Origin of the sequence: Myroides odoratus (assembly GCF_965118575.1) — a bacterium.
GTDB classification, from domain to species: domain Bacteria; phylum Bacteroidota; class Bacteroidia; order Flavobacteriales; family Flavobacteriaceae; genus Flavobacterium; species Flavobacterium odoratum_B.
Map to the genome: position 1 here is coordinate 1 of NZ_CBCPHW010000011.1, position 57671 is coordinate 57671.

At 32.2% G+C, this 57671-nt stretch carries 53 protein-coding genes and 2 pseudogenes (1 of these 55 running past the window's edge); 45 read left to right on the forward strand and 10 right to left on the reverse strand.

All coding sequences use genetic code 11. The features are described 5' to 3' along the window. Nucleotides 1–503: 503 nt before the first annotated feature. From ACMHJ2_RS10415 to ACMHJ2_RS10495, 17 genes and pseudogenes are all read left to right on the forward strand, one after another. A pseudogene (locus ACMHJ2_RS10415) lies at nt 504–779 on the forward strand (helix-turn-helix domain-containing protein); the annotation flags it as partial. 322 nt (nt 780–1101) lie between these two features. After that, nucleotides 1102–1482: a hypothetical protein gene (locus ACMHJ2_RS10420; protein ID WP_413512836.1), complete on the forward strand. Its 381-nt coding sequence runs from the start codon at nt 1102–1104 to the stop codon at nt 1480–1482. 91 nt (nt 1483–1573) lie between these two features. Beyond that, on the forward strand, nt 1574–2104 hold the full coding sequence (locus ACMHJ2_RS10425) for a DUF3347 domain-containing protein (protein ID WP_413512837.1): 531 nt from the start codon (nt 1574–1576) through the stop codon (nt 2102–2104). 300 nt (nt 2105–2404) lie between these two features. After that, nucleotides 2405–2992, forward strand: coding sequence for a DUF3347 domain-containing protein (locus tag ACMHJ2_RS10430; protein ID WP_413512838.1), 588 nt, complete (start codon nt 2405–2407; stop codon nt 2990–2992). Between the two features lie 78 nt (nt 2993–3070). Next, nucleotides 3071–3778, forward strand: a pseudogene (locus ACMHJ2_RS10435) (efflux RND transporter permease subunit); the annotation flags it as partial. A 79-nt stretch (nt 3779–3857) separates the two neighbouring features. Beyond that, on the forward strand, nt 3858–4160 hold the full coding sequence (locus ACMHJ2_RS10440; RefSeq protein WP_413512839.1) for a hypothetical protein: 303 nt from the start codon (nt 3858–3860) through the stop codon (nt 4158–4160). Nucleotides 4161–4194: 34 nt separating this feature from the next. After that, nucleotides 4195–4674: a heme-binding domain-containing protein gene (locus tag ACMHJ2_RS10445; RefSeq protein WP_413512840.1), complete on the forward strand. Its 480-nt coding sequence runs from the start codon at nt 4195–4197 to the stop codon at nt 4672–4674. 80 nt (nt 4675–4754) lie between these two features. Beyond that, complete coding sequence (locus tag ACMHJ2_RS10450; RefSeq protein WP_413512841.1) at nt 4755–6830, forward strand: heavy metal translocating P-type ATPase; 2076 nt, start codon at nt 4755–4757, stop codon at nt 6828–6830. Nucleotides 6831–6851: 21 nt separating this feature from the next. Further along, complete coding sequence (locus tag ACMHJ2_RS10455; RefSeq protein WP_413512842.1) at nt 6852–7061, forward strand: ATP cone domain-containing protein; 210 nt, start codon at nt 6852–6854, stop codon at nt 7059–7061. Between the two features lie 114 nt (nt 7062–7175). Then, on the forward strand, nt 7176–7700 hold the full coding sequence (locus ACMHJ2_RS10460) for a hypothetical protein (RefSeq protein ID WP_413512843.1): 525 nt from the start codon (nt 7176–7178) through the stop codon (nt 7698–7700). Nucleotides 7701–7786: 86 nt separating this feature from the next. Next, nucleotides 7787–10048, forward strand: a complete 2262-nt coding sequence (locus ACMHJ2_RS10465) for a multicopper oxidase family protein (RefSeq protein ID WP_413512844.1) — start codon at nt 7787–7789, stop codon at nt 10046–10048. Between the two features lie 828 nt (nt 10049–10876). After that, nucleotides 10877–10978 (forward strand): integrase core domain-containing protein, encoded by a 102-nt coding sequence (locus tag ACMHJ2_RS10470; RefSeq protein WP_413512905.1) that lies wholly within the window; start codon nt 10877–10879, stop codon nt 10976–10978. Nucleotides 10979–11015: 37 nt separating this feature from the next. Further along, nucleotides 11016–11591: a Crp/Fnr family transcriptional regulator gene (locus tag ACMHJ2_RS10475; protein ID WP_413512845.1), complete on the forward strand. Its 576-nt coding sequence runs from the start codon at nt 11016–11018 to the stop codon at nt 11589–11591. Between the two features lie 73 nt (nt 11592–11664). Then, on the forward strand, nt 11665–12534 hold the full coding sequence (locus ACMHJ2_RS10480; RefSeq protein WP_413512846.1) for an SDR family oxidoreductase: 870 nt from the start codon (nt 11665–11667) through the stop codon (nt 12532–12534). Nucleotides 12535–12707: 173 nt separating this feature from the next. After that, nucleotides 12708–14030, forward strand: a complete 1323-nt coding sequence (gene nhaA / locus ACMHJ2_RS10485; RefSeq protein WP_413512906.1) for a Na+/H+ antiporter NhaA — start codon at nt 12708–12710, stop codon at nt 14028–14030. 8 nt (nt 14031–14038) lie between these two features. Beyond that, nucleotides 14039–15361: a DUF389 domain-containing protein gene (locus ACMHJ2_RS10490; protein ID WP_259638341.1), complete on the forward strand. Its 1323-nt coding sequence runs from the start codon at nt 14039–14041 to the stop codon at nt 15359–15361. A 129-nt stretch (nt 15362–15490) separates the two neighbouring features. Continuing rightward, on the forward strand, nt 15491–16642 hold the full coding sequence (locus ACMHJ2_RS10495; protein ID WP_341276810.1) for a DUF3179 domain-containing (seleno)protein: 1152 nt from the start codon (nt 15491–15493) through the stop codon (nt 16640–16642). 76 nt (nt 16643–16718) lie between these two features. On the opposite strand, the gene ACMHJ2_RS10500 is transcribed toward ACMHJ2_RS10495, so the two are convergent. Continuing rightward, on the reverse strand, nt 16719–18734 hold the full coding sequence (locus ACMHJ2_RS10500) for a BCCT family transporter (protein ID WP_006266540.1): 2016 nt from the start codon (nt 18732–18734) through the stop codon (nt 16719–16721). Between the two features lie 286 nt (nt 18735–19020). Here ACMHJ2_RS10500 and ACMHJ2_RS10505 point away from each other — a divergent pair, with 286 nt between their 5' ends. Continuing rightward, a complete protein-coding gene (locus tag ACMHJ2_RS10505) occupies nt 19021–20997 on the forward strand; it encodes a tetratricopeptide repeat protein (protein ID WP_413512847.1) in 1977 nt (658 codons plus the stop codon). Between the two features lie 3 nt (nt 20998–21000). Then, nucleotides 21001–21636, forward strand: a complete 636-nt coding sequence (locus ACMHJ2_RS10510; RefSeq protein ID WP_006266543.1) for a response regulator — start codon at nt 21001–21003, stop codon at nt 21634–21636. A gap of 7 nt (nt 21637–21643) precedes the next feature. Here the strand turns inward: ACMHJ2_RS10510 and ACMHJ2_RS10515 are convergent, their stop codons facing one another. After that, nucleotides 21644–22549: a hypothetical protein gene (locus ACMHJ2_RS10515; protein WP_413512848.1), complete on the reverse strand. Its 906-nt coding sequence runs from the start codon at nt 22547–22549 to the stop codon at nt 21644–21646. Nucleotides 22550–22783: 234 nt separating this feature from the next. Between ACMHJ2_RS10515 and ACMHJ2_RS10520 the strand changes: the two genes are divergently transcribed. The 14 genes from ACMHJ2_RS10520 to arsA all read left to right on the forward strand — a co-directional run bounded on the left by ACMHJ2_RS10520 (nt 22784) and on the right by arsA (nt 32896). After that, nucleotides 22784–23179, forward strand: a complete 396-nt coding sequence (locus ACMHJ2_RS10520; RefSeq protein WP_286382801.1) for a hypothetical protein — start codon at nt 22784–22786, stop codon at nt 23177–23179. Nucleotides 23180–23491: 312 nt separating this feature from the next. Next, the gene (locus tag ACMHJ2_RS10525; RefSeq protein WP_286382803.1) at nt 23492–24310 is read left to right on the forward strand and encodes an alpha/beta hydrolase; all 819 of its coding nucleotides are present in this window, start codon (nt 23492–23494) and stop codon (nt 24308–24310) included. Between the two features lie 32 nt (nt 24311–24342). Further along, the gene (gene tatC / locus ACMHJ2_RS10530) at nt 24343–25149 is read left to right on the forward strand and encodes a twin-arginine translocase subunit TatC (RefSeq protein WP_286382805.1); all 807 of its coding nucleotides are present in this window, start codon (nt 24343–24345) and stop codon (nt 25147–25149) included. Nucleotides 25150–25239: 90 nt separating this feature from the next. Beyond that, the gene (locus ACMHJ2_RS10535) at nt 25240–25569 is read left to right on the forward strand and encodes an ArsR/SmtB family transcription factor (protein WP_286382807.1); all 330 of its coding nucleotides are present in this window, start codon (nt 25240–25242) and stop codon (nt 25567–25569) included. 61 nt (nt 25570–25630) lie between these two features. Beyond that, nucleotides 25631–26083 (forward strand): DUF6428 family protein, encoded by a 453-nt coding sequence (locus ACMHJ2_RS10540; RefSeq protein WP_286382809.1) that lies wholly within the window; start codon nt 25631–25633, stop codon nt 26081–26083. Between the two features lie 17 nt (nt 26084–26100). After that, a complete protein-coding gene (locus ACMHJ2_RS10545) occupies nt 26101–26715 on the forward strand; it encodes a low molecular weight phosphatase family protein (RefSeq protein ID WP_286382811.1) in 615 nt (204 codons plus the stop codon). Nucleotides 26716–26718: 3 nt separating this feature from the next. Beyond that, complete coding sequence (arsB, locus tag ACMHJ2_RS10550; protein WP_286382812.1) at nt 26719–27753, forward strand: ACR3 family arsenite efflux transporter; 1035 nt, start codon at nt 26719–26721, stop codon at nt 27751–27753. Nucleotides 27754–27765: 12 nt separating this feature from the next. After that, nucleotides 27766–28854, forward strand: a complete 1089-nt coding sequence (locus ACMHJ2_RS10555; RefSeq protein ID WP_058699354.1) for an ArsO family NAD(P)H-dependent flavin-containing monooxygenase — start codon at nt 27766–27768, stop codon at nt 28852–28854. 63 nt (nt 28855–28917) lie between these two features. Further along, entirely contained in the window at nt 28918–29238 is a 321-nt protein-coding gene (locus tag ACMHJ2_RS10560; protein ID WP_058699355.1) for an ArsR/SmtB family transcription factor, read from the forward strand. A gap of 92 nt (nt 29239–29330) precedes the next feature. After that, on the forward strand, nt 29331–29792 hold the full coding sequence (locus tag ACMHJ2_RS10565) for a nitrophenyl compound nitroreductase subunit ArsF family protein (protein ID WP_286382814.1): 462 nt from the start codon (nt 29331–29333) through the stop codon (nt 29790–29792). A gap of 6 nt (nt 29793–29798) precedes the next feature. After that, nucleotides 29799–30497, forward strand: coding sequence for an aromatic aminobenezylarsenical efflux permease ArsG family transporter (locus tag ACMHJ2_RS10570; protein ID WP_286382816.1), 699 nt, complete (start codon nt 29799–29801; stop codon nt 30495–30497). Between the two features lie 10 nt (nt 30498–30507). Further along, nucleotides 30508–30750 carry a thioredoxin family protein gene (locus ACMHJ2_RS10575; RefSeq protein WP_006266572.1) on the forward strand — a complete coding sequence of 81 codons (243 nt, stop codon included), beginning with the start codon at nt 30508–30510 and terminating at the stop codon, nt 30748–30750. Beyond that, entirely contained in the window at nt 30747–31079 is a 333-nt protein-coding gene (arsD, locus tag ACMHJ2_RS10580) for an arsenite efflux transporter metallochaperone ArsD (protein ID WP_006266573.1), read from the forward strand. Before ACMHJ2_RS10575 ends, arsD begins: the two co-directional genes overlap by 4 nt. Nucleotides 31080–31165: 86 nt before the next feature. Beyond that, the gene (arsA, locus tag ACMHJ2_RS10585) at nt 31166–32896 is read left to right on the forward strand and encodes an arsenical pump-driving ATPase (RefSeq protein WP_058699359.1); all 1731 of its coding nucleotides are present in this window, start codon (nt 31166–31168) and stop codon (nt 32894–32896) included. A gap of 254 nt (nt 32897–33150) precedes the next feature. Here arsA and ACMHJ2_RS10590 read toward each other — a convergent pair whose 3' ends face one another. The 5 genes from ACMHJ2_RS10590 to ACMHJ2_RS10610 form a co-directional block, all read right to left on the reverse strand. Beyond that, nucleotides 33151–34680 (reverse strand): SulP family inorganic anion transporter, encoded by a 1530-nt coding sequence (locus tag ACMHJ2_RS10590; RefSeq protein WP_006266575.1) that lies wholly within the window; start codon nt 34678–34680, stop codon nt 33151–33153. Between the two features lie 487 nt (nt 34681–35167). After that, entirely contained in the window at nt 35168–36292 is a 1125-nt protein-coding gene (gene chrA, locus ACMHJ2_RS10595; protein ID WP_286397249.1) for a chromate efflux transporter, read from the reverse strand. A 291-nt stretch (nt 36293–36583) separates the two neighbouring features. Beyond that, nucleotides 36584–36973: a RidA family protein gene (locus ACMHJ2_RS10600; RefSeq protein ID WP_286382822.1), complete on the reverse strand. Its 390-nt coding sequence runs from the start codon at nt 36971–36973 to the stop codon at nt 36584–36586. Between the two features lie 91 nt (nt 36974–37064). Next, on the reverse strand, nt 37065–37631 hold the full coding sequence (locus ACMHJ2_RS10605; protein WP_286382824.1) for a Crp/Fnr family transcriptional regulator: 567 nt from the start codon (nt 37629–37631) through the stop codon (nt 37065–37067). Nucleotides 37632–37684: 53 nt separating this feature from the next. Next, nucleotides 37685–38521 carry an RteC domain-containing protein gene (locus tag ACMHJ2_RS10610; protein ID WP_286382826.1) on the reverse strand — a complete coding sequence of 279 codons (837 nt, stop codon included), beginning with the start codon at nt 38519–38521 and terminating at the stop codon, nt 37685–37687. Between the two features lie 197 nt (nt 38522–38718). Between ACMHJ2_RS10610 and ACMHJ2_RS10615 the strand changes: the two genes are divergently transcribed. The 10 genes from ACMHJ2_RS10615 (at nt 38719) to ACMHJ2_RS10660 (ending at nt 47138) form a co-directional block, all read left to right on the forward strand. Beyond that, complete coding sequence (locus ACMHJ2_RS10615; protein ID WP_286382828.1) at nt 38719–39042, forward strand: hypothetical protein; 324 nt, start codon at nt 38719–38721, stop codon at nt 39040–39042. A gap of 365 nt (nt 39043–39407) precedes the next feature. Beyond that, entirely contained in the window at nt 39408–39671 is a 264-nt protein-coding gene (locus tag ACMHJ2_RS10620) for a hypothetical protein (RefSeq protein ID WP_413512849.1), read from the forward strand. After that, nucleotides 39656–40426 (forward strand): sensor histidine kinase, encoded by a 771-nt coding sequence (locus ACMHJ2_RS10625; RefSeq protein ID WP_413512850.1) that lies wholly within the window; start codon nt 39656–39658, stop codon nt 40424–40426. The genes ACMHJ2_RS10620 and ACMHJ2_RS10625 overlap by 16 nt, the downstream gene beginning before the upstream one ends. Beyond that, nucleotides 40416–41060, forward strand: coding sequence for a response regulator transcription factor (locus ACMHJ2_RS10630; protein WP_341276832.1), 645 nt, complete (start codon nt 40416–40418; stop codon nt 41058–41060). The genes ACMHJ2_RS10625 and ACMHJ2_RS10630 overlap by 11 nt, the downstream gene beginning before the upstream one ends. A gap of 102 nt (nt 41061–41162) precedes the next feature. After that, complete coding sequence (locus ACMHJ2_RS10635; RefSeq protein ID WP_258204525.1) at nt 41163–41447, forward strand: hypothetical protein; 285 nt, start codon at nt 41163–41165, stop codon at nt 41445–41447. 67 nt (nt 41448–41514) lie between these two features. Next, nucleotides 41515–42726 carry an arginase family protein gene (locus tag ACMHJ2_RS10640; RefSeq protein WP_413512851.1) on the forward strand — a complete coding sequence of 404 codons (1212 nt, stop codon included), beginning with the start codon at nt 41515–41517 and terminating at the stop codon, nt 42724–42726. Between the two features lies 1 nt (nt 42727). Further along, complete coding sequence (locus tag ACMHJ2_RS10645; RefSeq protein WP_413512852.1) at nt 42728–43888, forward strand: hypothetical protein; 1161 nt, start codon at nt 42728–42730, stop codon at nt 43886–43888. Between the two features lie 7 nt (nt 43889–43895). Then, entirely contained in the window at nt 43896–45260 is a 1365-nt protein-coding gene (locus ACMHJ2_RS10650) for a S41 family peptidase (RefSeq protein ID WP_413512853.1), read from the forward strand. 66 nt (nt 45261–45326) lie between these two features. Further along, a complete protein-coding gene (locus ACMHJ2_RS10655; RefSeq protein ID WP_413512854.1) occupies nt 45327–46793 on the forward strand; it encodes a DoxX family protein in 1467 nt (488 codons plus the stop codon). Between the two features lie 78 nt (nt 46794–46871). After that, nucleotides 46872–47138, forward strand: a complete 267-nt coding sequence (locus ACMHJ2_RS10660; RefSeq protein WP_036497217.1) for a DUF6520 family protein — start codon at nt 46872–46874, stop codon at nt 47136–47138. A gap of 27 nt (nt 47139–47165) precedes the next feature. Here the strand turns inward: ACMHJ2_RS10660 and ACMHJ2_RS10665 are convergent, their stop codons facing one another. From ACMHJ2_RS10665 to ACMHJ2_RS10675, 3 genes are read right to left on the reverse strand one after another with little or no spacing between them, the layout of a single operon-like run. After that, on the reverse strand, nt 47166–49727 hold the full coding sequence (locus ACMHJ2_RS10665) for an alpha/beta hydrolase family protein (RefSeq protein WP_413512855.1): 2562 nt from the start codon (nt 49725–49727) through the stop codon (nt 47166–47168). Next, complete coding sequence (locus tag ACMHJ2_RS10670; RefSeq protein WP_413512856.1) at nt 49714–51078, reverse strand: RagB/SusD family nutrient uptake outer membrane protein; 1365 nt, start codon at nt 51076–51078, stop codon at nt 49714–49716. The genes ACMHJ2_RS10665 and ACMHJ2_RS10670 overlap by 14 nt, the downstream gene beginning before the upstream one ends. Before the next feature lie 5 nt (nt 51079–51083). Next, nucleotides 51084–54152, reverse strand: coding sequence for a SusC/RagA family TonB-linked outer membrane protein (locus tag ACMHJ2_RS10675; protein WP_413512857.1), 3069 nt, complete (start codon nt 54150–54152; stop codon nt 51084–51086). Between the two features lie 1507 nt (nt 54153–55659). On the opposite strand from ACMHJ2_RS10675, the gene ACMHJ2_RS10680 reads away from it, so the two are divergent. Then, nucleotides 55660–55890: a helix-turn-helix domain-containing protein gene (locus ACMHJ2_RS10680; protein ID WP_006266593.1), complete on the forward strand. Its 231-nt coding sequence runs from the start codon at nt 55660–55662 to the stop codon at nt 55888–55890. Between the two features lie 70 nt (nt 55891–55960). After that, on the forward strand, nt 55961–57671 hold the 5' portion of the coding sequence (locus ACMHJ2_RS10685; protein ID WP_006266594.1) for a DUF6119 family protein. 65 nt of this gene lie beyond the right edge of the window; only the first 1711 of its 1776 coding nucleotides appear in the window; its start codon is at nt 55961–55963; the stop codon falls past the right edge of the window.

The following is a 57671-nucleotide window of genomic DNA, read 5'->3' on the forward strand; positions in this document are numbered from 1 at the left end:
CTTTAAATGTTAGCAGAGGAAAGATTAGGCTCTGAAAGACAAAACAAATGTTTCTGCTGAATCTTGCAATACCAAAATTAAATACTTTAGAATGATGTATAACGGGGTTAGAGATATTGAATTCTTTCTATACAGATTGACTAAATTTTTTGCATAAACACAACTTTTAGGATTGATCCTGAATATCTACCACACCATGGAAACAGAACAGGTAAGCAGATAGCCAATGATTTTAAAGTTAGTGCGCGAGCTATTTCTAGGCAGATTAAATTTTTAATTGAGCAAGACTTTGTAAAGCAAACACAATCCAAAGAAGATTGACGTACTTTTTATTTAAGTATAACTAAAAAAGGAAAAGAAGTACTGGATAATTCAGAGAGCTTTAGAGCAAGTTTTACTCAAAAAGCTCATAAGTTATTGACCAAAGAAGAAATAGAAGTGGTTTTTTTTTAAATATGTTAGTACATCTAAATATATAAGTGTCAAGAAATTTGATCATTTAGCTAGTTCATTATCAGGATAAGGATGCCAAAACCAATCTTTCGGATGTATTGAGTAATAAACTGCACCACGACTACAATTATTTATCGAACCTGTTTTCGGAATTAGAAGTTACTACCATTGAAAAATACTTTATCGCCGAGAAGATTGAAAAGGTAAAAGAATTACTCGTCTATGACGAATTGACTTTGAGTCAAATTGCTTTCTGCCTGAAGTATTCAAGCGTAGCCTATTTAAGTAACCAGTTCAAAAAGGTAACCGAACTGTCTCCATGCCATTGTATTGCATCTATAAAACCTCATTTGGACGAAGCTAATAAAGTTTTTCATTGGAAAGTTGATACAGACAGCAAGGATAAGGTGCTAACCATTACATCCGATGACGTAACTGAACAAGAGGTGATCGACATAGTGGAACAGGCAGGTTTTAAAATAGAACTCACCAATTCCTGATATTCCTAAAGTTCAATAGAAAAGCAATCTTTGGTGGACATAATAATATAATTGTTGTGCCTAACATTACTTTTTTGGCAAAAACGATACGGTTTACAAAAAATAGTCTAAGTTTGCAATGAGATGAAGTTTATTATAACTAGTGTATATGTCTAATATGCTGAAGATATTGTTAAGTATAAGCTTACTGGGATTTTTTCTAATCCCGGGAGAAGCCTTGGCATGCTCATCTCATACCACCGAAGTCATTAAAAAAGATAAATCTTGTTATGACGATTCGCATCACAGTAATCACCTAAGTACTTGTGAAAAAGATTGCTGTAAAGATAAGACAGGAGCAGATACCGATTGTTCGGGAAATTGCTGTCAGAATTATTGTCAAAGTTCTTCTCCTACATATTTGATACACGATATTAAAGATTCTCAGGAAATATTTCTTTTTGGTGACAAAAAATCATTCCCATTATATAAACAACCCTATTATTCTTCAGGGTTTCATTCCATCTGGCAACCACCTAAAATAGGTTAAACTAAGGGCTTACTAGCCAAAAGTGCGTCTTGTCGAAAGCTGAACTAGATTTCGATAATACCTTATTTTATTATTTAAAAAAATCAACCAGATGAAATCAATATCAAAAATATTGATGGTAACTACTGTATTACTATCAAGTTTAAATGGGTTTGCCAAAATCAAACCTGCAAATGAAGTGGCTCAAAACGTCTCTCCACTTACAACTATTTCCGACAACTATTTTTCCATCAAAGATGCGCTGATAAGCAATGATGCGGATATGGCAGCTACAAATGCCAAAAGTATGGTTACGGCTATTAAAGCCGTGGACATGGGCAAGCTTTCCACAGAAGAGCATAATGTATGGATGAAAGTAGCGAAAGATTTGACCGGTAGTGCAGAGGCTATTTCAAAATCCAAAGACGTTTCAAAACAAAGAGAAGCCTTTGACTTACTTTCCAAAAGTATATATGAACTGACAAAAGTATCTAAACAAGCTGTACCAGTTTATTACCAACATTGTCCAATGTTCAACAATGGCAAGGGAGCAAACTGGTTAAGTAAACAGTCAGCAATCAAAAACCCTTATTATGGCAATAAGATGCTGACTTGTGGAAGTGTGACTGAAACTATTAAATAGCAATTGCATTAGGTGTGAAGTCACATTTTCTATAGTTGTTTCCATTGCAAGCAAGCACGGATTGTTTGCAATGGAAACTCTAAAGCGGTCGTAAAATTGTGGAGCAGTCTGTAATGGAAAGCGATCATAAAGCATTCAGCAAAACGACATAGTACCCAATAATCGTTCAAAAAAACAGGAAGAGATAGCGACCGCAATGATAGCCGTTACAGGTAATCATGCCAAGGCGTCCTCTTTGAAAATAAAGCAACATATATAAATTACATACAACAGTTTTAACAATTAATAAAAATCATGACAATGAAACATTTATTTTTAGGCTTAATCGCCTCTTCAGTACTGGTATTAGCAGCTTGTAACGGAAATCCAGCGAAAGAAGCAGCAAGCACAGAGCAATCTTCGAATCAAGCTGCTGAAACAGTGCCTTCAACCAATAGTGCGGAATCCACGGAGCACGGAGATTTTTCTGAATTGTTTTCTCACTACGAGCATCTCACATTTGCATTATCGTCAGATAATGATAAAGAAGCAGCCAATGCTTCTAAAGGAATGCTAGAAGCTCTTTCAAAAGTCAAAACAGACAGTTTTAGCGCCGAAGACAAGGCGACCTATCAGGATATTGCCGAAGACATTAAAGAACATGCGGAACATATTGCTGATAATATTGGCAATATCGCTCACCAGCGTGAACATTTGGTGACAATGAGCAAGGATTTTTATGATATAGCAAAGGAATTTGGTACTAAAAAAACTTTGTATAAGGTTTATTGCTCGATGTATAATAACAATAAAGGTGCTTATTGGTTAAGTGACAGTAAAGAGATTAAGAACCCTTACTACGGAGCAAACAAACTTACCTGTGGAGAGATTCAAGAAGAGTTAAAGTAAGATTAAAGATGTTTCAGCATGCAGATTTAAATAAAGTGAAAGTCTGTATGCTGAAAATTAATATATAAAACTGTATATATGTTTAATAATAGTATTAAATACTTTCTAAACAATAGAATTAGTTCAATTCTATTGTTGATTATAGTAGTCACTTGGGGGCTGATAACCGCACCCTTTAATTGGCATCAGAACCTTTTGCCAAGTGACCCAGTTCCTTAAGATGCTATTCCGGATATAGATAAAAATCAGCAAATAGTAGCGACAGAATGGATGGGAAGATCTCGCAAAGATCTCCAAGAACAGATTACTTATCCACTTACTACATATCTTCTGAGAATTCCCGGGGTAAAAACAATTCGAGGCAGCTCCATGTTTGGGATGTCCTTTCTCTATATTATATTCGAGGAGGATGTTGAATTTTGTTAGAGCCGTTCGCGAATTTTAGAAAAACTAAATTCATTACTTGCAGGTGCCCTTTTAACCGGAGTAATTCCTTCGTTAGGACCAGATGCTATGGCAGTGGGTCAGGTGTTTTGGTACACCTTAAAGGTACGTAATCCTGAAACAGGTGAACCAACTGGCGGCTGGGATCCAGATGAACTGCGCACAGTTCATGATTTTTACGCTAAGTATAATTTAGCAGCATCAGAAGGGGTTTCTGAAGTGGCCTCCATTGGAGGATTTGTGAAGGAATACCAAGTCGATATTTATCCTGACGTTATGCGTGCCTATGTGTCCGTCATGGACATCATGTCCGCTATTCAAAATAGCAATTTTGATATCGGGATTGGAAAATGGTGAAGAAATCGTTACTTAAAGAACATTCGTTGTCGATGCCAGCGCACAGTTGGAAGGGAAGATTAACATGATGAACAACGATGATTCAGCGGGGAATGAATTCGATATCGCCGATAAGGTACACGATATGTTTCAAGTTTCTGGAAACTGTGAGATGTGTCAAAGTCGGATTGCGAAAGCAGCCAAAGGTGTCAAAGTCGTTATTTCTGCAAAATGGAATGTGGAGGCCAAAGTTATCCATTTGGATTTGGATTCAAAAGCAACCTCAAAGAGCAAAATAAGTCAAACTATTGCTAACGTTGGTCATGATACAGAATTTGACAAAGCACTTAAAGCAGTTTATGATGATTTGCCAAGTTGTTGTTCGTAAGATCGCTAAACATTAATAATCTAATTAGTTCGCTATGGAAAGCATAAGAACAAAAAATACAATTTCTAAATCAAAACTAATCATTATGGTTTTGCTAGCTGTTTTATTATTAATTCAGTTAGTAAGACCTCAAAAGAATATATCGCTCACTCCGGCAGGAAAGACTTTTGTCGATACCTTTCAAGTTAGTGAACAGGTCAACGCTATTTTGGCTGTTTCTTGCTATGACTGCCATAGTAATAACACGAAGTACCCTTGGTACAGTGAGATTCAACCCATGGCTTGGATGCTGGATAAACACATTAAAGAAGGAAAGGAAAAGTTGAATTTTGACGAATTACCACCTGATGGCTCTAGGAAACTCAATTCAAGATTTACGCAAATTACCAAGCAAATCGAACAAGATAAGATGCCATTGGACTCTTATCTATGGATGCACGAGGGGGCTCGTTTGAGTGCGGAGGATAAACAACTGTTATTGGATTACTTTAATTCGTTGATAGAAAATCAGTGATTTAGAATATTAGCCGAAAAGGCAGATTTTGAGTGTTATAAGTTAATAATTCATAAATAAATTAATCATAAATTGTTATTATGAGAAAATATACATGCCCAATGCACTCCCAGATACTTAAAGATGAGCCTGGGAAATGCCCTTTATGTGGAATGGACTTAGTTCCTTTTGGAAAAACAGATAGTCACGACCATTTAGGGCACCAACACGATAAACATGAAGGTCATCATACACATGATTTTCTAAAAAGATTTTGGATCAGTTTAATCATTACTGTACCCATTCTTGTTCTTTCGCCTATGATCCAAGAATGGTTTGGATTCCAATTTGGTTTTGCTGGAGACAAGTACATGCTGTTTGCTCTTGGAACGTTAATTTATCTGTATGGAGGTATGCCCTTCTTAAAAGGCATCGTTGGGGAAATCAGGGCGAAAGCCATTGGGATGATGACCTTAGTGGCCATCGCTATTTCAGTAGCTTACTTCTATTCTTCGGCAGTGGTGTTTGGTCTTCAAGGAATGGATTTCTTTTGGGAGTTGGCAACACTAATCGTAATTATGCTGCTCGGACATTGGTTAGAGATGCGTTCTCAAATGGCTGCTTCCAGAGCACTTCAAACCTTGGTGGCTCTCTTACCAAATGAAGTGACAGTAGAAAGAGATGGGGAGGCCTTTAAAATAAAACTGGGGGAGTTAGTTAACAATGATATTGTCATTATCAGACCCGGAGAGAAAATCCCTGCAGATGGTAAGGTCATTGATGGGGTCTCATATGTAAATGAGAGTATGCTTACCGGGGAAAGTGTTCCAGTAAAGAAAGAAATAAAATCAAAGGTTATAGCTGGAGCTATAAATGGAGATGGAGCGTTGAAAGTCAAAGCTACAGGAGTTGGGAAAGACACTTATCTTAATAAGGTAATCAATCTTGTACAAGATGCTCAAAATGCAAAATCGAGCACGCAAAACCTTGCAGATAAGGTTGCCAAATGGCTTACTTTCGTTGCGATCGGGGTCGGTGTCGCAACATTTGGGTATTGGTATAACATAAATGGAGATTTAGCCTTTGCATTGGAAAGAATGGTTACTGTTATGGTCACTGCGTGTCCTCATGCATTGGGGGTAGCGATTCCTCTAGTGGTTGCTATTTCTACCACACTATCTGCGACCAATGGGTTACTTATTCGGAATCGGACAGCATTTGAGGTTACTCGCAATTTAACGACAGTTATTTTTGATAAGACTGGAACACTGACCGAGGGTTCTCATGCAGTACAAAGAGTTATTGCTTTAGATAGTTTTACCGAAGAAGAGATTATCCAGTACGCTGCTGCTGTACAGCAAAATTCTGAGCACCATATTGCAAAGGGGATGCTAAAACTTCTTAAAGAAAAGGGACTTCCATTATGGAAATCGGAGAACTTTCAATACATGCAAGGGATGGGGGTTAAAGGACTGGTAAACAAAAAAGAGGTAGTTGCTGCGGGACCAAATTATTTTACAGCAAATAAAATAGAAATCCCGGCCACCCCATCAACGATTGATCAGGATATAGAAACTATAAACTATGTATTAATCGAGGGGAATGTAGTTGGTATTATCACTTTGGCGGATAGTATAAGAGAAGGCTCTCAAGAAGCCATCCGCCAACTTAAAGAAATGGGAATAAAATCATTTCTTTTAACTGGAGATAATGAGAAAATCGCCGCATCGGTTTCCAACAATTTGGGAATGGATGGATTCTTGGCAAATGTCTTGCCGCATAATAAACAAGAAACTGTAAAGGAATATCAAGCAAAGGGTGAGATTGTAGTTATGACAGGGGATGGCGTAAATGATGCCCCTGCATTGGCACAAGCCGATGTTGGGATTGCCATGGGTTCCGGAACGGATGTGGCAGCTGAAACAGCAGATATTATTCTGGTAAATAGTGACCCAAGAGATGTTGTAAAATTGATAGATTTTGGAAAGCGAACCTATAGGAAAATGATACAAAATTTGATATGGGCAGTCGGTTATAATATAGTTGCCATTCCGCTAGCCGCAGGTGTATTATATCCACATTTTGTCTTGAGCCCAGCTATGGGAGCAGTTTTGATGAGTGTTAGTACCATCGTCGTTGCTTTCAATGCAACCTTATTAAGGCTGAATAAGAAATAGAAAATTAAACTTATAGCTCAAATGGAAAATACCAAACCACAAATAAGGGTAACCAAAAGTGACGGAAGAATCGTGCCTTTTGATCCGAATAGGATAATAAAGGTTCTGCGCAAAGTAGGTGCTGAAGAAGGGGATATTACCTCTATTTACAGCAAGTATATAAAATTATTTATGTTGGAATCCCTACAGGGGAAATCTATAAAATTGTATTCCAGTCTCTTAAGAAAGTAAATAAGGCTTTGGCCGGAAGATACAACCTTAAAAAGGCAATTTTTGCACTAGGTCCGTCTGGATTTCCATTTGAGCCAATAGGTAGGGGCACTTTTTTTAGCAGAAGGATATTCTGTGAAAACAGGTATTACCGTGTCAGGAAATTGTGTGGATCATGAGATAGATGTAATTGCAGAAAATATATCGGAATTGAATATGATGGAATGTAAATTTCACTCGACAAGCAAGATATACTGTAGTATACAGCACTCACTATATGTTCGGGCAAGGTTTTGGGATGTAGAGGATAATTGGAAAGAGGTAAGTACTAATTTGTTAAGGAAGTTTTTTGGGTGGCTAGTTACCAACACTAGATTTTCTACCGATGCTATTACTTATGGTACCTGTTCGAATTTAAAGATGATGTCCTGGGATTTTCCACTTAATGATGGTCTGAAAGACAGAATTGACAAACTGGGATTACATCCGGTTACGGCTATAGTGTCGTTGTTACAAAAAGAGAAACACAAGTTACTGGAAATAGGTGTCGTTCTTTGCAAAAGCCTAAATGCCGATGTATTAAGGAATCTCGGTATTGACGAAAGAAGAATACCTGATGTTATTAAGGAGTCTGCTAATTTATGCAGAAGAAATAAATGAAACACAGATTAAGTTAAATGGTTTATTAAGGATTAGTAAAACATATTCAAATGAAAACTAAAATATACACATTGTTATCAGTATTAATGTTGATACACATAGGTGTTTATGCTCAAACAGGGCATTTACCAGAAGTACAAGACCAAAAGGTCATTCCTGTTCTTCCGAAAAAGAATATCAAGGGAGGAAAAGTAGTAAGGTATGATCTTTATGTAAAGGATACAGTCGTAAATTATGGAGGGAAACCGAAAAGAGCCATTGCAGTTAATGGACAAATTCCAATGCCTACACTCACGTTCACTGAGGGTGATACGGCTGAAATTGTGGTGCACAATATGATGGATGAAGTAACTTCTTTGCATTGGCATGGTGTTATGTTACCGAACGGAGAGGATGGCGTACCATGGCTTACGCAGAAGCCGATCAAACCTCATTCAACATACACCTATAGTTTTCCTATAATTCAGTCAGGAACCCATTGGTATCATTCCCATTCGGGGTTACAGGAACAGATCGGTATGTATGGTTCGTTTATAATGAAAAAGCGTCAGGATGATCCAACTTTTAGAAAGGGGATCGATGATCTCCCAGCTATACCTTTAATCCTAAGTGAGTGGACCAACTTAAACCCCAATAATGTCCATAGAATGCTGCATAATGCTAATGACTGGTTCGCTATCAAAAAGGGAACAACGCAAAGCTATTTGGAGGCTATAAAAGAAGGACATTTCAAGACTAAAGTAACGAATGAATGGAAGCGTATGCTTGCTATGGATGTTAGTGATGTATATTATGATGAATTTATGATCAATGGAGCAGATGGGCAACAACTTTCTCAATTTAAAGCTGGTGATAAAGTAAGATTGAGAATAGCCAACGGAGGTGCCTCATCGTATTTTTGGCTGAATTATGCGGGAGGGAAATTTACGGTGGTTGCCAATGACGGTAATGATGTCGAACCTGTTGAAGTTGATAGGTTGATCATAGGTGTTTCGGAAACGTATGATATAGTAGTAACTATCCCACAAAAAGATGTTTCATATGAACTTCTGGTGACACCGGAGGATCGTACAAAATCAACCTCAATTTTTATCGGAGAAGGTGCTAAGCAAGTGCATCCACCACTACCAAATCTAAAATACTTCGAAGGGATGAAGATGATGAACGATATGATGAAAATGAATGGTGATATGAAAGATATGGGAATGAACATGAGCCTTCAGAAAATGGATATGAATGCCGTGATGTATCCAGAAATCATCGGTAATCAAGAAGAGAATAAGATGCAAATGGATGAAACCATGGATCATTCCGCTCATGATATGGGGAATGCTGATATCGTAACCTTAAATTATGACATGCTCAAATCACCATACAATACTGAATTGCCCAAAGACCAGCCGATAAGAGAACTCACTTTCACTTTGACAGGCAACATGAACAGATATGTATGGAGTCTGGATAATAAAGTGCTTTCTGAGGTAGATAAAATTCCGGTAAAAAAGGGTGAAATACTTCGGATAACCATCGTCAATAATTCGATGATGCGTCATCCTATGCACCTTCACGGATTTGATTTTAGGGTCTTAAATAGCCATGGAGTTCAATCGCCGTTGAAAAATGTAATTGATATCATGCCAATGGAAAAGGATACCATAGAATTTGCTGCGAACACAGAAGGTGATTGGTTCTTTCATTGCCACATTTTATATCATATGATGGCAGGGATGAATAGGGTATTCGAAGTCGGTGACTATCAAAATCCGGAGCTACCAGATAAGAAATATGCGTATAAAAAGCTTCAAAGAGAAAGCAATGAATTGCACGTGATGGCGGAAAATGACTTCGCTACCAATGGTAATGATGGACAGGTGATGTTGCAAAACACAAGATGGAGCTTCGGAACAGAATGGAGATTAGGTTACAATGATAAACATGGATACGAAACCGAAACACATATTGGAAGATACATTGGGAATATGCAATGGTTTATGCCTTTTGTCGGATTCGATTGGCGGTACAGAGAGTTTGGACACCATGAAATTGAAAAAAACATATTTGGACAAAAGAATACAAAAAACAATAGGGCGAAAGTCAGTGTTGGTTTTGTATATACCCTGCCCATGCTAGTAGATTTTCAAGCGGAGGTTTTTACGGATGGTATTGTTCGTTTGCAGCTGCGAAGGGAAGATATCCCGTTAACCCCCCGATTGAGAGGAGCATTTTCTGTGAATACAGACAAAGAATATATGGGAGGTTTTAAATACATTTTAACTAAAAACTCGGCTCTTTCGACTCATTATGACAGTGATATGGGTTGGGGATTTGGCTTAACACTTTCTTATTAAATTTTTATTCATCAAGGTCTAGATTTTGACCTTGATGAATATATCACGCAATACAATATAACAACTTTACAAGGGATTTTTATGATATATTCAAAAAAAAATCCGTAAATACTTAATATTTACGGATTTAGTAGCAATTTAATGCTCTATAAGTCGGGGTGGCAGGATTCGAACCAACCCTCGTAAATATCTTTAAATCAATAAATTGTCTTGTTTAAGAAAAACCAACTCACCTAATAGCTCACGCCTTAAAAAGTGAGTAAAGTAAAGATAGTGAAAATTATTTATTTTGAGGATCTAAAAGTCGAGTGATATTTGGAATTTCCAAAAAGTGTAGACTTCCCTAAAAATCGGACAGTAGTTAATTCGAAATTATTAACTTTAAATAAAACTGTCAAGTATAAAAACAAGTAATTTTAGTGAGAGCCAAATAATTAAAGCTATCAAAGAAAATGAACAGGGAAGATCAGTAAGCGAAATCTTTTGAGAGTTAGGTATTGATAGGCGCACGTTTTTCCATTGGAGAAAGAAGTATGGTGGAGTGGAAAACAAGAGCTGAAACGTTTAAAAGAACTTGAAGAAGAAAATCGCAAGCTCAAGTAGATGTATGCTGATGTTAGTTTAGACAATAAGGTGTTTAAAGATATTCTGTCAAAAAAGTTCTAAGCTCAGCAGATAAAATAGAAAGGGCAAAGTATCTATTAGAGTAATATAGGTTATCAATAGAAACATTAAAAACAATAGGTATCGAAGTACATTAGATGCGATAACGGTCCTGAGTTTACCTCTAAAACCTTTGTAAACTGGTGTGAGAAGAATTTTATAGAAATTAAATATACCCAGCCTGGTAGACTAATGCACAATGGATATATAGAACGTTTTAACCGATTTTTTAGAGAGGATATTAATATTTTTTTATATCATTGCTAGACTTATATTTTTGTTGTTTTAATAATACTATTGATGTATGATTACTAAACTAGTTGATTCTATCCAGCTTTATATGCCGCTAACTTTGAAGGAGCAAACTTTTTTAAAAAGCGCTGTTAAACTTCGTTCTTATAATAAAAACGCTGTTATATTTCAAGAAGGAGATATCGCAGATGCTATTTATTTTGTATTAGAAGGTTGTGTCCGTTTGTTTTATAATGTTGGAGGGGTTGATAAAACTGCTTTCTTTTATACAGAAGGACAGTTTATCTGTGTGGGGGATAGTTATACGTTTAATAGACCTGCGCAAGAAAATTATGAAGCATTAGAACCTACGATTTTAGCTATTATTTCAAAATCCTCAATTGAACAGCTTTTAAAGCAATCTATTACTTTTGAACAAATAGCTCGTATCGCAGTAGAAAATGAATTATTAACTGCTCAACGTTTGATAGCATCATTTGTTACAAAATCTGCAGAGCAAAGATATGTTGATTTGCTTGCTAATCAAGGTGATTTATTTCTTCGTGTACCTCAACACCATATTGCAACGTATTTAGGTGTTTCTCCTGAGACATTAAGTAGAATCAAACAACGTGTAGTTAAAGGGTAATTTCTTGACGATTGTCAAGGGTTTTTGTATTCTATATACTGTAGTTTTGTTATAGTAGTAATTTGTAAGTATTATGATAAATCAACAAATAAGAGTATTAGTAGCAGGAGCTACGGGATATTTAGGAGGTTATATAGTAAGAGAATTGAAACGAAATGGTTATTGGGTCCGTGTCTTAATTCGATCTGAAAATCAAAAAGAAAAGGTGCTTTTGGCAGATGAAATTTTTATAGGTGAAATAACTAGATCTGAAACAATAAAAGGGTGTACATTAACTATAGATTGGGTGTTTTCTACTGTGGGAATTACCAGGCAGAAGGAAGGGTTAAGTTATATGGATGTGGATTACCAAGGGAATATGAATCTTCTTCAAGAAGCAGTAAAGACGAAAGTAAAGCGTTTTTTATATGTTTCGGCCATTCATGGAAATCAATTAAAACATTTAAAAATTTTTCAAGCAAAAGAGGGATTTGTAGATCAATTAAAGGTTTCTGGATTGGATTATCGAATTATTCGTCCTAATGGCTTCTTTTCGGATATGCTTGATTTCTTAATGATGGCTAAGTCAGGTCGAGTTTATTTATTTGGTAAAGGAGAGAAGAAACTTAATCCAATTGACGGTGAAGACTTAGCGCAGTTTTGTATTGAACAAATGCAAGGAATCAATAAAGAATGCGCAGTAGGAGGCCCCGATGTTTTTAGTCAAAAAGAATTAGCGCAATTAGCACTAGATACTTTAGGAAAAAAAAGAAAAATTACTTGTTGTCCTGATTTTTTGCGTGTTCTTATTATAAAAGCACTTCGTTTGTTTACAACATCAAAAAGATATGGTCCTTATGAATTTTTCTTAACTGCAATGGCCATGGATAATGTAGCACCTAAATATGGACAAAAGCATTTAAAAGACTTTTTTGAAGAAAAAGCACAGAAATTAGTAGAATGATGTTTTATACTAAGATTTTCCTTAATTATATTTTATTGTAGTAAAAATCTTATAAAAGTTAAATAAGGATAAGAATTCATAGAAATAACTGTCGTATAGTAGCTAACAAAATTAATTTTCTATTTTTGAGTTTGTAAACTATGTATAACATTAAAAAAAGAAGAGTTATTTTTATGAGGCAATTGGACAAAACACCTATTGAGAGGATGGTATCACCGATACAGCGATTTATGCAACAAGAAAAATCTGGAGGGATCGTTCTAGGTATAAGTGTGATTATAGCGTTAATATTAGCAAATACATCATTTAAAGAACAGTACCATCACATATTAGAGTATAAATTTGGTTTTCAATGGGCAGGCAATAGCTTCTTTGAATATAGTATTCACCACTGGATTAATGATGGGTTAATGGCTATCTTTTTCTTTGTTGTAGGGCTAGAGTTAAAAAGAGAGATTGTAGCTGGAGAATTATCAAACCCACGTAAAGCAATGCTTCCTATTGGAGCTGCATTAGGAGGAATGATTGTTCCTGCGGGTATTTATTTTTTTCTAAACCCAAATGGAGAGATGTCTAATGGATGGGGAATTCCGATGGCAACAGATATTGCTTTTGCCTTGGGCGTCTTGTATTTATTGGGTAGTCGTATACCCTTGACATTAAAGGTTTTCTTAACTGCATTGGCGATTGTAGATGACTTAGGAGCGGTACTTGTGATTGCATTCTTTTATACCTCTGAGATTTCTATGTTACATTTAATCATTGGTGCTGCTATTTTATTAGTGATGTATTTGGGAAATAAAATGGGAGTTAGAAATATTATGTTTTATGCAATCTTGGGTATTGGTGGAGTTTGGACAGCATTTTTGCTTTCAGGAGTACATGCGACAATTGCAGCAGTATTAGCTGCTTTTACAATTCCTGCAAATGTGAGAATTAGCGAGAAAGTATATGGCGATAAGATGCAAGGTTTGTTAGATAGGTTTAGAGGCATTGATCCCAATGATAAAATTCCGACATTAACAAACGAACAATTGCATATCTTAGAAGAGATTGAGCATACAAGTAGTGCAGCTACTCCTCCATTACAGCGTTTAGAACATATGATGCATCCGATGGTAACCTATCTAATTATCCCTATATTCGCTTTAGCTAATGCTGGGGTATCTTTAGATATTGATATGGGGCACTTGTTTAGTACTAATGTAGCTCTTGGTGTAGCTCTTGGCTTATTAGTAGGAAAAGTAGTTGGAGTAGTTGGATTTACAGTGCTTTTAGTGAAATTAAAAGTAGCTCCTTTTCCTGAAGGAATGAATGTGAAAAATCTATTAGGATTAGGTTTGCTAGCTTCTATTGGATTCACAATGTCTTTGTTTGTAACTTCGTTAGCATTTACTAATGAGGAGTACATGACTCAAGCGAAGATAGGTATTTTTGTAGCATCCATCATTGGTGGTGTACTAGGCTATATGGTATTGAGTAAGTCAACGAAATAATGTTTTAAATGACTAGTAAGTTTTTTGATTACATCAATCTTCACAAAGGTGAGGAGAAGGGCGAAAAAGTCCTTGAAAATATAGTAGCAAATATTGCTTTTAAAGGATCAAATCTTTGGATTTTGGCATGTGCAATTATCATTGCGTCGATCGGATTAAATGTAAATTCTACAGCGGTGGTAATTGGAGCTATGTTGATCTCACCATTGATGGGACCAATTGTAGGAGCTGGTTTTGCACTTGGTACCTATAACTTTTTATTACTGAAGATTTCTATTAAAAGCTTGGTTGTAGCTACAATTGTAAGTTTGGTTGTATCTTCAGTTTATTTTTATTTAAGCCCATTTAAAGATGTACAATCAGAATTACTTGCTCGTACTGCACCGACGATTTATGATGTGTTGATTGCTTTTTTTGGTGGATTAGTGGGAGTGATTTCAATTACTCGAGTAGAGAAAGGAAATCCTATTCCAGGAGTAGCGATTGCTACAGCCTTGATGCCTCCTTTATGTACTGCAGGATATGGTTTAGCAACTTTTAATTTTAGTTATTTTTTAGGAGCATTTTATCTGTATATGATTAACTGTTTCTTTATTTGTATAGCGACGTTCTTAGTAATTAAATACTTGAAATATCCTACAGCGACTGCACTAGATACAAAAAAGGAGAAACGTATGCGATACGGTATTAGTTTATTGATTTTAGTGTTGATTATACCAAGTTTTTACTTGGCCTATAATCTATTCAATGAGAAGAAATTTACCAAGACTGTTGAGGAGTTTATCAATACAGAGTTTACTGCTAGAGGGGTAACAGTTATCTATAAAAAAATTAATTATAATACCTCGCCACGTAAGGTAGAGTTAGCCTTTTTGGATAAGAAATTGTCTAAAGAGAATATAGAGATGTATAACCGACTTCTACAGGAAAAAGGAATAGATAATGTAGCTTTGACCTTCAAGCAAGATGAGCAAGATATCAAGTCTGAAATCATGAAGGAAATCAATAAACAAAATAGTAACCTATCCGAGAAAGACGTTATTATTAATGATTTAAAGCGCGAGTTAGCTAAGTACAAAGTGAGCGAGCCTGGTTTGGTGAGAGAGATCGGAGTATTGTTCCCATCACTTGAACAAGTATCTTTAGGTAAAGTAGAGCGAAATCTAACCGATACAACTAGTCAAGTTGATTGGGTGTTAATGTATAAAGATAGTGTTGTACCTATAAATTCGGAGAAGATACGTATCACGAATTGGTTAAAAGCTCGATTACAAGTAGATACTGTTTTAGTAGTGAATACATACCAGCCAGCTGTATATACTAAAGAGTAATTTAGTAATTAAAAACATATCAAAGAGCTCCTTACTTATTTTTTGAGTAGGGGGCTTTCTTTTTTTGTTACTAATGAGAAAAATATATTGTTAAAATGAAGTAAATTGTCATATGTAAAAAAGAGAAAGATGGAAACAGCAGTTTTAGTTTGCTTGAGTGTTTTATCTATATTAATAGGTATGTCAGGTGTTTATATGACAATGTTAGAGTTTGTGCCTGTTCGCTTGGTATATTATATGAATAGGGTACGTTTACCATTAGCAATAGTAGTTTTATTAGTAGTTTGGGGATTGACATTTTTTTGGTTAGACCAGTGGTCTTGGATAGGGTATTTTTCTCTTATATTGGCAATTTTAGGAGTGTTTCTGGCTTATCGATTAACGCAAGAACGCATGTTTATTGCAGTAGATTTTCCAGATATTATAGAGGTAACAACAGGTGATTTACTACCCGATGACAGTGAGTTAGCTGTGATAGAATACAATGGAGTGGTAAAGTGTTATCCTTTAGATTATGTTATTCACTACCATATTATCAATGATTGGTTTGGTTCTAAGATGGTGTCATTGACTTATTGTGCAATGTGTAGAAGTATTATTCCTTTTGATGTTACCGCTATAGGACCTTTATATGTTAGCTCGTTTAAACATGCCAATATGATTGTCTCTGATCGCAAGACAGGAACCTTTTTTCAGCAGGCTAACTTCGAATCACTTGTAGGGAAATTACACCCTAGTGAACTGATTGCTATTCCTTTTCAGATAGTGACTTGGAGGGAAGTAAAGAAAATGTTTGAAACCCCTGTTTTACCAGTATTGAAAGAAGGTGATCTAAAACCTTTTGAACTTCCAATTAAAGGATTGTGGAAACGCATTGTCGTTTCAGAATTCACACCAGGATTATCTAGTAAAAACAGGGATAAGACTTTTGCTGCTAGAACACGGGTTATAGGTATCGTAGATAAGATAAATAATGTAAACGTAGTCTATTTAAAACAAACTATATTAAATCAAGGATTAGTTGTAAATGAAACAGCTAATTTCTTTTTAGTAGCTCACCAAAACAATGTAATTGCTTTTAGATGGGATCACAAGCAGGATTTAGCGTTAGATTTATCAGCTAGATGTATTACAGCAGATAATGGTTTTCAACGTTGGGATTTGAATGGAAAGTATCTCTCGGGAGACAAAAAGCAGAATTTAGTTCTCATCCGGCTGTCTGATGAGTATTGGTTTTCTTGGAAACGCTTTCATCCAAATACTCAGTTCATTGATTTGTAATATATAAAAAGAACCATATTAACTTTAAACTAATATGGTTCTTTTTTGATACTAGAATAAGTTGACTAGTAATATATTATCTTAAACGATGATTGGAATCACTACTGATAAACATTTCATTTTTCTCTTCAGATATAATTTCAAGGAATCGTTCATAGTGTTTTAATACGTCAGAAATTAGCTCATTTTTAGTAAAGATGTGAACATCATAACCTTGTCTATAATCACCAAAATAAGCTTTTGGATAAAAGGTTTTATTATCGTTAATATCAGGTAAGTTTTCTTCTGATAATAAGTAATCAGAAACCATTTTAGACTCTGTTTTGACACCGTAAATAAAGTTATTTACCAAGTCGTGTTTAATCTCAATTTCTAGTCGATAAGGACCTTCATAAGTATTGATAACAGCATCAATATTATTTTTAGCAAATTCGGTTTCTAGCTCTTTAAAGGCTTCTTTGACTGTCGTATCAATAAATTTGTGTACAGATTCTTTATCGTCAAAGGATACAATTTGTTTTAATCGCTCTTTCCATGAATCTCCTGACCACGTAACCGTTGTAGTAGAAAAGTCAGTTTCATAATATTTTTTATCGATAACTAGTGCTTTGATCAAGCTTACGATAAATAATAGCATTATAATAGAGAATGGAAGAGCTGTAATTAAGGTCATGCTTTGTAATGCACCTAATCCACCTGCGTTTAACAATAACAAAGCTAATACAGCTAGTAATACTCCCCATCCAATAGTTTGCCATTTAGGGGATATTCTAGCATTCTTGGTTGATATACTGTTCATTACAAACATTCCTGAGTCTGCAGAAGTAACAAAAAATATGATGATAATTGATATAGTTAAGAAGCTAGTAATTGAACTTAGAGGTAAGTACGCTAAAAACTCAAACATTAACGCATCTGGGTTGTTAGCAATAGTACTCAATGCACCATCAGCTACATTCATATCAAACCAAATGGCACTATTCCCGAATACAGACATCCAAATAAAGTTGAATAGTGTCGGTAGTAATAATACTGCAGCAATATATTCACGAATAGTACGTCCTTTAGAGATTTTAGCAATAAATAATCCAACATATGGAGACCATGAGATCCACCATGCCCAGTATAAGATAGTCCAGTCATAAAACCAGGGTTGTGTTTTATCATTAAAGGAGTGTGTACTAAAAGTCATGGTAAAGAAGTTTGATATATAATTACCAATACCTTCTGTAAAGCTTCCAATTAAATAAACGGTAGGACCTAAAGCGAGTACGAAAACAAGCAATACGACTACAGCAATGATATTGATACTACTTAGTAGTTTTACACCTTTGTCTAATCCACTAACAGCAGAGATAATAGATAGAGATACTAATACAGCTACAATAAGTACTTGATAGATAAAGCTGTTTTCAGGTAAAATATTTAAGGTTTGAAGTCCAGAGTTAATCTGTACAACACCAAAACCTAATGTTGTTGTAATACCAAAGAAGGTACTACACAAGGCAAATACGTCAATCATATTTCCCCATTTACCTTTTATTTTATCTTTTAAAAGAGGATAAAAACAACTTCTTAGAGATAGCGGTAAACGATATCTATAAGCAAAATAAGATAGTGCTAGACCAACAATAGCATAAATAGCCCATGCGTGTATTCCCCAGTGAAAGAAGGTGTACATCTGTGCATCTTGTGCGCGTTGTAGTGCGGTATTGTTACTGAAAACTTCATTTGAATAGTGTTGGATCGGCTCAGCAACACTGAAGTACATTAGCCCAATCCCCATACCAGCAGCGAATAACATTGATATCCATGAAAAGAAGGAATAATCGGGTTTACTATTATTTCTTCCTAAGCGAATATTACCGTATTTACTGGCCATTAAATAAATCAAGAAGATAATAAATATAGTTACAGACCATACATATATCCAATTGAGGTTAACAAAGATGAATGTTTTGATTACGTTTAATAGCTCATTAGTTATCTGTGGAAAAATTGCAGCAAGTAAACTGACTCCAATAATAAAAATTAAACTTGGTAGAATAACACCTTTACTCAAGGTTGTACGTATTCTAGGAAATTTAGACATAATTTTTGTTTTTATGTATTAAAAATATAGTTTTATTGTTTTTGTTTCGAATATACATAATATTTAGTATTTTTTGTGGTTTTATCCTGTGTTTTTCGTTGTTGAGAATTAAAAAGAAGATGTTTTTGGAGTTTTTATTTCTAGTAAACTTTCATTTTTTTAAAGGTTAAAAATTGTAGTTTTGTCTTCTATAAAGCCTCAGAAGCATATGTTTTTTTGTCGCTTTATTTTGCTATTTTAGTTAAAAAGAATGCGGCAAATAATAAGAAATTAATACAAAATTGTTTTGAATTTATCTAATCGTGATAGTAGAGTAACTTTAATTTTTCAATTAGTAATCTTTTTTATTTTCACAAAGGGTATTGCACAGCAACCAGTGAGAGTTACTATTGACTCATTATCGAAAGTGTATTCCCAGAATGTATATTCCAAACCACTTGAAGCTAGAAAAGCCGCATTTGCTTGGTTAGCTTTAAGTGAAAAGCATAACTTAGAGAAGGAAAAAGCTCGTGCTTATTATTCTTTAGGAAATTTGAATTCTATTAATGGAGATTATAAGAAGTCTATAGAATATGCATTGAAGACTATTGAATCCTTAGAGAAATTAAAAATGGAGCAAGGTTTACCTGCTGCTTATAATCTATTAGCACTTAGTTATAAGAATTTATCGTTATACTCCAAGGCAATGGAGAGCTTTATGATATGTATTGAAAAAGCTAGAGCTGTAGACGATGTACTTCAAGAGGCAAATGCGTATCAGAATGTTGCTACACTATATATACAAAAGGATGAATATGATAAGGCTATAGAGAGCTTGAAAAGAGCGAATGATTTGTATAAATCTATTGAGGATACCGATGGGGTATTGACTACATTGTTTAACTACGCAAATATTTTGAAAGAGCAGCGTAAGTTTGATCAAGCTAAGGAGCATTATATGACTGTATTAAAGTTTCGTCAAGAGGAAGGAAATAAAACAGTTGAGGCCTATGTTAAAATTAACCTTGCTCAACTATTAGTAGAACAGCATAAGTTTAAAGAGGCTATACCTCACTTGGAGAATACTTATAAGCTTCTTGAAGAGTTAAATTATGTCACTGATATGGCTATCGTATTGAATGATTTAGGAGTGTGTGAGAGTAAAGTAGGGAATACAAAGAAAGCAATTAAGTATTTTGAGAGAGCATTGAGTATTACTGAAGAACGTTCTATATTAGCCTATAATACTAACTTTTTTTTGAATTTAGGTTCCCTATATGCAGATCAAAAACAATATGAAAAAGCATATAATTATTTATATCGAAGTATAATCGATAATACAAAATTTAATAGTATTGAGAAAGAGAAGCATTTAGCAGATCTGCAACAACAATATGAAACAGAATTAAAGGAAACTAAAATAGAGTTGCTGGAGAAGGAGCAAGAATTAAAAGAAGTAGAGCTTAGAGAAGTAGAGCAAGCTGTCATTCGTCAGAAACAACTTCGTAATACTTTTATCATTGGTTTTATTTTGGTGTCAATTCTCTTTATTATTGTGATGTATTTTTATCTACAACGTTTGAAAGTACAAAGACAATTACAGGTGGAGGTTGAGAAAAATGCGAATCACAAGATTAATGAGATGGTTAAAGATCATAAAATTTCTATGATCGAGCGCTATCAGAAAGGACAAGAGGAAGAAAGAGCTCGATTAGCACGAGAATTACACGATGGAATAGGAAGTGATTTAGCAGGAATTAAGATTGCTTTTGAACATCATTTCTCTCAGCAAGATACGGGAGAACAAACTAAGCGTTTGCAAGAAGCAATTAACAATGCGTGTAAGGATCTGCGTTTGCTATCGCATCAATTGCATCCACTGGCTTTCTCTTCAATTGGATTTAGTAGTTTTTTGAAAGAATACGTCGATACTGTAAGTCAGAAAAATAATTTGACAATTAAAGCTTATTTTTTTCCAGAGACAGAAATTAATAAGTTGACAGATGATGTATTGGCTGGTGCATATCGCATCGTTCAAGAGTTGGTCAATAATATCGTTAAGCATGCTAAGGCTTCAAGTGCTGAGGTACAATTGACCAAACACGATGACCACCTCAATATTCTTATTCATGATAATGGCGTTGGGTTTGCCAATGTTAAGAAACAAGGGATAGGACTGCGCAATATAAGAGAGCGTTTAGAAAAACTCAAAGGAAGTATAGAAATAGATAGTAATGTTAAATATGGGACTTCCATAACAATTAATATACCTTTAAATAAATAAGTAATGAGTAGAGTAAATATAATCATAGCAGATGATCATTTGATGTTCTTAGAGGGGTTAAACACTATATTACTTGATATGGAGGAAGTAAAACAAGTGCATTTAGCAACAGAAGGAACACAAGTATTACGTTTATTAGAGCAATTTGACATACAACTAGTCATTACCGATTTGAATATGCCCAAGATGGATGGAGTAGAGTTATTAACTAGGGTAAAGAGTAATCAATCAGATGTCAAGGTTCTAATTTTGAGTATGCTTGATAATCCTCGCGTTGTTCATAAGGTAATCCAAAAAGGAGCAGATGGTTTTGTACCTAAATTTACAAATAAGCAGGAGTTACAAGTTGCTGTAAGGGAATTAATCAATGACAAGCAATATTTCTCAGAAGTTATTAAACAGCGCTATATGGAAAGTGTATTTGATAAAAAGAAGTATCAAGATATTGAATTGACTCAACGGGAGAAAGAAGTTCTAGCACTTTTATCAGAAGAAATGACTTCTAAAGAAATTTCTGAGAAACTGTTTATATCAGTTAATACGGTGGAGACACATCGCAAGAATATCTTGTTGAAAACAGGGTCTAAGACAACTACAGGAGCGGTAAAGTTTGCTATTGAATCAGGACTATTTGATTAGTGAATAATTAAAAGGTATACTTTATTGCTAATAGCGGTTTAATCTCTTCTAAAATAGAAATAAATGAATTTGGTTCAGTAATCGGTACGATTTCTCGATGAGTGACTACTTTGTTGGTAAGACTAATCGTTTCTAATAAAGCAGCTGTTACAGGAGTCTTGTGATAGTTGTTTTTTTCTTGTTCTACTTCTTTTGTATCGATTAACAGATGCACCCACACACCTTTAGTGAAACAAGCTGTATCTACATATAATAAAGAAAAATCATGGGAACTGTAGAGGTGGTCTAATCCCGCTAAATAATCCATACGCTTCGGCAGCAATTTTTCTTGTAAAGTTTTGAAATAATTAGTTTCTTGTTTTAGTAAGCATTCTTTGACCTGCCATGAGTCCTCTATGCTATGTATAACAATCATAAAAATATCCTCATTATAGGTTGGAAGATGGATAGTAATTGTGAAAATACTATTGATTTTTAGTGCGTCCTTTTGTTGATTTAGTAAGTATAAGAGTTTTTTAGTTTTCGTTTTCAGCTCATTGGGATTTGGGTTAAAAAGATATGTCATGGTTAATGAATCATAACTAATGTCAATACGACAATCTAAATCAATCATTTTTAGTTTTATATCTTCTTTGGTATAGTAGTCAGCTAAGGCATCTTGGTATTGTTCTTTTACTGGTTTAGCATAGGAAACACCTTGTTCAATTCTGTTTTCATTTTTTAAAATCTTGGCGTCAAAGAATAAAACCCATCTTACTTGTGCTAATTGATGATCGTAGATAATAACCGAAAACATATTGGGATTCATATTAGAGGCATTAAAAAAGCGTCTAATTTCAACTGCTTTTAATTGCCCCTTGAATTCATGTTCAAGATATTCTTGTATTAAACGATTTGCTTTTTTCTTTCTCATACCTCCCATAATGAGAGATAGATTATTTACAGCTAGTGTTAGTGATAGAAAACAAAACCCAATTATTAAAAGTGTTTTTAGCATTTTTTGTAAAGTTTGAATACAAGGTAAGATACTTTTGGAAATTTTCATATCACGGAATTCCGTGATAAGCGCAATTACCGAATTTAGGTCTATGAAACCAATAGCAAAGATAAGACCTTTGAAATGTTAATAATAGTAATAATATAAATCATGGGATTACAAGAAAAAAGAGCTTATACAGCTATAGAGGAGCAATATGTAACTGAATATCAAAAAGAATTGAACGCAATTGTAGGTAAAGAATTACCTATTCAAATTAATTGGGATACTTTTGAATTAGAACATATTAAGTTTGTACCAAGTGTATGTTTACAACGCTTAATGGATGCAATGAAAGAAGTTTGTAAAGACAATTTTGGAAAAGAAGCAGTACAAGAGTCAATTGATAAGATTGAAGTAAACTGTATTGTAAACGAAGGAGCTGAAGAAAATAAAAAATTAGACCTTACAGGAAAAACTTTTACTTTGACAGCTTGTTGGGGAGGACATCATAGTGGTTTCTTTACTGATTTAGTGATTAGAGAGTATTTAGAAAGCAAGTTATAAGAATATAAGGATTCTTTGTATAAAATTTTTAGTCTGACTTTTAATTTTTGATTTAGTTAATATCAATAGTCGTAAAAAAGGGAAAGCCCAAAAAGACTTTCTCCTTTTAAAGACAACTAGTAAATAAGGAGAACTAGTTTAATGCTGTAAATCTCTAATATTGAATAAAATTATTTTTATCTAATTTAGAATTACAGTAGTAAAAATAAAGATTGAGATTTCTCATATTCAAAATAGTAAAATTAATAGATTAATAGTATCAATTACTGTTTTTTATTGAAATAGTTTTGTGAATCAAAAAAATACGCTAAAATGAAATTTAAAATTATGTTTTTGTTAAGTTTATGCTATACCATTTTATTAGCAAGTTGTGGTAATAAGAGTATAATTCAGGATGTAGTGCCTAAACATGATACTTTTAAACTAGAATCAAATCAATTAAAAGAAGAAAGAACTATTAATGTATGGACACCAAAAAATTATGAGAGTACTCAGGATTCTTTGCCTGTAATCTATATGGCTGATGGAGGAATAGAAGAGGATTTTTCTCATATCGCTACTACCATAGAAGAGCTTATAAATGAGCAAAAAATTCCTGCTGTAATCTTAGTAGGAATTGAAAATACACAAAGAAGAAGAGATTTGACAGGATTTACAACTGTTGCAAAAGATAAAGAAATTGCACCCGAGGTAGGAGGTTCTAATCAGTTTAGAGCCTTTATTAAAGAAGAGTTATTTAAGGAAATCGATAAAAGATATAGAACCAAAGAAGAAAAAACGATATTAGGAGAATCTGCTTCAGGTTTGTTTGTGATGGAAACCTTTTTTGTTGAACCCGCCATGTTTGCAAACTATATCGCCTTTGACCCTTCATTATGGTGGAATAATCATTATTTAGTTAGAACCGCAAAAGCTAGTTTAGATCAAAATAGTGCGGTAAAAAGAAAGCTTTGGTTTGCAGGATCGAATGCTGCTGATATTTCTCCCTATACAAATAAGTTAGCTACTATTTTAGCAGAAAATGAAAATAAAAATTTAGTGTGGCACTATGTAGATGAGCCAAATGAAGGACATACAACTATATTTAGAGCAACTAAAAAACAAGCCCTAATTTGGATATTAAATAATTAAAATAGCAGTAGTTTAGCATTTTATAATAAGATATGGATAGAGGTATTAAGAAAAAGACATTTTTAAATTTTGTTGGACTTTTAAGAAGTTTTTTAATCAAGTGTTTTATTGGAATTGTTTTATGTAGTAGCATAGCGTTTTTATATACTAACTTTATTTTTGAGCAAATATTATTTGCTCCTAAGAACCCTAATTTTCCTATTTATATTTGGCATCGTTCTTTGATAGATTTTTTTAATTTGAGTTCATCATTGTATATGGAAGGGATTGATTTTGATATTCAAAATCGAAAAATGGATGGTCAGTTAATGATTATGATTTGGACTAGTTTTACCTTTGGACTAATAGCTTCATTTCCTTGGATTTTGTATCAAATTTGGAAACTTGTACACCCTAAATTATATAATAGTAAGACAAGATACAGTATTGTATTTGTAACAATCACAAGTCTTTTATTTTTTATAGGTGTCTTGTTTGGATATTTTATTATAGTTCCTTTATCTATTCATTTTTTTATGAATATAGAGATTAGTAGTATTGTTGCCAATCAAATCGATCTTACCTCATATATTTCTCTTGTTAGAACCACCATACTAGCATCAGGTATTGTGTTTGTTTTGCCAGTTGTCATTCTAGTATTATACAAGATGGGAATTTTATCAACAGATACACTCAAAGGTTACCGCAGATATGCTTATGTTTTGATTTTAGTTGCATCAGCAATTATTACACCTCCAGATGTATTGAGTCAAGTTATTTTGGTTATACCATTAGTTTTATTGTATGAAGTGAGTATTTTCTTTTCAAAGTTTATGAAGTCTAATCACATTACAGAATAATATATTATCGTATTTGCTATAAATAATAATTAAATTTGCATAGTTTAAATATTCATCGTAATATTGCGATATATAATTAAGTGTAAAACAATGGGAGTAACAAAATCAGAATTATTTAGTGATAAAAAGAATAGGTTATCGCTTATGTTTAAGGTTTTAGGGCATCCAGCAAGACTTGCCATTCTTCAGTATATTATCAATCAAGATGCTTGTATTTGCAATGATTTGGTAGAAGAACTTGGATTGGCTCAAGCGACTATTTCACAACACTTAAAAGAGCTTAAGAATAGTGGACTTATAAAAGGAACAATTGATGGTAAATCCGTTTGTTATTGTATTGACGACGTAGTTTGGAATGAATTCTTCAAGGAGTTTGAATTCTTCTTCGCTCAAAATATACAATCAAAGGATTGCTGTTAATATTTTTTAATTAAACCAATCGTAATATTGCGATATTAAAGTAATTTAAAACAGTTAAAATATGAAATTATCAGAAGTAAAAGCGGTTTTAGCAAATTTAGATCGAGTAGATTTTCAATTTGAAGATGGAACGTTTGTAGCAGAACACTTCCATGTAACAGAAGTAGGTCAAGTAACAAAAAAGTTTATTGACTGTGGAGGGACAATAAGAGAAGAGGTTAAGGTAAGCTTCCAATTGTGGAATGCAGATGATTATCAGCACCGTTTAAAAGCAGGTAAATTATTAAATATTATCAGGTTGTCAGAAACAAAATTAGGTATTGTTGATGCGGAGATTGAAGTAGAAGTTCAAGGTAAAGAAACAATAGGAAAGTATTTCTTAGCATTTAATGGAACTCACTTTCTTTTAAAAAATACGTTGACTGCTTGTTTGGCTGAAGATGCTTGTGGAATTACACCAAGTAATCAGGTAACCCAAACTAATTGTTGTGATCCTAACTCTGGATGTTGTTAATCTTAAAAAAGTAAAAGATGTATAAAACATTATCAACTACAATTTGCACTATGCTTGAATCACAAGTGATAAGTGATAGTAGAAAAGAAGTTTTGGCTCCCTTGGTGACTTATATTCAATCTAAGGTTGGTTCAAAATCTCCAATTCGAATCAATTTTATATGTACACATAATTCAAGAAGAAGTCATTTAGCTCAGATTTGGATGCAAGTAGCAGCAAGTTATTATGCAATTCCCAAAGTTAGTTGTTATTCTGGCGGAACTGAGCAAACAGCGATGTATCCAATGGTTGCTACCGTTCTGAAAGAACAAGGATTTAACGTATTTAAAATTGCAGAAGGAGAGAATCCTATTTATGCGATAAAGTATGGCGATAATGAAGTTCCTATTATTGGTTTTTCTAAGAAGTACGATGCAGTTTTTAATCCAAGTAGCGATTTTGCAGCTGTAATGACTTGTTCACAGGCTGATGGAGGTTGTCCTTTTATAGCAGGTGCTGAGCGAAGAATACCTATTACATTCGAGGATCCAAAAGAGTTTGATGGAACAGAGAACCAACAAGAAGGATATTTTAATCGAAGCCTTGAAATTGCAAGTGAAATGTTTTACATCGTGTCACAAATTAAAAAATAAGTCATGCAAGTTAGAATGAAATTTTTAGATCGATACTTAACCCTTTGGATTTTCTTGGCAATGGGGATTGGTGTTCTCTTAGGAAATGTATTTCCAAGTGTTTCTAATGTGATGGATAAACTATCTATTGGGACGACCAATATTCCGTTGGCCATAGGGCTAATCATCATGATGTACCCGCCACTGGCTAAGGTTGATTATAATCTATTACCACTGGCTTTTAAGGATAAGAAAGTCTTAAGCTTATCTCTTTTCTTAAACTGGATTGTAGGACCTGTTTTAATGTTTGTTCTTGCTATTATTTTCATGCGTGATGAACCTGACTATATGGTAGGATTAATCCTTATTGGTTTAGCAAGATGTATTGCAATGGTGATTGTATGGAATGATTTAGCAAAGGGTAATAGAGAATATGCAGCCTTACTGATTGCATTAAATAGTGTTTTTCAAGTACTGTTTTATAGCTTTTTTGTTTGGCTTTTTATCAATGTATTACCTTCTTATTTTGGGTTTGCCGATTATGCTATTTCAATTAAGATGAGCGATGTTGTACAAAGTGTGCTTATTTATTTAGGAATTCCATTTTTGGCAGGTTTTTTAAGTCATAAGTACCTAATTAAACTAAAAGGAGAAGATTGGTTTAAGCGTAAGTTTATCCCTTTTATATCACCCTTTACTTTATATGCTTTACTGTTTACCATTGTGCTTATGTTTAGCTTAAAAGGAGAACAAATTGTTCAGTTACCTATGCAGGTAGTTAAGGTTGCTATTCCACTTGTTATCTATTTTGTATTGATGTTCTTTGTTAGTTTCTTTTTAAACAAGTCAATGAATGTGGATTATGATAAAAATGCTGCTATTTCTTTTACTGCCTCAGGTAATAATTTTGAATTAGCGATTGCTGTTGCAATTGCTGTATTTGGGATACATTCTCCTCAAGCTTTTGTAGGAGTTATCGGACCTTTAGTTGAAGTTCCTGTACTGATTCTACTTGTACGAGTAAGTTTATGGATGAAAAAGAAGTATTATTCAAAGTAAAATATAGCCTTTATGGAAAGTTTTGTAAATGATAATAAAGTTGATCAAAATGAGTATGATTTAATCCTTATTGGTGGGGGTCAAAGTGCTTTGGCTTGTGGGTTTTATTTAAGAAGAACACAAATAAAGTATTTGATTTTAGACCAGCAAGCTCAACCAGGAGGAGCTTGGATTCACGGATGGGATTCATTGTCTTTGTTTTCTCCTGCTGAGTTTAGCTCTTTACCAGGCTTTATGTTTCCTAAATCAGAAAACTATTACCCTGTTCGAGACGAGGTTATTTCCTACATGGATGATTATCAGTCTAAATATGAACTCCCTGTAAAAAGATCTGTTCAGGTTATAGCAGTTTTAAAACAGGAGGGAGGATTTACTTTAAAAACTTCGATTGGCGATTTTAAAGCAAAAACAGTAATATCTGCTACAGGAACATGGGCGAGTCCTTTTGTTCCTGTCTTTAAAGGTTTAAATCAGTTTAGAAATGAACAATTACATTCTGCCTATTATAAAAATGCTTTAGATTTTATAGGAAAAAAAGTATTGGTGATTGGTGGAGGTAATTCTGGAGCTCAAATATTAGCAGAAGTTTCAAAGTATACGGCTGTTACTTGGTCAACAATAGGAGTACCAGCTTTTTTGCCTGACGATGTGGATGGTAGAGTTCTTTTCGATGTGGCAACGCAAAAATATAATGAGCAAAAGGCGGGCAATGATCAGGTACAAGCAAAATATAATGTAAGAAGTATTGTTATGGTTCCCCCTGTTGTGGATGCTAGAGCTAGAGGTGTTTTAAATAGCAAAGGAGAGATTGAACGTTTTACAGAAACTAGTGTTGTCTGGAAAAGTGGAGAAGAAGAAAATTTTGATGTTGTTATTTGGTGCACAGGATTTAAACCTGCATTAAAACATTTAGAACCTTTGGGGATACTTCAACCAGATGGCAGAGTGAATACCAATGGTAACAGCAAAGTTGAAGGAATTAATGGTTTGTGGCTTGTAGGGTATGGTGATTGGACTGGTTTTGCTTCTGCAACATTGATTGGAGTTGGTAGGTCTGCTAGGAGTACAGTGGAAGAAGTTGTAGATTTTTTAAAGTTGTAAGAACAACTTTAGATAAATTGTTCGTATATTTACGAACAGATTAATTTGATAAAGGATAAGGGTATGTTGAAAAGAGACTTAACAGAAAAACAAGTAGAGATAGCAAGAATAACGAAGGCTTTATCTCATCCTATACGAGTAGCTATTTTAGAGATGCTTGCTTCTCAGGAATGTTGTTTTCATGGAGATATGTCAGAGGTATTACCTGTAGCAAAAAGTACATTGTCTCAACATTTAAAAGAATTAAGAGAGGCTGGCTTGATTCAAGGAACGATTAATTTACCTACAGTAAAGTATTGTATTAATAAAGAGAATTGGCAAATTGCTAAGCAACTATTAAATGAGTTTTTTGAAGATATTAAAAAGCCTTCTGAGTGCTCATAAAAAAATTTGCCTTCAATGTTCGTAGTTTTACGAATTACGAACATTAACATTTAGTGAAACTAAAGATTTAAATAACATCAAAATTATTACTTATGAAAACAACTTTTTTAAGCCTTATCTGTATGTCGGCTTTAGTTACTAGTTCATGTTCAGACAAGAAAAACACACAAGAACAAGATGCGTTAGTCGAGTCGAGTATAGAAGCATTAGATCAAGAACAGACTATACAAGAAAAATCGGATAATACAATGGTTTATGTTTATTATTTCCATGGAAAACAACGTTGTAAAACTTGTTTAGCAGTTGGAGACTTAACGAAGAAAACTGTAGAAGGAGCTTTTGCTAGTAATGAGTTAGTGAAGTTTATTGAAGTAGATACAAGTGAAAAGCAGTATAGTGATTTAGTAGAGAAATATGAGGTGACTTGGAATGCACTTATTATTGCAAAGGGCGATGATTCAATTAATCTAACAGAAGATGCTTTTGCAACAGCACTAACAACACCAAAGGTATTAGAAGAGCTTATAGTTGAACAAGTTAATAAAAAACTTTAATGTTAGATGGAATTACTACAACAATTAGTAGACAGTTCTGATATTCCAATAGTAACTGCGTTTTTGTTGGGACTGATGACAGCTATTAGTCCTTGTCCTTTGGCGACTAATATCACAGCCACAGCTTATTTAAGTAAAGATATTACAGTTAAGCGTAAAGTATTATTTAATGGACTGTTTTACACCTTAGGTCGTGCATTTACTTATACTGTATTAGGTGTTATTTTCTATTTTGGAGCAAGTAAGTTTCAAATAGCAAAACTATTGCAAAATGTAAGTGGTGTTTATTTGGGGATTGGATTAATCCTTATCGGTATTTTAATGCTTGATATTATTAAATTAAATATACCAGGAGTAGGATCACTAAGTCAGAAGGTAAATCAAAAGAACTTTAAGAAGAATTACTTCAATGCTTTTTTACTTGGTGTTTTATTTGCTTTAGCGTTTTGTCCTTACAGTGGAGTATTGTTTTTTGGAGTGATGATTCCTTTAATTATGGCGAGTGCTTCAGGATTATTATTAGCACCAGTTTTTGCTTTAGCAACGGGGTTACCTGTAATCATCATAGCTTTTTTACTTGCTTACAGTATATCTAATGTAGGGCATTTTTACAATAAGATGAAGAGTTTTGAAATATGGTTCAGACGTATTATATCTGCTGTTTTTATTGTTGTAGGTGTTTATTATATATATGTGAATTTATAAAAAAATAGATATGGAAATAATAGTTTTAGGTACAGGTTGTGCCAAGTGTAAGGTAACTTTAGAAACCGTAGAATCTGTAGTAAAAGAAGTAGGTTCTGATATCAAAGTTACAAAGCAGGATGATATTATAGAGATTGTAAAATATAACATTATGTCTTTACCTGCTTTGGTTATTAATGGAGAAGTTACTGTTAAGGGGTATGTTCCATCAAAAGAAGAAGTAAAAGAATTAATTAAAAAACATCAGATATGAAAAATGAAGTAAAGATTTACGATCCAGCTTTATGTTGTCCAACAGGGCTTTGTGGGGTTAATATTGATCCTGAATTAATGCGTATTGCTGTTGTAATAGAAAGCTTAAAGAAAAAAGGCATTTTAATTGAGCGATTTAATTTACGTGACAATCCTCAAGTTTATGTAGATACTAAAGTAGTTAATGACTTTATCCAAAAAGAGTCTATCGATAATTTTCCTATTACTACCTTAAATGGAGTAATTGTTCTTACCAAATCATATCCAAGTAATAAGCAAATTTCAGAATGGCTTGAAGTGTCAGAATCTGATTTGATTGTTACAAAATAATCTAACCCAATTTTCAATTTCAGTTTAGTTCGGCATACCTAATTGTATGTCGAACAGGAATTGTATTGAATAAAAAAATAGTAGTTATGAGTAATTTTAAACTATATAATCCCTCTAATGAAGGATTTACAAAATATATTTTCTTTACAGGTAAAGGAGGAGTAGGAAAAACATCAATAGCATGTGCTACTTCCTTAAACTTGGCAGACAGTGGGAAAAATATATTACTTATTAGTACAGACCCTGCATCAAATTTGCAGGATGTATTTGATATACCTTTGAGCAATAAAGTGACTAAGTTAAAAGATATTCCCACTCTTTCTATTTTGAATTTAAACCCAGAGCAAGCAGCTTTAGAATATAAAGAATCCATAATAGGACCTTATCGAGGAAAGTTACCAGAGGCTGTTTTATTTAATATGGAAGAGCAACTATCAGGATCATGTACAGTGGAGATTGCTGCTTTCAATGAATTTGCAGATGTAATTACAAATAAAGAGAAACACGATTTATATGACCATATTGTGTTTGATACAGCACCAACTGGACATACACTTAGAATGTTACAACTACCAGCAGCATGGAATACCTTTATTGATGAAAATACAACAGGTGTTTCTTGTCTTGGGCAATTGTCGGGATTAGGTGATCGTAAAGTAGTATATGAGCAGGCAGTGAAAACATTGAGTGATAAAAATAATACAACTTTATTTTTGGTAAGTCGTCCAGATGAAACACCATTAAAAGAAGTTGAGCGTTCATATAAGGAGTTACTTGATTTAGATATACAATCTCAGCGTTTAATTATCAATGGAGTGCTAGAGAATTTTGATCAGAATGATTCTATTTCAAGTAAGTTGTATAAACGCCAGCAAAATGCTTTAGAAAATAGAACTAAAAAGCTTCTTGATATTCCAACCTATTATGTTCCATTAAGATCGTATAATATGACTGGAATTGATAATATTAGAAATATGCTTATTTCTAATACAAGTGCAATTTTGACTGAAAATAGCTTAGACAAAAACGAGTTACAAGATATTGATGTATTGATAGAAGACCTTTTTATATCTAAGAAAAAAGTGGTTTTCACGATGGGTAAAGGAGGTGTAGGGAAAACAACAATAGCTGCTCGAATCGCTAGAGGACTGGTTAAAAAAGGAGTTAAGGTTCACCTAAGTACAACAGATCCAGCCAATCACTTAGAGTATGTAAATACAAAGGTAGAAGGGCTTACTGTTAGTCATATTGATGAGAAGAAGGTGTTAGAAGCCTATAAGGAGAAAGTTTTAGCTAAGGCAAGACTAACTATGGGAAACAGTGATTTAAGTTATATTGAGGAAGATTTACGCTCTCCTTGTACACAGGAAATAGCTGTTTTTAACGCTTTTGCTGAGATTGTAGCTATAGCAGATCATGAAGTAATTGTTATCGATACAGCACCAACAGGTCATACTTTATTGTTATTAGATTCAACTCAAAGTTATCACAAAGAAGTAGAGCGTACACAAGGAGATATTAGCGAGGCTGTTCAGAATTTATTACCACGTTTAAGAAATGAACAAGAAACAGAAGTAGTTATTGTTACGTTACCAGAAACAACACCTGTATTTGAAGCACAACGCTTACAAGAAGATCTTGCAAGAGCAGGTATACACAATAAATGGTGGGTAATAAACTCAAGTTTATATCTCACAGATACAACAAGTACTTTTTTAAAAGATAAAGCAAAAACGGAAGTACAATGGATTAATAAAGTCAATGAACTTTCTAAAGGTAATTTTGTTGTAATACCTTGGATGGAAAAGGTTGAATAAAGAAGTACTTTTTAAAAACATCACACTGAATTAGAATGATATACTAATTTAAGTGTGATGCTTTTGTTGGTCTCAGATTATAATTAAAACTATACGTTAAAGTAAATTTAGTTTCCAAAACCTTTTGGGATTTATAGCCTTGTGTAACAGAAAATAAAACTCAATAAGGAAAGTTTAGTTATATTCTTTTAAATTTAACTATTTGGCTTGTATTTGTTTTTTATACATGAGATATAGTATGCTCTAGTAAAATATTAGGAATTGTATTGCTTATAATCGGTATCGAGGATACTTATATCAACAACTCCTTGTGCATTTTTGATTAATCTTCTACAGGATAAACTTAAATGTTTTAAATGAACTTGTTTATTAGCTTTAGCATATTTTTCAGTAAGTTTATTAATTGTTTCTATTGCAGACATATCTGTAATTCGACTTTCCTTGAAATCAATAATAATCTGATCAGGATCATTCTCTATATCAAATTTTTCAAGAAATATTGTAGTTGAACCAAAAAATAAAGGTCCATATATTTCATAATGTTTTATTCCATTTTTATCGATATATTTTCTAGCTCTTATTCGTTTAGCGCTTTCCCACGCAAAAACAAGAGCAGAAACAATAACTCCTATTAATACAGCTAATGCTAAATTATGCAATATAACTGTTATACTCGCTACTAGGATAATAACAAAGATATCGTGGCGAGGCATTTTATTTATTATTTTAAAACTAGCCCATTCAAAAGTTCCAATGGCTACCATCATCATTACTCCAACTAATGCAGCCATAGGTATTTGCTCAATTACAGGACCTGCAACTAAAATTATTAATAGTATAGAACATGCTCCTACAAGAGCAGAGAGTCTTGTTCTTCCCCCAGCACCTATATTTACTAGGGATTGTGCAACCATAGCACAACCTCCCATACCACCAAAAAATCCATTCGTAATATTAGCAATACCTTGGGCAGTTGCTTCTCTATTTGAATGTCCTCTTGTATTCGTAATTTCATCAACCATATTAAGTGTAAGTAAACTCTCAATAAGCCCAACTCCTGCCATAACAATAGAGTAAGGGAATATGATTTTTAAAGTTTCAAAGGTAAAGGGAATATTTGGAATATGGAAAGTAGGTAAGGAACCTCCTACAGAGGCAATATCAATTACTTTTTTAGTATCAATATTAAAAAAGTAAACAAGTGCAAAAACAACAATAATAGCTGCAAGAGAAGATGGTATTACTTTTGTTACTTTAGGAAGTAAAATTACTATTGTAATTGTAAGTAAAGTTAATCCAATCATAAGATATAAGGCTGAACCTTCTAACCAATTTTCAACTCCATTTGTAGTAATTTTAAATTGAACAATTTGTGACATAAAAATGATAATTGCTAATCCATTTAAAAATCCATACATTACAGAGGAAGGAATTAACCGAATGTATTTACCGAGTTTTAATACTCCCACAAGTAGTTGTAAAAGTCCTGCTAATACAACAGCAGCAAAGAGGTATTCTGTTCCATAACTAGCTGCAAGAGCAATAAGTACTACAACAGTTGCTCCAGCTCCTCCTGAGACCATACCAGGCCTTCCTCCTAATATTGCTGTTACAAGTCCCATTAAAAAAGCAGCATATAAACCTGTCAATGGTGATAGACCTGCTAGTATAGCAAAAGATAAGGATTCAGGTATCATAGTCATAGATACCGCTAAACCAGCCAATATCTCATTTTTGTAATTGATTGGTTGACTAAAATCAAATAAATTGATTAGTTGCTTCATAGAAAAAAATTAAATAAGTATGACGCTTTGTAATTTTAATTACAAGCAATAATAGATATGATATATGTACTTTTATAAGTATATATAAGATAAGTCCATGACAAAAGTGCCAAAGGAAATAATTGGATAAAAAAACTATTAGCCTAAGATCAAGGCGGAGTAATTTGAGAAGATATTTTTACTGTTTTTTTCATAAGTTACAAACTTATTGCTTTTTTATTGTATTCTGAAGACTTTTTTAATTTTTATTTGATAGTATGAAAATTCTCAAGATATTTCTGCATAGCATCGCGGCAGTGTCTAATGGATTTAAACAAATATTTTACAAACAAGTAACTGAATAATTTTTTTTAGTAGAAATCATCATCAATAGCTTAAGAGAAACTACTTTAATCAACAGTATTTGATGAAATAGATATACATTAAGCTATTTAATTATGTAAGTTTATGATTATAAGATTTTTAATAAAGTTATTTATTATTTTGATTAGTAGAGTATATACCCCAACAAAGCTCCTACTAAAACAATAAAAGCACTATTTACTTTTTTAAATTTAAAAACGAGTATACCACTAAGTAGGGTAATAACAAGGGTTTGCCAATTCAGCAACACATCTCGTGTCATCGTTATACAAACAGCGATAATCAAGGCGACAGAGGCAACATTCACCGCATCTAAAAAGACAGATAATCCTTTTGAGTTGCGAAGTTTTTTCATCAATGGATTTAGTAAGGCTACTAGAATAAAGGATGGTAAAAAAATTGCAATAGTTGAAAGAATTGCTCCGGATAAACCATTAATTTGAAAACCAATAAAAGTAACGGAAGAGAAAACAGGTCCAGGAGTGAATTGACCTACAGCAATAGCATCCATCAGTTGTTCCCTTGTTAGCAATCCTTTTTGTACTAGTTCTGTATCTAAAAAGGCAAATAGAACATAACCACTACCATAAAGTATAGCACCTATTTTTAGAAAAATCCAAAATAACTGTCGATTGGTTGTAGTGAAAAACGTACTTTGTATGCTAAGTATGAGAGGTAATGCAATCAAGCTTTGTAAGGTACTTCGCTTTGTAGTATTAATATAAAAAACTACATAAGCTAAAAATCCAGCTCCAAACATTAAAATGATCTCATTAGTCCCAAATAAAGAAGCTACTAAGACAATAAGTCCTATAAAGGCTAAGAATAAGGATTTAATTGATTTTCTGGCTAGTGGAAATACAGCTCCAAGGATAATAGCAATAATGGCAGGTTTAATTCCATAGATAAATGGTTGAACTTGTGGTAATTCTCCATAATTTTTATAAAAATAAGCCAATACACCCGTTAGAAAAACAGCGGGAAGAATAAAACATAGCCCGGCAATTATAAGACCTTTCCAACCTGCTTTGTCATAGCCAATGTGAATGGCCATTTCTGTACTGTTAGGACCAGGAATTAAATTAGTAGCACCAAGCAGATCTAAAAAGTGTTGTTCATCCATCCATTTTCTTTTTACAACTACTTCCTCTCTCATCATCGCAATATGAGCTGCAGGGCCTCCAAAACCAATAATCCCTAATTTTGTAAAGACTTTGGCTATTTCTTTTAAGCTTACTTTTTTTGGCATATTGCTTCTTAATTTTAGTTTTTACTGCAATAGATGTGTTCAAAGTTATTGCGTTATCTGAACAAGTGTAAAGCTAATGATAATTCAATATTCAAAGGTTACCTAAATGTAAATTAAAAGGTGCTTAACCCTAAAGCTAAGCACCTTTTTCACTATTCTTAATCTTGCTGTACATCCAAAATATTATCAAATAGATTTTATCCTGTAATTTACCAAACTGTTGTAATTAAATACCTAACAGTAGGATACAAAATTTCCTATTGTTAGGTATTTAGTTGTTGCTTTTATGCATTATTTTACAACTGTAGCTTCAAGTTCTACTGTTAGATTTTCAAATAATCCTTTTACCTCAAGTACTGTTGTTGCTTGTTCGATTTTATGCTTAACAAGCCACACTTGTAAAATAGGAAAGTGTTGCATAAGCTCAGTGGTAGAAGTAGTATAGATATTTAATCTAACAATGCCTTCAAGGGAGTAATTTGCTGTTTTAATTACCTTTTCTAAGTTTTTAATAGAGAGTAGAAGCTGAGTTTTCATATCAGCATTACTTGAAACTCCATTAGTGTCAATGGCTACTTGACCAGAGCAGTATAATGTACTTTGAGCATTTTTTACTTCTATTGCTTGAGCGTAGTTGCGCTGAGATTGCCATTGCCAAGGATTAATAGCTATTTTTATCATCTTGCATTCTTATTTTAAGTTATAGCGCAAATTTGCAACTAAACACTTAAATCAGCAGTTGAGCTATATCACAAATAAAAAGTGAGGTAGATCACTTTAAATCTAATCGGCTTAGTGTTTCTCTAGAAACTCCAAGATAAGCAGCTAATAGAGATTTTAGAACGCGCTGCATAATACCAGGAAAGCGTTCTTGGAGTTCAAAGAACCGCTCTGTAGTATTGTTTTTCATCATGGATAAAATACGCTGCTGCCCTGCAATAAATCCCTTGTGCGCTTTATCTAAAAAGAATTCATTTATTACAGGAAGTTCTTTTCTTAGTTTATTATATCCATCTAAATCTAAAGCATAGACAAGCGTATCTTCAATACATTCTAAACTCATGCTTGCTAGAGATTGGCTGTAGAATGCTTTTAGATCCGTTTCCCACCAACCTTCCATTGCAAAGTCTACAATATGCTCTTTAGCATTATTGTCAGTAAAAACAAGTTTTAATAGACCTGTATCAATAAAGAACAGATAGGGGACAGGTTCTCCTTCTTGAATTAAAAATTGATGTTTCTTATATTTTTTAAACACAAAATAAGACAAGATAAAATCAAACTCCTTGTCTGTAAGGGAAATTACTTGCTCTATTTGTGTCCTAAGGAGATTATTCATTGTGATTTACTAAGTATTATAAGTTACAAAGGAAAGTATTAAAGATATTAATTTCAACTCTCTTTATCCATATACTCCTCTAATACTTCCTTTAATTTATCTAAATAACACGTTTTGGATTTAGCTCTTGTTTTCATTCTATGAAAAGCATGATGTATATCCAAGAGCTTTATACCAAATACCTGCTGAAACAACACCGCTATCTTCCGTATTTCCCCTTTCCCATTGTTAATTGACCCTGATAGATAAAGTGCGTAGATAAGTTCTATAAGAGCGTTTTGAGACTCTGACCATACTAAGTTAGATGAAGATATTGAATTGTTGCCAATATCATATTCTTGTATTTTCTCATGAAGATAATTCTGAAGTAAGTCATGAGCTATTATACGAGCTATTTTATAATCATAATAGGTGGAGAAAAGAGCATCTATTTCAAAGATAAAACTGTTTATACCGATGAGTAAATCTGTTTTACCAAGGGTAAAGTACTCGATGTCTTTATCTGTTCTATTTGCATTATAGTATTTATAAAATTCATTGTGAGCAAAATACTTCTTATACTCAAGGTTTAATTCTTCCAGATGTTTATGATAGTATTTATTCTTAACAACAATATCTATTGGGCAACTTGTTTCTATAGAATAGAGTTTGTTGTAAAAGATTAGTTTACCTAAGACTTGAGGCTTAATTACTTTAAAAAAATCAATTTCGTCTATTTGATTTTTGAACCCCACTTGAAGTATTTCTTGTTTTAGATTTATAAGTAGTAATCTTAAAAATTGAATCATTTCATAAGCCTTTGAAATAGAAGTTGAGTCAAGTAAGTTTAGTTCAATTTCCTTTGATTCAATTGTTTTGAATACACTTGTGTAAAGAGCATTTTGTGTCATAATTATTGAGTTTTGATTGGTTAATTATTGACACGTTTAACCCTGCTTTTTTTCTGATTTTATTGCCCTATTAAAATAAAGCAATGCTACTTTTAAAATCAATACGTAAAAACACGGTAAATATGCGGAAAACACGTATTGTTTATTATTTGAAAATTATAAACATTTACATTATTAACTTTTAAATGTTTAGTTTTATGGAAATTAACAAAAATTCAGGCACGGTAATTAGCCTTGAAAAGGCAGTTGAGCTGACGTATTCATATCAAGAACAAAACAGTGAAAAACCGAATAGTTATTTTGTTGGACTTGATAAGTTAGATGAGTTATTAGAGCAAAAAGGATGTGTAGGATTACGTGTTTATCCTGGTCTAAATGTGAAAACAAATCAAAGTAATGTTGTTTTAGTTGGAGTTGATGAAAGTGGAGAAGATTTAACTAGTGGAATCATGCTTGATGAATTAGTGACTTGTCCGCATTTATGTCCAAAGAAAAGTCAATTAGTTAGAAAAATAGAGTGATATACAGCCTGATATTATATATAGCCTTAATTGCAGGAGGGATTCCAATGCTACTTTTTCTTGTTATGAGAAAGGATATTGTATGTAATAAAGCCATTATACCAATTATAACATTAATTGCATTTTCGTCTATCTATGAATATGTTGTAATTATTCAACTTCAGATGAAAGTGACGCATTGGTATCAGATACACTCCTTGTTTGAATTCCTGGCTGTATTTTATCTCTTTAAGAATTTAATTACGCAGAGACCTAGGTGGTTTTTTATAATTGGCTTAGGTCTTTTTCTAGTAGTTTACATTTTATCATTTATCTATTTAAATAATGAAATGATTCTAGTGTCGAAGAGTTTAAATAAATCCTATATGACTTTATTTGTTATTAGTTGTAGCTTTCTTTGGGTGAAGCAAGTATTTGATCAAAAGCTAATTATGCGATTATATCAAGAAAGTACTTTTTTTATTGTTATGGGACTTTTCTTCTATTATAGTACAACAATTTCTTTGTTCGTATTATCTAATTATTTGTATAAGAGTGAATTGTTTTTTTACGATTATTGGCTTGTCAATATTATTGCCAGTTTAATTTTAAGAATTTTATTATCTATAGGCGTATGGAAAATGAATTAAAAATACTTTTTTGGCTGGGAACCTTTATTATGATCTCACTTTGTATGATGGTGGTAATTTTAGTTATCATCTATCAGAAGAATTTAAATAAATACCGCAATGAACAGCTTGCCGAACAGCTCCGAACAAATTTATTAGTAGAGCATAAGGAAAGAGCTAGAATTGCTAAAGAATTACACGATGGACTTTGTGGTGATTTAGCTACTTTGAAAAACTTTGTTAGTGTTCTTAAATTAATAAAAGATAAGGATTTGGTTGCTACAACTATTATAGATATTCAAGAAAGTGTTTCTCAATGTTATGACGAGGTATTGAGAATTAGTTATAATCTATCACCACCACTTATCAAGGATAATCCAATTAACTTAATCCTAAGTAGTTATTTAGTTAGAATATCTAGAGTTACTTCTATAGATATAACTTTTACCTCGGATAATCAGACGTTTAATCTTAGTGAACTTGAGCGATTAGAGATTTATCGAATCGTGCAAGAGTTGATACAGAATATTATAAAACACAGTCAGGCTACTTATGCAGAGGTTTCTTTGAAATGGCATCCGCAGCACATGATATTATCAATCAAAGACGATGGAATAAAATATGATTTTAATGCTGATTTAAAAAGACAAGATGTAGGTTTAGGACTAAGTAATATTAAGACAAGGATACAGCAAATAAAGGCTGAGTTTATTAATCAATCTAATGATTGTAATAATAGTATTCAATTAAAAATAAAAAGGCAAGATGATAATTAAAATAGGTATAATAGACGATCATAAGCTTTTTAGAAAAAGCTTTTCTTTTCTTCTTTCTCAAGTAGAGGGCATAGAAGTAGTTTTTCAATGCGCCAATGGCATTGAATTATTTGAATCCCTGAAGTCTAAAAAGGTAGATATTTTATTTTTAGATATTCAGATGCCTGTTATGGATGGTTTCCAAATTGCGCATCGATTAAATGAAAAATATCCTGATTTAAGAGTTCTTATACTTAGTAGCTTTAATGATTCCTATAGTATTGAAAGGATGCTTAGGTATAATATATCAGGGTATTTAACTAAGAATATTGAGATTGCTCAGTTAGAAAAAGCGATACATTCTGTTTTTAACGGAGGTGTATATTATGATAAACAAATCAGAGAACTAGTAAAACATTTACAGACTCAACAGCAGACCAAAGATGTTACTATCACAGATAAAGAAGTAGAGATTATTAGACTATTTGCCAATCAATACAGTGGTAGAGAGATTGCAAAAAAGTTAAACGTTAGTATTCGTACTATCGAAAAACATAAGGAAATACTCATGCAAAAGACAGGTGCAAGTAATTTCATTGGTGTAATCATCTTTGCCATCACTAGACACTATATTACTGAGGATGATTTGTTTTAGTAGTGTATCTACTATCAATACGTAAAAACACGTATTTTTTAAGTGTTTACCATGTAGTAGTTTGGCCATGTTTAATATCATTAACCAATCAAAACTATTTTTATGAAAACACTTAAAAATGTTACAGGAGAGAATTTAGTTGTAGGTTCATTCTCAGAGGAATTAGCAAGCAACAAATTATCGTTTCAAGATTTTCAACAAAGGCTTGCGACTTTAGATTTCAATGATGCAGAAGCATTACAGAAAGAAACTGCTAGATGTAGTAATAGATGTAATGGTAATGATGTAGATGTTGAGTTAAAAACAATTCAAACATTAGAGCCCATGAATCCAAAAGTTGGAGATGTGGCACAGTCATTCAGATTGCAATTTAGAATTGAAAACTAATTGTTAATTATTCCTCCAAAGATGGTATTGTAATAATGATTCTTTGGAGGAATCTTTGTTTTTAAAGATGGTATATATAGTAGCAAAATGTGTCAGTTTTCAAGTTTTAGAGAAGGAAGTTATTGTCGAAAATAAGATAACTCTCAAAAGATGTGCTTTAAACTTTGAATCATACTCGATAATTAATGCTTTTAAAAAGGTAGATTTTACTTATGAAGAGTTTTGTAGTATCAATATCAGTACAATAGAAGAGAAGAAATCTTTTTGGAGTTTTTTACTTAACAATCAGATAATTGTTTTAAAGCACGAGTATAATGTAGAACCATTGATGCGTCTTTACAATCAAAATTATTTTGGTCTTCAAGCACAAGAATATAAAGAAGTAAGAAATAAAATATGCTTGTTAGGAATTCCCTATGCTATGGGAAACATTAATTCATTGAGTATAGAAAAAGCACCTTCTTATTTAAGAACAATTTCATCTCGATTTAATTTGGCACATTTAAATATAAATCTGTTGGGACAATTATTAGGGTTGGATAAGGAGTTATTAGAATCTAATAAAGAAACATTGATTGACAATACAATGGATATTGGAGATTTGTTTTATTATTTGACAGAGTCACCAAGTAATTATTTTTGCAAAATAGATAAGTTGATTAGTCATTTGGTAGAGAATAAAAATACCCCTTTTTCAATAGGTGGAGATCATTCGATAAGTTATCCGATTATCAAGGTAATTAGCGATAGTAATGATATAGGAGTAATTCATTTTGATGCACATTCAGATACTTATTTTAGTGAAATTGATGAGTTCTATGGAGATATTACGGTAAATCATCATGGTAACTTTTTAACGAAGGTATTAGAACTTGACAGAGTAAAACAGGTAATTACACTTGGTCCCAGAGGTTTGAAAGGTTGTCAACTAACAGGAGAATTAAATAAGAAACACGTACTTTTTACTTCTTTTCAGATTCAACAGAGCAATGATTGGTTAAGTGCTATTGATACTGATTTGTCTTATTATCTAACTTTTGATGTTGACGTATTTGATCCTAATTTATTAGCAGGTGTTTCTGATCCAATTAGCAATGGACTTTCCTTTAATAAGGTTATATACATGCTTGATATCTTATTTAAAAGATTAAATATAGTAGGTATAGATCTTGTTGAAGTTGATCCACAAAGAGATCAAACAGGTGTAACAGGAGATATAGTATTACAACTAATAGTACACCTACTAACTAGAACAGTAAATAACAAATACAAAAATTAAGATGGACAAAAATATATCAGAATTTAAGTTGCCTTATAGTTATTACGAGTGGGTTATAGGTGCACGTTCATACTTTATGGAGACTGATTTTAAAAGTAATCCCACATTAATGCAATACTTCTATCAGATTGATCAGAATTTAAATAAAATTTCTTTTACTGTAGAAAGTCATGAGAACTTTGCAAGAGAGGTTAAGTATTTTCAAAGTTGGGCAAGTTTTGATCAAAAATATGTAGAGCTATTAGATACAATGGATGTAGTATATGATCAAAATAGTAAAGAGCTGTTAGATAATAAGCAATCGACAATCTATTGTACATATCATGTCGGTTCTTATCGAATACTTAATATGCACTTAATTTCAAAACAAATACCTTTTGTCTTAATTACAGATAAGCAATATATTGAAAAACAAGGTGATGAAACCTACCTGGATATAGAAAAACTAAATAATCAAATAAATAAAGGAGTTTTCAATTTTGATTTTCAAATCATAAATGCAGAGAACAGAAATTCAATTTTGCAGATTAGAGACTATATAAAAAGAGGATATTCTTTAGTTTTTTATATCGATGGAAATTCAGGTGTACCACTTCGCGATAATAAGAATTTAGAAGAGGTTGTATTTTTAGATAGGATTATACTGGCAAGAAAAGGAATAGCCTATATTTCTTCTCGTTTTGAATTGCCAATTATTCCAGTTGTTGCTCCAAGAGAGGACTGGGGAAAAATAAAGTTGATATTTAAAGCGCCAATTTTACAAGTAGATCAAGATTCTACATCTTACATAAAACAGACAACTAAAAAACTGTTTTTGATCTTGGAGCATTATATCAAGAGGTCTCCTTCGCAGTGGGAAGGATGGCTATATTTAGAAAAGTTTTTACCTCAAGAAGCAATAGAAAACAAAGATTTAAAACCAAGAGAGAATTCTTTGTCATTTAATTTTCAGCGTTACCATATTTTAAAATTCAATTCGGTTAATGTACTATTTGATAAATTAACCTTAGTAAGTATTGAAATGTCAAAAGAGCTCTTCACATTATTAACCTATATTCAAAACAACAAAATAAAAATCATGGATAGTTATTGTATTGATAATATTACGTATCAACAAAAAGCAATCGATGACCTATTAGAAAACCAAATCATACTAAAGTAAACCAATTATGAAATTTAAAATCTATATGAGAAGTCTTTTTTTACTTTTTTTCTCATCAATTACAGGATGTACAAAGGCTAATGTACCACAAGAGTGGCCTACAACGTTAAAAATGAAAGATATCGGTGTTGTACAAACCCATTTCGATTTTTCATTTAATAAACAAGAGAATACTTTTTTTGCTGAGAGCCCAAAAGGAAGTGATAAACTTATTTTAGGGGGAATGAAAGCAGGTGTGGCTCGTTTGTTTAATAAAAAGTTAGAGGGAGGGAGTTTAATAAAGATTCAAAAGGGAGAGATTAAGGGGGACTCTTTAAAAGGAGTTATGACCACAATGTTTGGTAATTTCTATTTTAGAGCTATTAAAACAAATGATAGGATAGAAGGGAAGTTACTCAATGGAAAAAAAGAAACAGTTGGTTTATTTAATTCAGATTTGAATCTAAAGATTAAAAAGAAAGATTATAAAGCAATTTGGAAGGATATAGAAAAAATAACTCAAGATAAGATATATAATAGATCTGTTTTAGATTCCAAGAAATGGCAGACTTTTAAAAAACAGATGGACAATTCTTGTGAGAAATTCAGAGATGATTTAGAATTTTTAATGGGGTTTTATTATTTCAGCAATGATTTAGGTTTTTCACACTACAGTGCTTTTATTGCGTGGGAAGATTGGGATAAATATATAAAATCTCAAACTACAGATTTTCCACATAAATTCTTAGATAGTGATACGTATTATGTGAAAATAGGCTCTTTTTCAGGAACTTCAGAAGATATGAATAAGGTTTTAGATCAAGTAGCTCAAAAGCAGTTTAAAAACCTTGTAATTGATTTAAGAGATAATTCCGGAGGAAGTATTGAGGCAGGAATGACTTTCGCAGAACGACTTGTGAAACAGGATATAGTAGGAGGGGTGTTTCTTACAAGAAAATACTACAATACAAAAAAAAGTTTACCAACAAAGCAAGAACTGAATCGATATGATGTTTTTAGCAAAGCAAACTATGAGTTGCTCTTAAAGGGAATTTCAGAAAAAGAAGGCATCGTTTTAAAGGTTGAAGCTAAAAATACAATACCTTATCAAAAACTCTATTTTTTGGTCAATGAAAAAACAGCAAGTACTTGTGAGCCTATTTTACAAGGTTTTAAAGAAAATAAAATGGCTTTAATAATTGGTGAGAAATCAGCTGGTAAGATGCTAAATGCAGAGGAATTTAAAATCAGAGATGGTTATACACTTTTTTTACCCACTGCAATGTATGTAACAAGTCAAGGAAAAGTACTTGATCAAATAGGTGTTGAACCTAATATTTTGGTGAAAGAAGAGCTTTCAGAAGATATCATACTAAAGTATATTAAAAATTAGGTAAAAACACGTATTGTTTTGGTATTTAGCTATTTGTAGGTTTGGATATCCCAAAATGCCAATACTATGAAAGCCAAATTCTCACTTATTGTACAATATTTCTTTGTATTACTTTTTGTTTATGCAGCTATAAGCAAACTCATCACTTTTGAAGCGTTTCAAGTTCAACTGACTCAGTCCCCACTATTAAGCGCTTACGCTACTACAATAGCTTATTTGGTTATTATTGTTGAACTTGTTATCGCTTTGTTCCTAACATTAAAACAGACTAAGACTTTAGGATTGTATCTTAGTTACGGATTAATGGTAGCTTTTACTATTTATATCTATTTGATATTAAACTACAGCGACTTTATTCCTTGCTCTTGTGGAGGCATACTTGAAAAGATGGGATGGACAGAGCATCTATGGTTTAATATCATCGTATGTATTTTGGGATTATTAGCCATCTACTTTCAAGAAAATGATAAAGAGAATAATAAAACAAACAAAAATCGTTTTATTATATCTTCTATATTACTAACTATACTAAGCATAGGTATCGTTATTCTACTGTTTCTCTCTTCAGAACACATCATAAAAAAAGAAAATCCATTTATCAGAAAATTTGCTTCCTATGCACTCAACTATGTAAATGAATACGATTTGGAATTAAATTCATATTATCTGATTGGACTACAAAATGATAGTATTTATCTTGGAAATAGTACAGCACCTCTTTTTTTAGGCAGTTTATCTACGAACTTAGATACATTAGTTTCTAGTTCATTACAATTAGAGGGTAATGAAAAAACTTATTATAAAACAAGATTGCATATAATAGATTCTCTAGTTTACTTAACAGATGGAGTAGTCCCTTTCATTTATAAAGGTAGATTAAAATCGAAAAAACTAGAGAGACAATCTTCAAAGTATTACTTTTCTTTATCTCAACCTATAGCCAAGAATAGTATAATTATTAGGGCCAGAAGTAAATCAAAAGGGGTAGATGTTTTAGGGCTTATTGATCTTGAAAAATCGAGTATTGATCTAAACGATAGTTTACTTACTAAACAAATAGATGGAGTTTTTGATACCGATGGTACTTTATTATACAATCAGGAATTGAATAGAGTTATATACACTTATTTTTATAGAAATGAATATTTGGTTATTAAGCCAACATTAACCTTAGAATATGCTGGGAAAACAATAGATACCATTAGTAAAGCTCAAATAACAATTTCCTCTTTGCAACAAGAAAAACAGATGCTAACCCCTCCACTTACAACAAATATGGGAACAGCTACATTTGGTAACTATTTATTAATTAATTCAAATTTAAAAGGGAAGAATGAGGCTAAAATTAATTGGAGAAATACTTCTGTGATTGATGTTTATGATTTGAGGGATTCTAGCTACCAGTTTAGTTTTGTAATTCCAAATAGAAAAAATAACAAACTAGTTGAATTCATATTTAACGATCAGTATTTATTTGTTGTTTTTGACACCTATATTAGAAAGTATGAATTAAATCTTGATCGATTTAAATAATATTCCATGGCCAAGGACAGGGGGAAAGACTGAAAAACCTGTAAGAATAGAGTAGGTCATTAATCAAATTTATTTATTATGAAACCAACCATTAAAAATGTAGTAATGCCAGTAGCAGCATTTGCTATTGCAATTGTAGGTGCTTTTGCAAGTAATATTGATACAAAAGCTGATCCTAACGATAGAGATGGATATAGAGAAATAAATAATATTTGTACAAATACAAATATTACTTGTTCTCTAACTGAAAATGTACAAATGTGTAAGGACGGAACTCATGATCTATATTTATGGGAATCTGATACACAATGTGTGTTACCGTTATTCAAAAAAGTAGCTAATTAATAATAAAAGCGTTGGAGAAATCCAACGCTATTTTTTTAAGTTTTTCTCAAAAAAGGACATTATTCTATTTGATAGGTCTTTTTGATGTTCTGGTATAGTTAGAATATGTCCTTCATTGGGATAAATTAGTAAAGTATGTTGTTTGTCTAAATTTCTCATAGCGAGATGAAAAGCAATGCTTTGTTGTTTATTGACTGAATAATCATTTTCTCCAGTCCAGGATAATACGTTGGAATTGATGTTGTTGACAAAGAAAATAGGAGAGTTGTTGAGATAACCTAAGTAGTTATCTTGAGCGCTGGTGCCCATTCTCATTTGATAGTTTAAATACCTCCAAGTTTGATTAGTATAAGTATTGTTGTTATCTAAAGTAAGAGAAGCAAATATGATATCAAAGTTAGCTGCACCAGATACAATAGCATGGAATATATTTGTTTGTGTGGCTATAAAATTAACTTGATAGCCACCAAAGGAATGACCAATTAGACCAAGGTTATTAAAGTCAATGTAGTCCTTTACTTCTAATGCTTTTATAGCAGAGATTACACAGTCAAAAGCTGATTGACCAACATTACCAATTTCATAGGTTACATCAGGAAAAAAGACAAAGTATCCATTAGAAGTATAATTAATGGAGTTAAACCCATTAGGATTATACAGAGTGGGTATGTGATAAGCTTGGTATTCAAAGTTTACTTGTTTTTCATAGACATGAGTTATCATAGGATACTTTTTATCTTTATTAAAAACAGTAGGGTACAGTAAGAGACCTTTTAGGCTATCACCTTGAGAGTTGGTATAGTAAATAATTTCTTTTCTAGGATAAGTAAAGTCTTTTTGAAAAGTATTGGTTTGTAGTAATCTATTATTGTGCTTTTTATTTTTAAGATAGATCTCAGGAGCAAGATTACTGTCTTGTATCCTATAGAGTACGCTATTAGAACTAATCTTTTTAAAATCAACTAGCTTATGTGGTGTTTCAAGTATTTTTGTAAGCTGATTATTTTTATAGGTAAAGAGTGAGTGGTAAAAGTCTTTATTGATACCTGTAAAATAGAATCCTTGTTTTATATCAATTGTAGGCTGATATGTCAAATAGAAGTTATTACTATATTTTAGATGATTAGCAAATTGTTTGATTGTCAAAGTATAATTTTGATGTTTTCTAGAAACAACTTTCTGAATTTTACTTGTTTTAGGATTATATAACCAGTAAAACTGATTTCCTGTTAACAAGAGTGTGTTGTCTGTAGTCCATATAGCATAATCTAGTAATAAGCTATTATCAGGTTTGTATTGGTTTGCTGCAGTGAAGGAATCAAATTTGTTAATAGGGATTTTAGTTGTTGCTTGAGTTTCTGTATTATAGATATACCAATTGTCTTGCCAGTAATAAGACAGGTATTGATTATTTGGAGATAAATTCAGATTTTTACTTAAGTTATTTATTGGAAAACGATTGACAAGTAAGTGTTTTGTTTGATTTTCTATATCCAGTATATATATATCGCTACTACCTAATCTACTGTATTTACTATCAAATTGATTTTGATAGTACTGTAAGGCAAAATTAGAGTTATTAAGAATTATTGTTTGTATGGAACTAGGTTGACTTAGAATATTAATATGTTCTTGTTTTAAATGGTAGCTTGATAGTATGGGAATGTTTTCAGGGTTCAATATCTTTTTTCTTGGGTATTCTATGGTATCGTTAGCATGCCAGACTTGAACCTGGTTTGTTTGCACAGATTTGTTTGTTTTCTTTTGAATTGTAAATAACAGAGAATTACTTTGTTCATTAAATTGAAGTGATTTGTAATTCAAATGGTCAACAATGAAGTATTGTTCAAATTCTTTGAAGGATTTTAAATCGATTGTACTATTAGTCAACTTTTGTAAATCTAAGATATGAATCCTATGAGACTTTAAAGTCCCATAAGATTCATTGTCTTCTTCTAAAAATGCTAGCATCGAATTTTGACTATTCATAGTTAGTCTTTTTCGTTTTAATCCACCTGCTTGACAAATAGTTTTAATCGCTAATTTATCCTTTATCATTTGTGCTATTTGTATACTATTATCAGATGTTATCCATATTAGTATATTTTTTTGTGCACTTACAAACAACTCTTCTAAGGATGCAGTTAGACTTACTTGATTACTACTTCTATTAAATAGAGAAATTGTTTTCTTTGCTTGATTGGTAGTAACTATGAACTGGTCATCAAAAATAAATTTAGCATCTTCTCCTTGCAAAATTTGCACTTTTCGATCCTCTAGATTTGTATAATAGGTTTGAGCGTTGTCATTTTGAATTAAAGCAAATTTTTGTTGTGCATCAAACGCTATTAGTTGACTGTTTCTAAAGGCTTGGATTTTATTATCATCTGTGTTTTTAATAAAAAGGGTATCTGTTATATTGGGGTAATTGATGTTCCAATAAAACCATTTTTCATTAGAGGAGATATCATAATTTAAAAGATTGCTCCAAAGCCTATAATCAGTTATTTGAATTTGTTTAGGCTCTTGTGAATAAGCAAGTATTGAAAATGTAAAAACCAGTATTAGAAGTGGATTAATAGCCTTCATTTTGAGGTAATAGATTAGGGTTAATACTTATTTCTTTTAAGGGGATAGGGAAAAGTTTATTATTAGTTTTCCAGTTATGTTTGTTTTTACTTAATATGGCATCTACTTGATTTGTTCTTATTAGGTCAAACCATCTGTGTCCTTGTTCAGAGAAGAACTCTAGTTGCTTTTCTTTAAAAATTGCTTCTTGAATATCAGTTTGATTAGTTAAAGTGATTTTTTGTGTATCAGACTTTAAATGAACGGTGTTCAAGTCTTGTAAAGCAAGATCTAGTGTTTGATTGCTTTTAGCATAAGCTTCAGCTCGAATTAAATAGAGTTCTTCAAGTCTTAAAACAATGGTATACTCTTTAGAGGTAGTAGTGTTTCCTTTAGCTCTATATTTGTAGGGAATTTTGAAATTGCCAATGTCTTTTGTCCAAAGTTTCAACCTTTGATCACTGGAAGAAAAGCTGTTAATTAAATTTTCTGATATTAAGTAGGTTACTGGTGGTGTTTCCAAAATAAAAGACATCGCCTCTAGTGTATTATTTCCCGTATTACCTGATTGTAATTGCCAGATTGTTGAGCTACTTTCTTTTAAAAAGAGCTTGTCTATTGTTTCTAGTTGATACAAGGAGTTTGCATTAATGACCTTTGTAGCCCAAGAGATAGCTTCTGTCCAATTTTGCTGAAATAAGTAAACTCTAGCCAGTAGTGCTTGAGCACTAGACTTATTGATGCGTGTTTTTAATTGGGTAGGATAGGTTTCAAAGAGCAATTGCTCAGCTTGCAATAAATCTTGAGTTAATAGTCTGTATACTTGCTCTTGGTTAGTTCGTGAAACTTTATTATTGAGGGTATAATCTGTAGTTGTTATATAGGGAATATCTCCAAAAAGATTGGTCAAATTAAAATGTAAAAATGCTCTTAAGGTTAAGGCTTCTGCATATACTTGATTTTTATAACTATTTTCAAGTTTTGAAGACTTTTCAATTCCTTCAATAAAGGAGTTTATAGAGTAAAGTATACTATAGTTTCTAGACCAAATAGAGTAGAAAATGTTTGTATTGGCAGTTATATTGTAGTTAAATAGATTCGAGTAATCATTTACCGAACTACTGTTATAAGTTAGATCATCCGCATATATTGAACAGATTTGAGTGGCACTTAATGAATTTCCTCCCATTAAACTATATTCTCTTATTTGTGAATAAATAAAATTTAAAGCACTTGTTGCAGTTTGTTGATCTTCAAATACAACGGGTCTTGTTAATTGATTTTTAGGTAAATCAATTTCAGTATAATCTTGGCAGTTAGATAGTAATGCAAGAATAATTATACTTATAGCTATATTGATTAAATGTTTCATAATTCTTAAAAATTTAGTTCAGCTCCAATTGTGAAGGTTCTTGTTGGAGGCAAAAAATTAAAGTTGGATGTTTCAGGATCAATTCCTTTAAAGGGGGAGATAGTTAATAGATTGTATCCTTGAAAATAGATTTTCCCCTGCATGTTATTATTTAGAATTTTAGGAATCATATATGAAAATTCAAGGCTCTTGAGTTTAATAAAACTTGAGTTTTGAGCCAAATAGTCACTTTCAATAAAGTAATCATAATAGGCTTCAGTAAGTTTGGAGTCTCGACCAGAGGTGTATTTTTGAAAATCATTAGATGGAGATTGATCAAAGTTGTTTTTCATCATTTTCGGTTGATTAATCATATCCCCAGCAACACCATTTGTTAGATTATATAAGATTGAGGTTTGCTTGCTAAAGGTGAATAAGAAACTTAAAGACCAGTTTTTGTAGCTTATATTATTGGTAATTCCACCATAGTATTTTGGATTTAAATCAATAAGTGATTCTCTATCATCTGTATAGGTTAGTTTTCCATCCTCATTAAAATCTTTGAACTTATATTGACCTGTAACTGGATCAACTCCTTGATAGTGATACATTTTTTGTATTTGAGTAGATTTACCAATCACATATTGGTTTGCATAAGGAGAAGATTCTAAGTTTGGAAATTTTAAGAGTTTGTTTTGTTCAAAAGAGACATTAAAAGAACTTGACCATTTCCAATCTTTTGTATCTATAATCTTACCAATAAGGTCTATTTCGAGTCCTGTGTTTTGAACCTTCGCATCTAGATTTGCTTGAATTGTATTAAAACCTGTTGTTGCAGCCAAAGGCAAACCAACTAACTGATTTGATGAAGTGTTTTTATACCAAGCGGTGTTTAGAACTATTTTATCATTAAAAAAGTTTAGATCTAATGCAACTTCAAACTTTCTATTGATCTCCCAGCCAAAGCTTGGATTGTATAATCTACTGGGTTGTATGGCTACACTACCATCGTAATAGGCTAAACTATTAGAGTTTACTGAGTAGGTATCTAGATATTGATAATCTCCAATTTGATCACTACCAGTTGTTCCATAACTAGCTCTTATTTTAGCAAAGTTTATAATATCTGAAGCCTTAATATTTTGATTGTTAATCAGAATCCAAGCAGCCCCAATTGCTCCAAAATTTGCAAAACGATTATTATCTCCAAAACGACTTGAACCATCTCTTCGGGCAGTTAAGTTAATGAAACCTTGATTTTTAAATTGATAATTTATTCTTGAAAAGAAAGCTTGATATCTGTATTGATTTAATAAATGAGAGTTTACTCTTATACTATTAGCTGCCCCTATACTTTCAATTAGACTATTACTAATAAAATTGCTGGCAGTTAGATTTAGTATATCTGTGTTTTGCTGTTGAAAACTACCTCCTAATAGTACCTGTATATTGTGAATACCCCAGCCTTTGTTCCAAGAAATTTGTGGCTCTGTAATTAGTGTATTTGTATTACCTTGGTTTAGATATAATGAAGAATTAGTACTTGTTCTACCATATTTAGGATTATATATGGTTGAGGGTAATGTATTGATTTCATAGTTATTGTAATTTATGTAACCAATATTAATTTTTGCAGTAATACTTGGAGATAATTGATAGCTTAGGTCACCACCAATTGTAAAGCTTTGAGTTTTATTTTTGTATATGCTATTGGTTCTTGCTAATGGATTTTCCCAAGTACCATCTTCCCAATTAAGAGTACCATCAGCATTGTATAATTTAGGAGCATTAGGACTAAGTGAATATGCTTGTTTAGTTAAATCAATAGAGGGAAGTTTATTATCATTTTTTGAATAAGAAGTTGAAAATAATAATTTAAATCGTTCATCTTTTGATGTATGATTCATAGAGGAAAAAAAGCTTAGTTGCTTATAAAGAGTATTAGCTTTAAAAACAGAAGATTCTTGTTTTGTTGTCGTACTGATTAAGAATCGGGTGTTTGCATTTCCACCAGTTACCTTTAGGTGTACCCGATTAAAATGAGCTGTTTCACCAAGTAGCTCCTTTCTCCAATTTGTATATCTATTTTTATCCCAAACGCCATTTACATCATATGCATCTACTGGATAGTCTAGTATATTATCATTAGTAAATGCTGTTTCTCGCATAGATAAATACTCTTGTGTATTCATCATTTTCATCCGATTAATTGTGTGTCCTACACCTGTAGAACTATTAAGTGTAAAATGTGTACCTCTTTCCTTGTTTTGTCTAGTTGTTATCAGGACTACTCCATTAGCTCCTCGAGAGCCATAAATAGAAGTAGCATCAGCATCTTTAAGTATTTCTATACTTTCAATATCTTCTAAATTAATATTGTTTAGCGGTGAAATTCCCCCTTGAGGAATAGATCCTCCTGAGATTATTGAGCTACTCATATTATCTGAGGGTATAGGTATCCCATCTATTATGTATAATGGATTATTTGCAGAAGATCTAAGACTATTATTTCCTCTTATCTTTATTGAGTAGCCACTACCAGGTACACCAGATTTTTGAGAAACTTGTACTCCCGTTACTCTACCTTGTAAAGTTCCTATAAAGTCTTTAACAGGTGTTTTCTCAATATCTGTTTGCTTAATTTTAGCAATACTACCTGTACGCTCACGATCTTTAACGGTATAATATCCAGCATTAACCACTATCTCGTCAAGTGTATTATTATCTTCACTAAGGGTAATATTAAGAACATTACCACCTACAAAAACAATAGACTGATCTTTATAGCCTATCATTGAAAAGGTTATCTTATCACCAGAGGTAATATAGGTGGTGTATTTTCCATCTAAATCAGTTGTAACTACTGTAGTTCCAACTGTCACTATAACACCCCCAAGAGCACCAAAGGAATCTTTTACCGTTCCTGAGAGTTTTATAGTTGGTTTTTGTTTTGTATCTTGTAACAAGTCAGATACACTAAAAGATAAATGTTTATCATTTGATACGGCATAGATTGGACTGCTAAATAAACTAACCAAAAAGATTAGCGGTATAGCCTTCCTAGAACCAAAAAAGGTTAAAAATTGAGTTTTCATAATATTTATAATTGATTTTGATATAAATGCTTTTAAATCATTAAGATTCTTATTGCCGTGTACTTAAATAAGCCTATATCAAAAGGTTAGTTAATGGGTAATATTTAATTCATACATATTTTATAAAACTATCTCCAAGCTCTAAAGCACGTCTCCCAAGATGCAAACCAGAGCAAGGAGATAGTCATGGACTTTTAGCACGACCTAAAATCCCTTTAAGCCATACTGTTTTTGTTTGTTTAAATGCCTACTAAGGACTAAGCCTATAATTAACCACCTAGGCTAAAGCCCTATAGCAAGCGGTTTTTCTCCATAATTAATAGTTTTAAAGGGTGATTAATAAATAGCACAGTAGGAGAGACTTATTTCATAGCTTTTTTCCTTACTAACTAATCTTTATTGCCTTTTAGCCGAATGGATGAACGAGCTATATTTATGTGTGATAAAGGCAATAGTTATCCTGTACGCATCTAAAAACTGTTTTTAGACCTAGCGTAAAATGTGTTATAACTCTAACTAAATAGGTAAAAGGGTAGCCATCTAACATTAAAGAGTTAATGTCAAATCAATCTACATCGATAAGATTTAGTTAAACTAAAGTTTAATCATAGGCTAAATGTGAGTTTAGTTACTACTTGTTTGTTGTTTAATAAAATGTAATAATTGAAAAAATCTCGAATAGAACATTCGATAAGTCCATTAAGGATAGATAAGGTATTGTAAGCATTCATTAATACAACGAACACTAAACAAATCCACCTTTGTTTTAAACCTCTATATACCTAATTGGGAGACGGTATTGATTAGAAGTCTGTAGTATTTTGAAGCAAAGTAAAACATATACATTTCAATGGATTACAATGCTTTAATTCTCTTGGATAGTTCAGTACCTTGTATTGAACTATCTCAATTTGTCACCTTTTACTAAAATAAACACCTGCTTGACAGCTTTCTCTTTGGAAAGTCTTAAGAAAGTTTTTACTTTTAGAGTGCGAATCTTTTAAAGAAAAAAACAATCTTAACACAAACATTTAATGTTTTTAAGTTAAGGCCTAGTACAATGAATTAAGAAATAATTTTCTTTTTTCCATTGTCGCTTTTTGTATGAGAACAATTCAAATTTCAAACTATCATCCAATCACAATTCTTTTTCTTCTAAGAATCGCATTAGCGAAGTATTAAAATCAAAAATCGCTCACATAAATTATATGAACGATGTTTTTACAGTATGATAATCAAACCTTGTATAAAAGCAAGGAGCGGCTCACACTTTTAAGCCGAGGAATCCTACTCCCTTTGCCATTAAAAGTATACGTGAGAACCGCCCCAGTGCAGTTACAAAAGTATGAAACTTTTTTGCATGGAGCGACATCACGATTCTCTTGCTGGCACTTGTAGGATTTTCGGCACAAGAAAACATCGTTAAACCTTTTGTTTAAAGGTTATGTCAATAGAATAATCAAACATACAAATAATATTTGTATGTGGCAATAAAACCACAAAAAATATGATAAGAACATTTGAAAATGATTATAAAGCATTAGGTATTAAAATAAAAAAAAGAAGAATTGAATTAAACATTAAGCAAGAAGAGCTAGCAGAAATGACTATTCCAAAAGTTGACCGCTCTAAAATTAGTGATCTTGAAAATGGAAAAGAAGATTTTTATTTTTCAACGATATTGCGTATTTGTAAAGCACTCGATATCGAATTTATTGATTTAATGAATAAATATTAGAAATTTAATTGTATTTTTTGATATTAATAAAGTATAATTATTTTTTAGCATTCAAATTTTGAAAAAAAGTATGAAAGTAAATCCGAAAGTTTATAAAATAGATAAAAATCATCGTCAGCTTGTTAATTATAAGGATACCGAGAGCCTGTGTATAGGATTGATAAAAAGTTCTATGTTTAGATATAATGTAGGTTTTAAATTAGAAGAAAATGATTATATTGTTAATACAGAAGATGATTTATGGTTTTTCTTATATGTGTTTAAAACAGAAGATGAGCATTCTAAGTGGAAGGATTTTTTACCAAAAAATTTTATAAGTCAAACGGATTTTAAAGAGGCTAAAATATCTTTATTACTATTTATTGAATTTCAAGAACAATTATACTGTATAATAGGCGGAAGTTCATTTAGAATAATTCAACCATATTTAGTAGATAATTTTGGTATTGAAATATACTCAAGGATTTTGAATCCAGAGGATGATGAATTGTTGTCAATAAGAACGAGAAGTATAACAGGGAAGATAGCTGCGACTTCAAATTATTATAAAAATAATTTTAAGTTAATAGATCATATCAAATTTGGAACCTTGCCAACGGAAATAAGTTTAAAATTAAGTGACCAAAATGACTATTTTGGTTTTCTTAATGAAGAAAAAGCAAATTCTAAAGTTCAAATTGAGGTTTCTAATTCGTTGAAATTTAGAAAAATAATAACTTTCGAACAATTGAAGCGAATTGTTAAAGAAGTAAAATATATAGAGGAGTTAGAAAAAAGTAACTATTTGTCTACATATGAAAAGGTTGTTGATAGTAATTATATAGAGACTACACTTAAAGAATCTCTGATTAAAAGAATATATAAAGATAGGGTAGATACTTATAAATCGACTATTAGTCCATTAGATAAATTTTATTTCGAATTTTGTCATTCAAGTAAATTAGAACAGTTTTATGAAGCAGATTATTTCGAATTACTTGAAAAAGCTGAAGATAAAAAACAACACTGCTTCAAGACTCTCAATGATCGAGGTAGGATATATTATGAAGTTATAGTTAGAGCAATTGATAAATTTTCAGAAAATATTACATATGATCAATTTAAATTCTTTCTGTTAGGTGTGCGGGTTAGGAGCTATAAAAATGATAATAAGAAATATTTAACCTCTGATATGTTTATTCATCATTTTAATACTGAGCTAGAAATAGATGATAACCCCTTTTTTTTGTTAGATAACAATTGGTATTTCTTACAAGACTCTTTTTTAAAGGACCTAAATAGTAATTGTGAAAGAATTTTAAAAAATTATAAAGCCCCCAATTCTTTAATAACTAAGAAATGGGATTTAGCAGTCAATAATACTGAAAAAAAATATAATTTACTTTATAAAGATTTAGAAGGATATCTTGTATTTGATACAATTGCAATAGAAGGAATAGAGTTATGTGATATTTTAAAATATGATAATCAAAACGTGTATTTAATACATGTTAAAAGAGGATTTGATTCATCAATGAGAGAATTGTATAATCAATTGATTCTATCTGCTAGAAGAGTGGAAGAAGCTAGATCAAGTAAAGATAAAGAATATTTAAAAAGATGCTATAAAGCATTAGAAAAGAAAAATCATAACGATGAAATGATGACGTTTGAAGAATTTGTGTCATTATTTGATAAGAATATAAAATATGTGATGGCATTTTCTAATAATTCTTCTAATGAACGAATTGAAGATAATCTAAAAAAGATAAAATCAAGTATAGCAAAATTTTCAGTGATTC

Coding starts and splice junctions, on each gene's coding strand:
- ACMHJ2_RS10420 (WP_413512836.1), top strand. CDS start 1,102: ATGTCTAATATGCTGAAGATATTGTTAAGTATAAGCTTACTGGGATTT.
- ACMHJ2_RS10425 (WP_413512837.1), top strand. CDS start 1,574: ATGAAATCAATATCAAAAATATTGATGGTAACTACTGTATTACTATCA.
- ACMHJ2_RS10430 (WP_413512838.1), top strand. CDS start 2,405: ATGAAACATTTATTTTTAGGCTTAATCGCCTCTTCAGTACTGGTATTA.
- ACMHJ2_RS10440 (WP_413512839.1), top strand. CDS start 3,858: ATGATGAACAACGATGATTCAGCGGGGAATGAATTCGATATCGCCGAT.
- ACMHJ2_RS10445 (WP_413512840.1), top strand. CDS start 4,195: ATGGAAAGCATAAGAACAAAAAATACAATTTCTAAATCAAAACTAATC.
- ACMHJ2_RS10450 (WP_413512841.1), top strand. CDS start 4,755: ATGAGAAAATATACATGCCCAATGCACTCCCAGATACTTAAAGATGAG.
- ACMHJ2_RS10455 (WP_413512842.1), top strand. CDS start 6,852: ATGGAAAATACCAAACCACAAATAAGGGTAACCAAAAGTGACGGAAGA.
- ACMHJ2_RS10465 (WP_413512844.1), top strand. CDS start 7,787: ATGTTGATACACATAGGTGTTTATGCTCAAACAGGGCATTTACCAGAA.
- ACMHJ2_RS10475 (WP_413512845.1), top strand. CDS start 11,016: ATGATTACTAAACTAGTTGATTCTATCCAGCTTTATATGCCGCTAACT.
- ACMHJ2_RS10480 (WP_413512846.1), top strand. CDS start 11,665: ATGATAAATCAACAAATAAGAGTATTAGTAGCAGGAGCTACGGGATAT.
- nhaA (WP_413512906.1), top strand. CDS start 12,708: ATGAGGCAATTGGACAAAACACCTATTGAGAGGATGGTATCACCGATA.
- ACMHJ2_RS10490 (WP_259638341.1), top strand. CDS start 14,039: ATGACTAGTAAGTTTTTTGATTACATCAATCTTCACAAAGGTGAGGAG.
- ACMHJ2_RS10495 (WP_341276810.1), top strand. CDS start 15,491: ATGGAAACAGCAGTTTTAGTTTGCTTGAGTGTTTTATCTATATTAATA.
- ACMHJ2_RS10500 (WP_006266540.1), bottom strand. CDS start 18,734: ATGTCTAAATTTCCTAGAATACGTACAACCTTGAGTAAAGGTGTTATT.
- ACMHJ2_RS10510 (WP_006266543.1), top strand. CDS start 21,001: ATGAGTAGAGTAAATATAATCATAGCAGATGATCATTTGATGTTCTTA.
- ACMHJ2_RS10515 (WP_413512848.1), bottom strand. CDS start 22,549: ATGAGAAAGAAAAAAGCAAATCGTTTAATACAAGAATATCTTGAACAT.
- ACMHJ2_RS10520 (WP_286382801.1), top strand. CDS start 22,784: ATGGGATTACAAGAAAAAAGAGCTTATACAGCTATAGAGGAGCAATAT.
- ACMHJ2_RS10525 (WP_286382803.1), top strand. CDS start 23,492: ATGAAATTTAAAATTATGTTTTTGTTAAGTTTATGCTATACCATTTTA.
- tatC (WP_286382805.1), top strand. CDS start 24,343: ATGGATAGAGGTATTAAGAAAAAGACATTTTTAAATTTTGTTGGACTT.
- ACMHJ2_RS10535 (WP_286382807.1), top strand. CDS start 25,240: ATGGGAGTAACAAAATCAGAATTATTTAGTGATAAAAAGAATAGGTTA.
- ACMHJ2_RS10540 (WP_286382809.1), top strand. CDS start 25,631: ATGAAATTATCAGAAGTAAAAGCGGTTTTAGCAAATTTAGATCGAGTA.
- ACMHJ2_RS10545 (WP_286382811.1), top strand. CDS start 26,101: ATGTATAAAACATTATCAACTACAATTTGCACTATGCTTGAATCACAA.
- arsB (WP_286382812.1), top strand. CDS start 26,719: ATGCAAGTTAGAATGAAATTTTTAGATCGATACTTAACCCTTTGGATT.
- ACMHJ2_RS10555 (WP_058699354.1), top strand. CDS start 27,766: ATGGAAAGTTTTGTAAATGATAATAAAGTTGATCAAAATGAGTATGAT.
- ACMHJ2_RS10560 (WP_058699355.1), top strand. CDS start 28,918: ATGTTGAAAAGAGACTTAACAGAAAAACAAGTAGAGATAGCAAGAATA.
- ACMHJ2_RS10565 (WP_286382814.1), top strand. CDS start 29,331: ATGAAAACAACTTTTTTAAGCCTTATCTGTATGTCGGCTTTAGTTACT.
- ACMHJ2_RS10570 (WP_286382816.1), top strand. CDS start 29,799: ATGGAATTACTACAACAATTAGTAGACAGTTCTGATATTCCAATAGTA.
- ACMHJ2_RS10575 (WP_006266572.1), top strand. CDS start 30,508: ATGGAAATAATAGTTTTAGGTACAGGTTGTGCCAAGTGTAAGGTAACT.
- arsD (WP_006266573.1), top strand. CDS start 30,747: ATGAAAAATGAAGTAAAGATTTACGATCCAGCTTTATGTTGTCCAACA.
- arsA (WP_058699359.1), top strand. CDS start 31,166: ATGAGTAATTTTAAACTATATAATCCCTCTAATGAAGGATTTACAAAA.
- ACMHJ2_RS10590 (WP_006266575.1), bottom strand. CDS start 34,680: ATGAAGCAACTAATCAATTTATTTGATTTTAGTCAACCAATCAATTAC.
- chrA (WP_286397249.1), bottom strand. CDS start 36,292: ATGCCAAAAAAAGTAAGCTTAAAAGAAATAGCCAAAGTCTTTACAAAA.
- ACMHJ2_RS10600 (WP_286382822.1), bottom strand. CDS start 36,973: ATGATAAAAATAGCTATTAATCCTTGGCAATGGCAATCTCAGCGCAAC.
- ACMHJ2_RS10605 (WP_286382824.1), bottom strand. CDS start 37,631: ATGAATAATCTCCTTAGGACACAAATAGAGCAAGTAATTTCCCTTACA.
- ACMHJ2_RS10610 (WP_286382826.1), bottom strand. CDS start 38,521: ATGACACAAAATGCTCTTTACACAAGTGTATTCAAAACAATTGAATCA.
- ACMHJ2_RS10615 (WP_286382828.1), top strand. CDS start 38,719: ATGGAAATTAACAAAAATTCAGGCACGGTAATTAGCCTTGAAAAGGCA.
- ACMHJ2_RS10620 (WP_413512849.1), top strand. CDS start 39,408: ATGACTTTATTTGTTATTAGTTGTAGCTTTCTTTGGGTGAAGCAAGTA.
- ACMHJ2_RS10625 (WP_413512850.1), top strand. CDS start 39,656: ATGGAAAATGAATTAAAAATACTTTTTTGGCTGGGAACCTTTATTATG.
- ACMHJ2_RS10630 (WP_341276832.1), top strand. CDS start 40,416: ATGATAATTAAAATAGGTATAATAGACGATCATAAGCTTTTTAGAAAA.
- ACMHJ2_RS10635 (WP_258204525.1), top strand. CDS start 41,163: ATGAAAACACTTAAAAATGTTACAGGAGAGAATTTAGTTGTAGGTTCA.
- ACMHJ2_RS10640 (WP_413512851.1), top strand. CDS start 41,515: ATGGTATATATAGTAGCAAAATGTGTCAGTTTTCAAGTTTTAGAGAAG.
- ACMHJ2_RS10645 (WP_413512852.1), top strand. CDS start 42,728: ATGGACAAAAATATATCAGAATTTAAGTTGCCTTATAGTTATTACGAG.
- ACMHJ2_RS10650 (WP_413512853.1), top strand. CDS start 43,896: ATGAAATTTAAAATCTATATGAGAAGTCTTTTTTTACTTTTTTTCTCA.
- ACMHJ2_RS10655 (WP_413512854.1), top strand. CDS start 45,327: ATGAAAGCCAAATTCTCACTTATTGTACAATATTTCTTTGTATTACTT.
- ACMHJ2_RS10660 (WP_036497217.1), top strand. CDS start 46,872: ATGAAACCAACCATTAAAAATGTAGTAATGCCAGTAGCAGCATTTGCT.
- ACMHJ2_RS10665 (WP_413512855.1), bottom strand. CDS start 49,727: ATGAAGGCTATTAATCCACTTCTAATACTGGTTTTTACATTTTCAATA.
- ACMHJ2_RS10670 (WP_413512856.1), bottom strand. CDS start 51,078: ATGAAACATTTAATCAATATAGCTATAAGTATAATTATTCTTGCATTA.
- ACMHJ2_RS10675 (WP_413512857.1), bottom strand. CDS start 54,152: ATGAAAACTCAATTTTTAACCTTTTTTGGTTCTAGGAAGGCTATACCG.
- ACMHJ2_RS10680 (WP_006266593.1), top strand. CDS start 55,660: ATGATAAGAACATTTGAAAATGATTATAAAGCATTAGGTATTAAAATA.